Genomic DNA, 42,937 nt, shown 5'->3' with positions numbered 1-42,937 from the left:
TCATTTAACTCAGGAGCATGGGATGCCTGTTTTACAGTGGAGCCTGTTGTTTCTGCTATCGCTCCTTCTTTCCCTGTTCTTCCTGTTGATACATCTCCCAGGCGCATTGCTGCTCGGTTCGATGATCGTCGGTATCATTTTCAGTATGCGCGGGATCTCCCTGCACCCTCCCCGCTGCACATTTCTTGCCGCGCAGGCCGTTCTCGGCTGTATGATTGCGCAAAACCTCACAGGATCTATTTTAACCACGCTTGCGGCACACTGGCCGATGGTAATTGTCATCCTGCTGGTAACCCTCATTAGCAGCGCGGTAATCGGCTGGCTGCTGGTTCGCTACAGCAATCTACCAGGGAACACCGGCGCGTGGGGTTCATCACCTGGTGGGGCAGCCGCGATGGTTGCGATGGCGCAGGATTATGGCGCTGACATCCGCCTGGTTGCCTTTATGCAGTATCTGCGGGTAGTGTTGGTGGTCGGCGCTGCCGCGCTGGTAACCCGATTTGTCATGGGCGATCAGGCACAAACGGTAGGTCAGCAAATCGTCTGGTTTCCACCGCTGAGTATTAATCTGTTGAGCACCATCTTGCTGGCCGCAGTTGCCGGTATAGCCGGGCGCTTACTGCGTATTCCCTCTGGCGTCATGCTCCTGCCGATGCTGGCGGGCGCACTGCTGAACGCAGGTGGTGTGATGGTAATTGAACTGCCGGAATGGCTACTGGCGATAGCGTATATGGCCATCGGCTGGCAAATCGGCCTGGGTTTTGACAAGCAGATCTTTTTAATGGCGCTGCGCCCTTTGCCGCAGATCCTGTTGTCCATTTTTTCACTGATGGCGATCTGCGCCGCTATGGCCTGGGGTCTGGCGCATTACATGAAAATCGATTTTCTCACCGCCTATCTGGCGACCAGCCCAGGTGGCGTGGATTCCGTCGCGGTAATTGCCGCAGGCAGCCACGCCGATATGGCGCTAATCATGGCGATGCAAACCCTGCGGCTGTTCAGTATCTTATTGACCGGTCCGGCGGTGGCGCGGTTTATCTCAGCGCATGCGCCAAGACAGCCTACCTAATGCTGGCAGCCCGGACACCAGTAAAACGGTCGCGAGGAAAGTGTCGTTTTCTCGATGATCCCACCACAGCGCTCACAGGCTTCTCCGTCCCGGTGAAAAACCTTAAAGCGAAACAGCGCCCCGTGATGCTTGTTCTCATCCGCCAGCCCACGGGTGTTGTAGGACAGACGAGGAATATCAAGCAGCGCATGCGCCAGTGCATCCAACTGTTCATCGCTAATCTGTGACGCTTTATGTTGCCCGGTCAACCCCACCTGCCAGAGAATTTCTACCCGCAGATAGTTACCTAATCCCGCGAGAAATGCCTGATCCAACAACAGACCGGAAAACTGGCGATTACGAAAACGGGATGAAAGCAGACGTGCTTTAACGTCATCGGGCGTTAAACGTACATCCAGTACGTCAGGCCCAACCCGCTGCAGGAACGGATGGGTGGTAAGCTGCTCTGGCGTCAGCATCTCGATATCAGACGCGCTATACAGCAGGATAGTTTTATCCTCTGTTTGCAGCCTGACGCGCAGCACCCGCGTGGTTTGCGGAATGTTGCCGGTATTGACCACTCGCCACACGCCGTAAAGCTGATTGTGGCTGTACAGCGTCAGACCATTGGAAAAATGGGTCAGCAAGGCTTTACCCCGCGTTTCAAGCTGGGTAACACTCTGCCCGATGAGTTGGGATTGATACGGTTTTAACTGCTCAAAGGCAAACCAGACATCCGTCAGGGGTTTGCCTTTGACTGCCGCCTCCAGGTTATCCGCCGCGCGGCGGATCTCCGGGCCTTCAGGCATAATACTGTCCTTTGTTAATGTGTTGCGCCGCCCGTCACTGCGATATCGCTGTCCACCTGCAATGCAGTGTCAATGGCAATTTCCAGCGCCCGGCATACCGTTTCGCTCGCCATACTTGGCGCTCCGGGGTGCGCGGCGGCCTGTTGTGGCAGATAAGGAATATGGATAAAACCGCCCTTCACTGCCGGGGCGTCGCGTAGTTTATGCAGCAGGCCATACATCACGTGGTTACACACGAAAGTGCCAGCGGTCTGGGAAACCGAGGCCGGAATTCCCGCGTTGCGCATCGCCATCACCATCGCTTTGATCGGCAGTGTGCTAAACCATGCTGCCGGGCCCTCGGCGACAATCGGCACATCTACCGGTTGTTGACCTTGATTGTCCGCGATACGCGCATCGTCCACGTTGATCGCCACACGCTCAACGGTAATATCGGTACGACCTCCTGCCTGCCCCACCGCCAGCACCAACGACGGTGACAGCGCGTCAATCGCGGCATTAAGTACGGCCAGAGACTCGCCAAACACACACGGTAGCTGACGCGCAACGACGCGGCATCCGGCGATGATAGCATTGTCGAGCCCGGAGACCACTTCCCAGGAAGGGTTAACTGACTCGCCGCCAAAGGGTTCAAATCCGGTGATTAAGACCGTTTTCATCCTTCCTCCTTACAGGAACATCAGGAAATACATCAGGAACACGTTAACCAGCAACAGCAGTATCCCGGTTGGCACCTGCGCCTTAATCACCGCGTTTTTGTCCGGCAGCTCCAGTAGCGCAGCAGGGACAATGTTAAAGTTCGCCGCCATCGGTGTCATCAATGTCCCGCAATAACCGGAAAACATGCCAATAGCCGCCATCACCGCGGGATTACCACCATGCTGCAACACAAGAATTGGAATACCGATCCCGGCGGTCACAATCGGGAAAGCAGCAAATGCGTTCCCCATGACCATCGTCAACAGCGCCATACCGATGGTGTACACCGCCACGGCGATAAAGCGGCTATCTACCGCGAGGTATTCCTGGGTCAGATACGATATACCACTGCCCACCCCTGCAGCCGTAAACAGCAGCCCGAGCGTCGCCAGAATTTGCGGCAGGATGAACGCCCAGCCGATGGAATCCAGCAGACGACGGGCTTCCTGAATGGGCTGATGGACGCGCTCATGGGTCATTTTTATCGCCATTGCCAGACCAATCAGCGAACCTGCGGTCATCGAAAAGAGCGTGACCAGTGTGGCGTGATTCCCTGGCCCAAACAGCGCATCCTGCAAACCCGGAATATGATTAAACATCAGTACACCGATAACGGTCACCACCGGAATAGCCAGCGCCGGGAAAAACAGGCGATTACCCAGTCGACTGGCGCTTTCTTCACGCTGTTGTTGTGTACGCTGATGGTAGCTGCCCAGCTTCACGCCGCCAAACCCGGCAATCAGCGCCAGGACGACCACCGCAATGCCGACCGCGATATGTACCGTACGTTTGTCGCCAAACAGTGAGTACGTCCAGTCGCCAAGCAGGAACAGCACACCATACAGTCCCCAAAACAGCCCCGTGCTCAGACGGCGTGGGTTCGCTTTGTCCTGCCATGACATCACCGCCACAATCAACAGTACCGCACCCGCCAGCCAGTAGAGATAGCTTTGCTGAAAATTCATTGCGCTGCTCCTTTCGCTGCCGCATTGGCTTTCGCCACCTCACGCTGCAGATAGTTATCCAGACGCCACAAGCGCGTACCGTGGATCAAGAAGGCGCAAATTGCCGTTGGGATCCCCCACAAAGCAATATGCAGTGGCTCGGTCTGGATCCCACCGGACTCCAGCATAAAGTTGTGCATGAAAATGATTGCCCCAAAGGCAACGAAGATGTCTTCACCGAAAAACAGACCAACGTTGTCAGTCGCCGCAGACATTGCACGCAGGCGATAACGCACGGCCCCCGGCAATTCCCCGTGGTTTTTCTCCGCTGCCCCTTCAGCCATCGGGGCTAATAACGGACGTACCATCTGAGGATGCCCACCCAGGCTGGTCAAGCCCAGCGCGGCGGTCGCTTCACGAATAAACAGATAGACAATGAGCAGACGCCCACTGGTGGCGCTGCGGATTTTCGCGATCCACGCCTGGGCACGCTCTTTCAGACCGTGACGTTCCAGCAGACCAATGACTGCCAGCGGGATCAGCAGGATAAACGGCAGGTTGCGGGTGTTGAGAAAGCCTTCACCCAGCTTTTCGAGAATAGTGGCGATTGGCATATGCGCTGCCAGCCCGGTGACGATCCCGGCAACGATAACCACCAATACCGGGTTAAAACGTAAAAGAAATCCGACCACGATGACGGCGATACCCGTCAATGGCCAGAGAGAAATAGCCTCTCCCATAGTTAAATCCCTTATGTTGTTGTGTAATATATTATTGTTTTGTATGAATAAACTTACGCGCTAATTTGAATATTGCAGGCATTAAAGGCGCTGCGCAAACGACGGGCAAAAGCGAGTGCGTGCTCACCATCCCCGTGAATGCATACCGTCTGCGCGGTTACGCTTGCCCATGTTCCACTGTGACTTTTTACTCTCCCGGACTGCACCATTTCTAACGTTTGCGCCAGCGCCTGCTCTTCGTCTTCGATCAGTGCACCTGGCTGACTACGCGGAACCAGACTACCATCAGCCTGATACCCCCGATCTGCAAAAACCTCCTGACGCGTCACCAGGCCATAATGTTCTCCGGCACGGATCAACTCACTTCCCGCCAGCCCTACCAGTATCAATGACGGATCGCAGGCATAAACCGCTCTGGCTATCGCATCGGCCAGCACAGGATCTTTTGCGGCCTGGTTATAAAGCATGCCGTGCGGTTTGACATGACGCATCACGCCGCCCTCAGCGCGCGTGATGGTCGCCAGCGCACCAATTTGATACAGCGTTTGCGCATAAACCGTTTCCACAGGCAGGGTCATGGCGCTACGACCAAAATTTTCCCGATCCGGAAAGCTCGGATGCGCGCCTATTGCCACGCCATTTTTTAGCGCTTCGCGCACGCTTAAGAGCATGGTCTGCGCATCACCGGCGTGAAACCCACAGGCAATATTGGCCGATGACACCAGTTGGAGCAGCATCGCGTCGTTCGCACAGCCTTCGCCGAGATCTGCATTCAAATCAATTTTCATCGTTAAGTCGCCATGCTAATTGTTCCAGATAGCGCTGCTGATCGTGACGCGCCTTCAACGCCTCTTCCAGCGAGCACTGAACAAAGTGAATCGGTTGTCCAAGAGGGATCTGCGCAAGGTGATACATATCCGCCTCGATGATACAGGCGATACGCGGATATCCGCCCGTGGTCTGGGCATCGTTCATCAGTACAATTGGCTGCCCGTTATGCGGGACCTGTACCACGCCGGGGAGCAAACCGTGTGACAACATCTCGCGGTCTGTCGCGCGTGTCAGTGGCTGCCCCTGCAGGCGATACCCCATACGGTTACTCTGTGGGCTCAGTCGCCACGGCGATCGCCAGAACGATGCCTGCGATGCCTCGTCAAATTCCTGATATTCAGGTCCGGGCAGCGCACGAATGTGGTTGCCCCACATCAACTGTTTTACCCCTTGTGGGCCATTGAATTGTCGTGTTGAAACACCAATCGCCAACTTATCGCCATCACGTAACAAACGTCCTTCAAACCCGCCAATACCAACTTTCAAATCGGTACTGCGCGATCCCATAACGTCGGGAACATCAATACCGCCCGCCACCGCCAGGTAACTGCGCATACCATGATGCGGGTGTTTTAATGCCAGGCGTTGTCCGGCTTTAACCGGCAACCGCCAACCGCTCCATACCGGAGTACGATCCAAATGCGCTTCGCATCCCGCGCCGGTCAAGGCAAACCAACCATCCGCGTCAAACTCCACCACCAACTGACCCAACGTGACTTCCAGCGCGGCAGCATTCGCATCATTTCCTACCAGCAGATTAGCGACGTTCAATGCCGGTTTGTCCAACGCGCCGCAGTGACTTATCCCTGACTGACGAAAGCCATGACGCCCCCCATCCTGTACGGAGGTGTACAGGCCAGCACGAATGATGTTTAACATACGCCCTCCTTCTGCGGGACAAAACGTACAGTATCTCCAGCCCGTAACAGGATCGGCTCCTCGCGCTGCGGATCAAAAAGCTTAACGGCGGTACGTCCTATCAGTTGCCACCCGCCGGGCGTTGCAATCGGGTAGATACCGGTTTGTGACCCGCCGATCCCCACCGCCCCTGCCGGAACAAGTAAGCGCGGTTCGGCTCGTCTTGGTGTATGCAATGGTTCCGGTAAGCTCCCAAGATAGGGAAATCCCGGCTGAAACCCTAAAAACCAGACGACATAATCAACTGACGCATGCAATTCAACGACCTGCTTGTCGCTCAAACCACTGTGCCGGGCGACTTCGGCCAGATCGGGCCCGTATTCGCCACCATAGATAACGGGGATTTCGACAAAGCGCGAATCCGGCTCCATCGCCTCGCTCTCTTCCCACCAACGTTGCAGACGTTCAATGGCATCCAGCGCCAGCGTCTGCGGGGAATTCAGGATCACCGTGATATTGTTCATTCCCGGAATGGCTTCAAGTACATTCGGAGCATCAGCCAGACGCTGGGCCAGACGCCAGATGCGTTTCTGAGTTGCCAGCGTAATCGGCGGTTCCAGCTCCAGAACCACCGCGGTTTCACCTAACAGATAACAACGCGCTCGCTGCACTTTCGTCCCTCTTTATCAGGCTGGGTTAGGGATGTCGACGAACGTCACATCCAGATCGGTATTTTCATTCAGCCATTCGCTCAATGCACGAATACCGCCGCGTTCGGTAGCATGGTGACCGGCAGCATAGAAATGCAGTCCCTGCTCGCGGGCAGAGTGAATGGTTTGTTCAGAAACTTCCCCGGTAATAAAAGCATCAACACCAAAGCGGGCTGCGGTATCAATGAAACTTTGACCGCCCCCCGTACACCAGGCAACACGCTGAACGTTTTCAGGCCCGGTATCACCGCACCATAACGGTTTACGTCCCAGACGCGCTTCAATCCAGGATGCCAGTTCCAGCCCAGGAACCGGCATAGAGAGTTCCCCCCACGGTACCAGAGGCTCTATCTCCCCCATCACCGTGATCCCCAATAGCGCGGCCAGCTGTGCGTTATTCCCCAGTTCGGGGTGGGCATCCAACGGCAGATGCCAGCCATACAGGTTGATGTCATTTTCCAGCAGCGTTTTCAGACGCCGGCGCTTCATGCCACGAATAACCGGAGATTCGCCTTTCCAGAAATAACCATGATGAACGATGACCGCATCGGCCCCAAGGCGAACAGCCTCATCCAGTAATGCCTGGCTTGCGGTTACGCCGGTCACGATTTTTTGCACCGTTTCTTTGCCCTCAACCTGCAAACCATTCGGTGCATAGTCGCTTATGGCTGCGCTGTTCAGCTTGTCGTTAATCAGTTGTTCCAGCTCGGTGTTTTTCATCATCGTCCTCGTTGTCATAAATTCTGCCTGCCCAATCAGCAACACAGCTTCAGTTAAAATAGCGTCCTCATCTCCGTTCGTCGATAGCCATTTCGCTGACACATCAAGAAACAATCACGCGGCCTGTAAACGTAAATTGCTTACCACCATGAGATTTTATTCATGTATATTTATGCAATCAGACAGCATATTGCAAAAATAATCAGATCTGTATCAAAGTTACAACTTTAAGGAAACACACTCACACGGCACGTTCCTCCCGTCGTGAGGCATTTACTTCGAGAAAATAATGAATAAACAAGCATCTCAGCCGCGCGCGATTTATTACGTTGTCGCGCTGCAAATTTGGGAATACTTCAGTTTTTATGGCATGCGTGCACTGCTGATCCTGTATCTCACTAACCAGCTTAAGTACAACGATAATCATGCGTATGAACTGTTCAGTGCTTACTGTTCGCTGGTGTATGTCACGCCTATTCTCGGGGGATACCTGGCGGATAAAGTGCTCGGTAACCGCATGGCGGTAATGATTGGCGCATTTTTGATGGCAGTGGGACATCTGGTCCTGGGCGCCAGTGAAATGGCTCCGGCGTTTCTCTATTTATCTCTGGCCATTATTGTCTGTGGCTACGGTTTGTTTAAATCCAACATCAGTTGCCTGCTGGGTGAATTGTATAAACCAGAAGATCCGCGCCGTGACGGCGGGTTCTCTCTGCTCTATGCCGCCGGTAACATTGGTTCAATTATTGCCCCTATCGCCTGCGGCTATGTGCAGGAAGAGTACAGTTGGGCAATGGGCTTTGCGCTGGCCGCTATCGGTATGCTGGCCGGGCTGGTCATTTTCTTATGCGGGAATCGTCATTTCGCTCACACCACCGGCGTCAACAAAACCGTGCTGTGTGCCAAATCGCTCATTCTGCCGAACTGGGCCTGGCTGCTGGTTCTGCTGGTCGCCGCACCGCTTTTAATTACCGTCCTGTTCTGGAAAGAGTGGTCCGTGTACGCGCTGATTGTCGCCACCGTCATTGGTTTGGCTGTTCTGGCAAAAATTTACCGTCAGGCGCAAACGCAGAAACAGCGTAAAGAGCTGGGGCTTATCGTCACGCTGACCTTCTTCAGCTTGTTGTTCTGGGCCTTTGCACAGCAGGGTGGTAGCTCCATCAGCTTGTATATCGACCGTTTTGTTAATCGCGACGTGATGGGATATTCAGTCCCTACTGCCATGTTTCAGTCGGTAAACGCCTTCGCCGTTATGTTGTGCGGTATCGTGCTGGCCTGGGTGGTCAAAGAAAGCGTGAGTGGCAATCGTACCGTTCGTATCTGGGGTAAGTTTGCTCTCGGTCTGGGGTTAATGAGTGCGGGTTTCTGTATTCTGACCTTAAGCGCCCGTTGGTCCGCAGCTTACGGCCACTCTTCCATGCCGCTGATGGTATTGGGGCTGGCGGTCATGGGCTTTGCCGAACTGTTTATCGACCCTGTCGCCATGTCACAAATTACACGCATTGAGATCCCAGGGGTAACCGGCGTATTAACCGGCATCTATATGCTGCTTTCCGGGGCCATTGCCAACTACCTGGCGGGTGTGATTGCCGACCAGACATCACAGGGCGCGTTTGATGCTTCCGGTGCTATCAACTATTCCATCAACGCCTATATTGATGTCTTTAGCGAAATTACCTGGGGCGCGCTGGCCTGTGTGGCGTTGGTGCTGATGATTTGGCTGTACCAGTCGCTTAAGTTCAGAAACCGTCCGCTGGCGGTAGAATCCTGAGTGTAAGGGCCCGATGATGTAATACTATTCGGGCCTGTTTTTTCGGGTAATTACGCATAACTTGCAGCGAGTTCCTCTTCAGTAAGCCCCGTCACTAGTAGTACCATTGCGCGATCTATTCCCTGCTCCAGCATAGTTTGCGCTATACGTAATGCAGCTTCTCGCTTTCCTACTTCTTTGCCTTGTTGTAGCCCTTGTTGTAAACCTTCCTGTAATCCATCTAACCGTAACCGCTCCGCAATAGTCATCAGCCTCTCCTTATGTTGGGGGATCCGTTGTGCCATCTCTTGCATAAACTCATTAAAGCGAGATTCATCGCCGGATCGTAGGATGTAATTAAACATCGCCTGCAGTTGCGTGTCATTAGCGCATCCGGTAAGTAGTAGCGTGGTCAGTTGCTCTACCAGCCCCATCAAATCCCGCTGACGGATATGTTTTTGCATTAATTCCAGCAGCGCCATTCGCCTGTGAGCCATGATCTCATCATCGGGTACCACCGTTATGTCTACCAACGGAAATGCGCTGGAATAAAGCTGTCTTGCCGCCACGGGGTCGGCAAAGGCATCCAGCCAGCACAATGAGTACGGATAGGGGCTTCGGCAGCCATGATAAAACAGCATCGGTATCACCAGCGGCAGTTCCTTGTGCCCTGCGTCCAGATGGCGCTGCATCGCCGCTAGCGCATAACGCAACAGACGAAAAGCCATATGTGGCTCGGCTGAACTTTGATGCTCTATCACCACATAGACATAACCGTCACCGTTGCGTGTGTGCAAAGACCAGAGCACGTCGGAGTAGCGCGAACGTAAATCCGCTTCAATAAAGCTTTCTGACTCCAGTTGCAGCGAATTCAAATCGCAAAGCATCCGCAGTTCAGCTGGCAGGTGAATGTCGAGAAAATCTCGTGCAGTTTCGGGATGATGTAAAAACGTTTTAAACACCGCATCATGCGGGGTGGAGGTCGTTGGCGTTGTCATTAATTTCCGTCATTTTCATTCAGATGACGGAAATTTACTGCTGAGAGAAAACTTGTGCAGCAGGGTATTCACGGTACTGAGCGCACGCTTCAGCGCTAAAATCGCCCGACTGCAACATGTTCATTCTGTTGGAAGGTATTACGCAAAATCCACCATGCCTTTACCCTTTACGCGCCGCCTCATATGCCGACAGCGTCGCCAGCCTTGCCTGCTTATGATCGACAATCGGACGAGGATAGTTGAGTGTCACCTGCATTTTCTCCGCCCACGGCCACGGTTCGTGAATGGCTTTTCCCGGTACATCGCGTAATTCCGGTACCCATTGGCGGATAAAATCACCGTCACGGTCGAATTTCTCCCCCTGCGTGGTGGGGTTAAAAATACGGAAATACGGCGCAGCATCCGTTCCGGTAGAAGCAGCCCACTGCCAGCCACCATTATTCGCCGCCAGATCACCGTCGATCAGTTGTGACATAAAATACTGCTCGCCTTTTCGCCAGTCGATCAGCAGGTCTTTCACCAAAAAGCTAGCCGCGATCATGCGTAAACGATTATGCATCCACCCTGTGCCGTTAAGCTGGCGCATCGCCGCATCTACGATTGGATACCCTGTATTTCCCGTCTGCCATGCCTGAAGATGCGTCACGCTATTTTGCCATTGCACACGATCAGTCCAGCGAATAAAGGGCTGATGCCGACACAGTGCAGGATAGTACGTCAGTAGATGGCGGTAAAATTCGCGCCAGATGAGCTCGTTTAGCCAAACGCTCCCGGCGCCTCCCTCTAGCGCCTGCGGTTGCTCGACTAACAAACGGTGCAGACACTGGCGCGGTGATAACCCACCGGTGGCAAGGCTTGCCGACAACCGGCTGGTGCCTTCATTTGCCGGGAAATCACGTTGTTGCTCATATTCTGCCGCGCCCTGCTGGCAAAACTGACGTAATTGCGCGATAACCGATTTTTCTTCTACCGGGAAAAGCGCCACATCAAAATCCTGCTGTGGATAATTGAGCGTAATTGGCGTTGATGGGGGGGGAATTGCGCCGCTTTCGCGGGCTTTTGGTGCCGCAACACACTCCGGGATACTGTCTTTTAACCGCTTCAGCCAGGCATTTTTAAACGGTGTAAAGACTTTATACATCTCATGATTCCCGGTCATTACCGCGCCCGGTGCCAGGATTACGCTATCGTCAAAACCCTCACAGACCACCTGCGATAATGATTTTTCAACCTGAGCATCGCGCTGGCGTTCGTTGATTTCGTACTGATAGTTATAAAACAGTCGGCTAACGTCATGCTGTGCGCAGACATTTTTGACTATCTCTACGCTGGCTGTGAAATCCCCGACGTCATAAACCAGCAGCGGGATGCCTTTTTCTGCCAGCGCCGTTTGCAGCGCATTCAACTGCTTGCCGACAAACGCCGCCTGACGCGGTGACATATCATGCGCTTTCCACTGTGCGGGCGTGGCAATATATAACGCCAATACCCGTGCCGAACGATCCCGACATGCCGCTGCCAGCGCAAGATTGTCATGCAAACGTAAATCTCGCCGAAACCAGACCAGATGAGTGGTCATAAAACTCCCAAATAAAAATTAAGCTTTGCCGTGTAAACGCAGAATCGCAGGCCAGAGTTCAAAGTAACGTTGCCCGGACAACCAGCTGTTCGGGTGCTCCGTCATATAGTGTTGGAGGAGCATCAATGGCGCAAGCAGCGGCTGCATCTCACGTCGATAGTTATCGATTATTGAGGTCAGTTCCTGACGTTGACGAAGATTGAGCTGGTTACGGAAATAGCCCTGCACATGCATCAGGACATTGGTATGGTTGCGTCGGGTCGCGTTATTAAACAACAGATGAATCAACCGTAAACGGTACTCCGTATAAAAAGCATCGAGGCTTGCCCATTCGTGGATTGCGGCAACAAAAGGGCCGAGCTCACGATACTCCGGTTGGGAGTGTGCCAGTAACACCAGCTTGTAACGGGTGTGAAAATCAATCAATGCGCCACGTGATAATCCGCTCTGGCGCAGTCGGTGCAATTCATGCAAGGCATAAATACGTACCAGCGTATTCTCGTCAAACAGAAATTTATCGTTCGCTTCTGCGGTCAGACAGGCGCGGACACCAACAGGAACTCTCTTGCTCATCGCCACTCCTTATCCGTTACACAGGTAAGTGTAGACTGCGACGTATAAAAAAACCGCCACATTGCTGTTGGCGGTTTTTTTGAGCCTGAACGGTAACTTAGTAGAAATCGCCGGTGGCTTTTTCAGCCTGCTCCATCCACACCGGCTTATCACTGGTTTTCGACCAGACGCGATGCAGGTAGCTGTAAAAACGGGCACGGTCTTTCCAGAACAGCATGACCGGCAGCGCCAGAACACCAGCCAGTACGGCAAAGGTACGGCGCAAGAAAACAATGTGTGCTGGATATTCTTTATAAAAGTCCATAATCCTCTCCCATATATCTGTTCGGTGAATAGCACCGGAAAAATAAACTTGGTTAACTGATGAAAATAATACCGCCTTGTGTGTAATTTTGCTACTCATCCGACCACTTATTTTTATCTATTGATGCTTCGTTTAACGTAAATTCGTAATTAAGTTACATAAAGGTTAAATTAATACTAATCATTAGTTAAATAATGGTCTTTGCCATTTTTATACTTTTTTTACACCCCGTCCGCAGATTTTTGCGAAATCTTTGCAACCAAAAACCTACGCTCTGGTTATCACATTTATGCCACTGGAGGTGCACTGTGAGTGCAGGCGTGATAACCGGCATTGTGCTGGTCTTTTTGTTACTGGGTTATCTGGTGTATGCCTTGATTAATGCGGAGGCGTTCTGATGGCAGCGCAAGGATTTTTACTCATCGCCAGTTTCCTGCTGGTGCTGTTTGTTCTCGCCAGGCCGCTGGGCTTTGGGCTGGCGCGTCTTATCAACAACACATCCTTACCCGGTCTTGCCGGCGTTGAGCGTGTGCTGTGGCGTGGGCTGGGTATTTCGCAGCAGGAAATGACCTGGCTGCACTATTTGCTGGCGATCCTCGCACTTAATATCCTCGGCCTGCTGATACTGTTTGCGATGTTAATGGCGCAAAACCTGCTGCCGCTGAATCCACAACAGTTACCGGGGCTATCGTGGGATCTCGCGCTCAATACCGCTGTTAGTTTTGTGACCAACACCAACTGGCAGTCCTATGCGGGTGAAACAACTTTAAGCTACTTCAGCCAGATGGCCGGCCTGACCGTGCAGAATTTCCTGTCTGCGGCGACCGGTATTGCGGTGATCTTTGCCCTGGCTCGCGCCTTTACGCGCCAGAGTATGAACACGCTGGGCAACGCCTGGGTGGATCTGGTCCGCATTACGCTGTGGATATTGCTGCCGATTTCTCTGCTCATCGCGCTGTTTTTCATCCAACAAGGTGCGCTGCAAAACCTGCTGCCTTATCAGGCGATCACCATGCTCGAAGGGACAAAACAACTGCTACCGATGGGACCTGTCGCCTCACAAGAGGCCATTAAGATGCTCGGTACCAACGGCGGCGGCTTTTTTAATGCCAACTCCTCACATCCGTTTGAAAACCCAACCGCACTGACCAACCTGGTCCAGATGCTGGCAATCTTCTTAATTCCCACGGCGCTGTGTTTCGCCTTCGGCGACGTCGTGGGCGATCGCCGACAGGGACGCACCCTGCTGTGGGCTATGTCGCTTATTTTTGTTGTTTGCGTAGCGGTTGTAATGTGGGCCGAAGTGCAGGGTAACCCGCATCTGATGGCGTTTGGCGCAGACAGCAATATCAACATGGAAGGTAAAGAGAGCCGCTTTGGCGTGCTGGTCAGTAGTCTGTTTGCAGTCGTCACGACAGCCGCATCCTGTGGCGCAGTCATTGCTATGCACGACTCCTTCACTGCGCTGGGCGGCATGGTGCCGATGTGGTTGATGCAGATTGGCGAAGTGGTGTTCGGCGGTGTGGGGTCTGGGTTGTACGGCATGCTGTTGTTCGTGCTGCTGGCGGTCTTTATTGCCGGACTGATGATTGGTCGCACGCCGGAATATCTGGGTAAAAAAATCGATGTCCGCGAAATGAAAATGACCGCGCTGGCGATTCTGGTTACCCCTGCGCTGGTCCTGCTTGGGACAGCGATAGCCATGATGAGCGATGCTGGGCGTAGCGCCATGCTCAATCCCGGGCCGCATGGTTTTAGCGAAGTGCTGTATGCCGTGTCGTCCGCCTCGAACAACAATGGTAGTGCCTTCGCCGGGTTAAGCGCCAACAGCCCGTTCTGGAACTGCCTGCTGGCCTTATGCATGTTCTTCGGCCGCTTCGGCGTCATTATCCCGGTGATGGCGATTGCCGGTTCACTTGTTGGTAAAAAGAGCCAGCCAGCAAGTCCCGGCACGCTACCTACCCACGGTGCGCTGTTTGTTGGGTTGTTGATCGGTACCGTGTTGCTGGTTGGCGCCCTCACCTTTGTTCCTGCGCTGGCGCTTGGCCCGGTAGCAGAATACCTCTCTTTACGTTGAGTGATGCGGAGCACATGACTATGAGTCGCAAGCAACTGGCGCTGTTCGAACCTTCTCTGGTCGCACAAGCGCTGATGGACGCCGTGAAAAAATTAAGTCCACATACTCAGTGGCGTAACCCGGTGATGTTTATCGTCTGGCTGGGCAGCCTGCTGACCACCCTGTTAACGGTGGCGATGGCGACAGGCCATATGTCAGGTAATCCACTGTTTACCGGCGCGATAAGCCTCTGGCTATGGGTGACTGTTCTGTTCGCTAACTTTGCGGAAGCGCTGGCTGAAGGGCGTAGTAAAGCGCAGGCCAACAGCCTGAAAGGGGTTAAAAAAACCGCCTTTGCCCGCAAACTTCGTGAACCGAAATATGGTGCGCAAATGGATCACGTGCCAGCCGAAGAGTTACGTAAAGGGGATATCGTGCTGGTGGAAGCTGGCGATATTATCCCGTGTGACGGCGAAGTTATCGAAGGCGGCGCGTCGGTAGATGAAAGCGCCATTACCGGTGAATCCGCGCCTGTAATCCGTGAATCCGGCGGCGATTTTGCCTCCGTCACTGGCGGGACACGCATTCTCTCGGACTGGCTGGTGATCGCGTGTAGCGTCAACCCCGGAGAAACATTCCTCGACCGAATGATTGCCATGGTCGAAGGCGCACAGCGGCGTAAAACGCCCAATGAAATCGCGCTGACGATCCTGCTGATTGCCCTGACTATCGTCTTTCTGCTGGCAACCGCCACGTTGTGGCCGTTCTCTGCCTGGGGCGGCAGTGCAGTCAGCATCACGGTGCTGGTTGCCCTGTTGGTCTGTCTGATCCCCACCACGATCGGTGGTCTGCTCTCCGCGATTGGCGTCGCCGGGATGAGTCGCATGTTGGGTGCGAACGTCATTGCCACCAGCGGACGTGCAGTAGAAGCGGCTGGTGATGTGGACGTACTGCTGCTGGATAAAACCGGCACCATCACGCTGGGTAACCGTCAGGCTTCTGATTTTCTGCCCGCCCACGGCGTGGACGAAAAAACGCTGGCCGATGCCGCGCAGCTTTCATCACTGGCCGATGAAACACCGGAAGGTCGCAGCATCGTTGTCCTGGCTAAACAGCGCTTTAACCTGCGTATTCGTGACGTACAGTCGCTCCATGCCACCTTTGTGCCGTTTACCGCGCAGAGTCGGATGAGCGGTATCAACATCGACAACCGGATGATCCGCAAAGGCTCGGTTGATGCCATTCGTCGTCACGTCGAAGCTAACGGCGGCCACTTCCCTGCCGATGTGGAGCAGAAGGTCGAAAACGTTGCTCGCCTTGGCGCAACGCCGCTGGTGGTGGCCGAAGGCTCCCACGTACTGGGTGTGATTGCCCTGAAAGATATCGTAAAAGGTGGGATTAAAGAACGGTTTGCCCAACTGCGCAAAATGGGCATCAAAACAGTGATGATCACCGGCGATAACCGCCTGACTGCTGCAGCAATCGCCGCAGAGGCCGGTGTGGATGACTTCTTAGCCGAAGCCACACCGGAAGCCAAGCTGGCGCTAATTCGTCAGTATCAGGCAGAAGGTCGTCTGGTGGCGATGACCGGAGACGGAACTAACGACGCTCCAGCCCTTGCGCAGGCCGATGTTGCCGTTGCCATGAACTCCGGAACCCAGGCAGCGAAAGAAGCGGGCAATATGGTGGATCTCGACTCCAACCCCACCAAACTGATTGAAGTGGTGCACATTGGTAAACAGATGCTGATGACGCGTGGGTCGCTGACCACCTTTAGTATCGCCAACGACGTTGCGAAATATTTCGCCATCATCCCGGCTGCGTTCGCCGCAACTTACCCGCAGCTTAACGCACTGAACGTCATGCGACTGCATTCGCCGGATTCGGCGATCCTCAGCGCCGTCATCTTCAATGCGCTGGTCATCGTCTTCCTGATCCCACTGGCGCTGAAAGGCGTGAGCTATAAGCCGTTATCCGCTTCCGCGATGCTGCGCCGCAATCTGTGGATCTACGGCCTGGGTGGCCTGGTTGTGCCGTTTATCGGTATCAAAGTAATTGATTTACTGCTGACCCTGCTGGGTCTGGTGTGAGGTTTCAGATGAGTGGATTACGTCCTGCATTATCAACATTGCTTTTCCTGATGCTTATCACCGGCGGTGTTTATCCGCTGCTGACCACCGCGCTGGGGCAGTGGTGGTTCCCCCACCAGGCTAACGGGTCGCTTCTCCGCGAAGGTCAGATTGTTCGCGGCTCCAAGCTCATTGGGCAACAGTTTACCGCTGCCGGTTATTTTCAGGGACGCCCCTCAGCCACAGCGGAAATGCCCTATAATCCAATGGCTTCAGGCGGCAGTAATCTGGCAGCCAGCAACCCGGAACTGGATAAACAGCTGCAAAGCCGGATTGCCGCGCTGCGTGCCGCCAACCCGCAGGCAAATCCTGCCGTTCCGGTAGAGCTGGTAACAGCTTCCGCCAGCGGGCTGGATAACAACCTGACGCCAGCTGCGGTGGCCTGGCAAATCCCCCGCGTGGCGCAGGCTCGCAACCTCAGCGTTGAAGAGGTCACGCGCCTGGTTGCACAATACACGCAAAAGCCGTTGGTCAGTTTTATCGGCCAGCCGGTGGTGAACCTGGTGGAACTTAATTTAGCGCTGGATAAGCACTGAGAAAAAGGACATGCATAACGAACCCCTACGTCCTAACCCCGATCGCCTGCTGGAGCAGACCACCGCTCCGCACCGGGGAAAACTGAAAATTTTCTTCGGCGCCTGTGCGGGCGTGGGGAAAACCTGGGCCATGCTGGCGGAGGCCCAGCGACTGCGGTCGCAGGAGTTGGATGTGCTGATTGGCGTGGTGGAAACCCACGGGCGCAAGGAGACCGCCGCACTGCTTGACGGTCTCACCGTGCTGCCGTTGAAACGTCAGGCACACCGTGGGCGGCATATCAGCGAGTTCGATCTTGATGCCGCCCTCGCCCGCCGCCCGGCGCTGATTTTGATGGACGAACTGGCACACAGCAATGCGCCAGGCTCACGCCACCCCCGCCGCTGGCAGGATATTGAAGAACTGCTGGAAGCCGGGATTGATGTTTTTACCACCGTTAACGTTCAGCACCTGGAAAGCCTGAATGATGTGGTCAGCGGCGTCACCGGTATTCAGGTACGCGAAACCGTTCCTGACCCGTTTTTCGATGCCGCTGACGACGTGGTACTGGTCGATCTCCCCCCCGACGATTTGCGTCAGCGCCTGAACGAAGGCAAGGTCTATATCGCCGGTCAGGCGGAAAGAGCCATCGAGCATTTCTTTCGCAAAGGTAACTTGATCGCGCTACGTGAGCTGGCCCTGCGCCGCACGGCCGATCGGGTTGACGATCAGATGCGTGCCTGGCGTGGACGTCCGGGAGAGGAGAAAGTCTGGCATACCCGCGACGCCATATTGCTGTGTATTGGACACAACACCGGCAGCGAAAAGCTAGTGCGTGCCGCCGCGCGTCTGGCAGCGCGTCTGGGTAGCGTCTGGCATGCGGTGTATGTCGAAACACCTGCGCTACACCGGCTACCCGAAAAACGGCGGCGGGCAATCTTAAGCGCGCTGCGACTGGCACAGGAACTGGGGGCTGAAACGGCCACTCTCTCCGACCCTGCCGAAGATAAAGCGGTGATCCGCTATGCCCGTGAGCATAATCTGGGGAAAATTGTCCTCGGGCGTCCAACTACGCGTCGCTGGTGGCGCAGCGACTCCTTTGCTGACAAGCTGGCCCATCGCGCACCGGATCTCGATCTGATGATTGTAGCCCTCGATGAGCCCCCTGCACGCCCTGTGCTGCAAACCGCAGATAACCGCACCTTTAAGGATAAATGGCGGGTACAAATCCAGGGTTGTGTGGTCGCTGCTGCATTGTGTGCTGTTACGACATTGATTGCCATGCAGTGGTTGGTTGCATTTGACGCAGCCAACCTGGTGATGCTCTATCTACTGGGCGTGGTGGTGATCGCCCTGTTCTACGGGCGCTGGCCATCGGTGGTGGCGACGTTTATCAACGTTGCCAGCTTTGATCTCTTCTTTATTGCGCCACGCGGCACGCTTGCCGTTTCCGACGTCCAGTACCTGCTTACCTTTGCCGTGATGCTAACGGTAGGTCTGGTTATCGGTAATCTGACCGCCGGGGTGCGTTATCAGGCGCGAGTTGCCCGTTATCGTGAGCAGCGTACGCGCCATTTGTACGAGATGTCGAAAGCGCTGGCCGTCGGACGGAGCCAGCAGGATATCGCCGCCACCAGCGAACAGTTTATCGCTTCAACGTTTCAGGCCCGCAGCCAGGTTTTACTGCCCGGCGAGAACGGTAAGCTGGCCCCTCTCACCCATCAACAGGGCATGACGCCTTGGGATGACGCTATTGCCCAATGGAGCTTTGATAAAGGGCAACCCGCCGGCGCAGGCACTGACACCTTACCCGGCGTGCCGTATCAAATTTTACCGTTAAAAAGCGCCGACAAAACGCATGGGCTGCTGGTCGTGGAACCGGGAAATTTACGCCAGTTGATGATCCCCGAACAGCAACGCCTGCTGGAAACCTTCACTTTACTGGTCGCCAGTGCGCTGGAACGCCTGACGCTAACCGCCAGCGAAGAGCAGGCCCGATTTGCCAGCGAGCGCGAAAGTATTCGCAACGCCCTGCTCGCTGCTCTGTCCCACGATTTGCGCACGCCATTGACGGTGTTGTTCGGCCAGGCAGAAATCTTAACGCTGGATCTGGCAAGCGAAGGATCGCCGCACGCACGTCAGGCCAGCGAAATTCGCCAGCACGTCCTGAACACGACCCGACTGGTGAATAACCTGCTGGATATGGCGCGAATTCAGTCTGGCGGCTTTAATCTTAAGAAGGAGTGGTTAACGCTGGAAGAGGTGGTCGGCAGCGCCCTGCAGATGCTGGAGCCAGGTCTCTCTGCCCCGATAAATCTGTCGTTACCAGAACCGTTGACATTGATTCACGTCGATGGCCCGCTCTTTGAACGGGTGCTGATTAATCTGCTGGAAAATGCCGTCAAATACGCGGGCCCACAGGCGCAGATCGGTATTGATGCCAGCGTTGATGGCGAACACCTGCAACTGGACGTCTGGGATAATGGGCCGGGTGTTCCATCGGGTATGGAACAGCGCGTTTTTGACAAATTTTCTCGGGGAAATAAAGAGTCATCGGTGCCAGGCGTTGGGCTGGGGCTGGCAATTTGTCAGGCCATTGTAGACGTGCATGGCGGGACTATTTCTGTCCACAATCGCGCGCAGGGAGGAGCATGTTTTCGTGTTACACTGCCCCAGGAAATTCCCCCTGAACTTGAAGATTTTCATGAGGATATGTGACGAACGTACTGATTGTTGAAGATGAACAGGCCATTCGCCGCTTTCTACGCACCGCGCTGGAGGCCGATGGGCTACGTGTATTTGAAGCGGAAACGCTGCAACGTGGTCTGCTGGAAGCCGCCACGCGAAAACCCGATCTCATCATTCTCGATCTCGGCCTGCCGGATGGCGACGGCATTGATTTTATTCGCGACCTGCGTCAATGGAGCGCGATCCCGGTGATTGTGCTTTCAGCCCGCAGTGAGGAAAGCGATAAAATCGCCGCGCTGGATGCCGGAGCCGATGACTATCTCAGCAAACCTTTTGGTATTGGCGAGCTGCAGGCGCGATTGCGTGTGGCATTGCGTCGCCACGCCAGCGGGACGTCTCCCGAACCGGTCGTGCATTTTTCTAATGTTAAAGTGGATATCGCCGCCCGCCTCGTACACCGGGGTGACGAAGAAATTCATTTGACGCCGATTGAGTTTCGCCTGTTAGCGGTATTGCTGAATAACGCCGGGAAGGTGCTGACGCAACGTCAGTTATTGAATCAGGTTTGGGGACCAAACGCCGTCGAACACAGTCACTATCTGCGTATTTATATGGGACACCTGCGCCAGAAGCTGGAACTGGACCCGGCCCGCCCGCGTCATTTTCTCACCGAAACCGGAATTGGCTATCGGTTTATGCCGTGAATATGCACTGAATAAAAAAGCCGGATCAGCTGATACGCTATCCGGCTTTTTCATCATTCATACCGGATGACGACGCTAGCGTCTTATCCGGCAGGTGATTTATGCGTTTTTCAACACTTCGCTGACAATCTCGACCGCTTCTTTCTCGATCTGCTTGCGGTGTTCCTCACCGAGGAAGCTTTCGCAGTAGATCTTGTAAGCATCTTCGGTACCAGAAGGACGCGCAGCAAACCAGCCGTTATCGGTCATCACCTTCAGGCCGCCAATCGATGCGCCGTTGCCTGGCGCTGCCGTCAGACGCGCAGTGATCGGGTCGCCCGCCAGCGTGCTGGCGCTCACCATTTCCGGAGAGAGCTTAGACAACGCCGCTTTCTGCGCGGAGGTGGCCCCAGCCTGAATTCGGTTATAGCTCGGTGCGCCAAAGCGCGCCGCCAGTTCGTTGTAATGCTCTTGCGGGTTCTTGCCTGTCACTGCCGTAATTTCCGCTGCCAGCAGGCACATGATGATGCCATCTTTGTCGGTTGACCACGGTGTACCGTCGAAACGCAGGAAAGATGCCCCCGCGCTCTCTTCCCCACCAAAGCCAAAACTGCCGTCAAACAGACCGTCAACAAACCATTTAAAGCCAACCGGCACTTCAACCAGTTTACGCCCTAACTCATTCACTACACGGTCAATCATCGCCGATGACACCAGCGTCTTACCGACGGCAACATCTTTGCCCCACTGCGGACGATGCTGGAACAGGTAGTTGATCGCTACCGCCAGATAGTGGTTCGGATTCATCAGTCCAGCCGGTGTTACGATACCGTGGCGGTCATAGTCCGGGTCATTGGCAAATGCCAAATCGAATTTGTCACGCAGCGCCAGCAGACCGGCCATCGCGCACTCGGAGGAACAGTCCATACGAATGGCGCCGTCTTTATCGAGATGCATAAAGCGGAAAGTCTGGTCGACCTGATCGTTAACGAGGGTCAGATTCAGGTTGTAGTGCTGAGCGATACGTTTCCAGTATTCGATACCGGAACCACCCAGTGGATCAACGCCCAGCGTCAGACCCGCTTTCTGGATTGCCGCCATATCGACGATATCTGCCAGCCCTTCCACGAAGGGTTGAACCAGGTCTTGTTCTTTAACATGACCGGACGCCAGCGCGGCATCCAGCGGAATACGCTTCACGCCTTTCAGACCATCAGCCAACAGTGCATTAGCCCTGTCTTCTACGACTTTGGTGACGTTGGTATCTGCCGGGCCACCGTTTGGCGGGTTGTATTTAATTCCGCCGTCTTCTGGTGGGTTATGGGACGGCGTGATCACAATGCCGTCAGCCAGCGGACCGCCTTTTTTATTGTGGACCAGGATAGCATTCGACACGGCAGGGGTGGGCGTAAAGCCGTTGTTTTCCTGCACAATGACATCAACACCGTTCGCTGCCAGCACTTCCAGCACAGAGATGAAAGCCGGTTCAGACAACGCGTGGGTATCCTTGCCCACATAGCACGGGCCTGTAATCCCGTTTTTCGCACGTTCTTCGGCAATCGCCTGAGCGATAGCCAGAATATGCGGCTCATTAAAACTATGACGACCCGCACTACCGCGATGTCCGGACGTACCGAACTTAACGGCGTGCTCAGCGTTCCCTGCTGTTGGTTTCAGTACATAGTACTGTGCCGTCAGTTGGGCGACGTTAATCAAATCACTCTGTTGCGCAGGTTGACCTGCACGGTTGTGGATTGCCATTGCCTGGTCCTTCTAATGCAAGGATTAAATTGTTCCGCAAACCTTTTCAATCAACTCCGCGGGGAATTGCATTGACTGCATGATGTGTTCAACCATGCTGCATTTACGGCCGGTATTGGTATTGGTGATCACCCAATATGGCGTGCCTGGCACGTGTTTCGGTTTGGTTTGATTACCATTTTTCAGCAACGTCTGTTCATCCGCTGCAAAATAAACGCGCGTACGTCCGTGCAACGATTCCGTTGCTTCGGCGAACGCGTTGTTATCCAGTGAGCAAAGTGTAGACAGCACCAGCATAAAGCGATTCACTGCTTTTTTCTGTTCCGCATATTCATCGGAAAGCAGCAGTTCACGCATGGCGCGCACTTTGTCTTTCGTAGGGTTGACCGGCTTGGCTTCCACGACAGGTTGTACCGCGCGGACTTCTTTTACTACCGGAGTGACAGGCTGTGATGCGGCGGAAAACTTCAACATACGCCGTAAAATGTCGGATGCGCTCTCGCCAATATGCTTGGTGTGGCTGGCAATATAGCTATAGAGTTCATCATCAACTTCAATCGTTTTCATCTTAATCCAGTGCAATGTTTGGCTGAATACAAGTTGTCAGGACTTTACACGCTGTAGTGTAAAGGCAAATCCTAACAGCGGATAGCGTCAAGCCTGGTGACCAGCAAAACTCGGAGTAACCGTAGTTGTTGCAGCCATGTGGCAGAATGGTCAACATGATACCCTAACCCGTCAGTGTGAAAAAAAGAACTTTGCCATGAAATTGAATATCCGAGCGCAATCTGCGCAAAACCCGCACAATAATTCTCCCATCGTCCTGGTTCACGGCCTGTTTGGCAGTCTGGATAACCTCGGGATCCTGGCACGCGATCTCGTGGCCGATCACGACATCATCCAGGTTGATATGCGAAATCATGGTCTCTCCCCTCGTTCACCTGAGATGAATTATCCGGCCATGGCGCAAGATCTGCTGGATACGCTGGACGCCAGGCAGATTGAAAAAGCGATCTTTATTGGCCACTCGATGGGCGGTAAAGCCGTTATGGCGCTGACTGCGCTGGCTCCTGAACGTGTCGAACGGCTGGTCGCCATCGACATTGCTCCCGTTGACTACCATGTTCGCCGCCACGATGAGATTTTTGCGGCAATCAATGCCGTAACCGATGCACAAGCGTCCTCACGCCAGCAGGCGGCGAGCGTTATGCGTCAGCACCTGCAAGAGGAAGGTGTTATCCAGTTTCTGCTGAAATCCTTTGTTGACGGCGAGTGGCGCTTTAACGTTCCCGTATTGTGGGATCAATATCCTCATATCGTCGGTTGGGAGACCATTCCGGCGTGGGAACACCCGGCGCTGTTTATCCCCGGCGGTAATTCACCTTATGTGACCGAAGCATATCGCGAACAGCTGCTGGCACAATTCCCGCAGGCCCGCGCACACGTTATTGCCGGCGCAGGCCATTGGGTACATGCGGAAAAACCCGATGCGGTGCTGCGCGCCATCCGTCGTTATCTGAGCGAGCAGGTTAACTGATTAAAAACTCAGCGTCCGCGCGTGATTACGCGCGTGGGCGTTGGCGCGCCTCCCCTGCTGATGTATTATGGCGCGCTATCCATCCGGGCGGACGCCTGGCTGATTGTTTCCCCGAAGTCACCAAGATCATGGCCAAAGAACAAACGGACCGTACGACATTAGATCTGTTCGCGCAGGAGCGTCGCCCGGGACGACCCAAAACTAATCCGCTCTCGCGTGATGAACAGTTACGTATTAACAAACGTAATCAGCTTAAACGCGACAAAGTTCGCGGGCTTAAGCGTGTCGAACTGAAACTGAACGCCGATGCCGTTGACGCTCTGAACGAGCTGGCCGAGGCACGCAACATGAGTCGCAGTGAACTCATCGAAGAGATGCTGATGAACCAACTCACCGCATTGCGCGGTCAGGCTTAGTCTGAATTTCTGCTCTAAATCATAAATCGTGTAGCACAGAGTGCAGTCCTGCGTGTTTGCTGTTTCCGCATGCCTGACTGTTCTGCTATGATTGCCCTTATCCGTGGGCAATGCGCCACCACCATTTCAATAAGTTTCAAGAGGTTATTTTACTCATGGCAATCACTGGCATCTTTTTCGGCAGCGACACCGGTAATACCGAAAATATCGCAAAAATGATTCAAAAACAGCTTGGTAAAGACGTTGCCGATGTACATGACATTGCAAAAAGCAGCAAAGAAGACCTGGAAGGGTATGACATTCTGCTGCTCGGCATCCCAACCTGGTACTACGGTGAAGCGCAGTGCGACTGGGACGACTTCTTCCCTACTCTCGAAGACATTGATTTTAACGGTAAACTGGTGGCATTGTTCGGCTGTGGCGACCAGGAAGATTACGCAGAATATTTCTGTGATGCGTTAGGCACCATCCGTGACATCATTGAGCCGCGCGGCGCCACCATCGTCGGCCACTGGCCAACGGCGGGTTACCATTTTGAAGCGTCTAAAGGTCTGGCAGATGACGACCACTTTGTCGGTCTGGCTATCGATGAAGATCGCCAGCCGGAACTGACCGCTGAACGCGTAGAAAAATGGGTTAAGCAGATCTCTGAAGAGCTGCACCTCGACGAAATCATCAATGCCTGATTTCGTGCGGCGTAGATATTCATCTGCGCCGCATCAATAGATAGAACCAATCAAAATAATTGCTACAAATTTGTAACTTTTTCGCCTGACCCTGTACAATGGCTGGATGCCAATCGGGTATTGCACAGTGTGTTTGTTGGTGATACCACGTTTTGATTAACAATATTTGCCAGAGACTTGCAGTTTTCATTTAGGCATGGCAGTTCTATAATGATACGCATTATCTCAAGTGCAATTTCTGTCACTTCTGTTAATGAAGTGAACCGTTTAGCTACAGGACAGATTCCGCATGACTGACAACAATACCGCATTAAAGAAGGCTGGCCTGAAAGTAACGCTTCCTCGTTTAAAGATTCTGGAAGTTCTTCAGGAACCGGATAACCATCACGTCAGTGCGGAAGACTTATACAAACGCCTGATCGACATGGGTGAAGAAATTGGTCTGGCGACCGTGTATCGCGTGCTGAACCAGTTTGATGATGCCGGTATCGTGACCCGCCATAATTTTGAAGGTGGTAAATCCGTCTTCGAACTGACTCAACAGCATCATCACGATCACCTGATTTGCCTTGACTGCGGCAAAGTGGTCGAGTTCAGCGATGACTCCATCGAAGCGCGTCAACGTGAGATTGCGGCTAAACATGGCATTCGTTTAACTAACCATAGCCTCTATCTGTACGGTCACTGCGCTGAAGGCGATTGCCGCGAAGATGAGCACGCGCACGACGGCAAGTAATGTAATGCTCTCTGAAAAGCCAACCATCCGGTTGGCTTTTTTTATGCGCGTTATCAGCGTGTTTCCCCTTCCCTCCACTCTTGTGTTGCTTTAATGTAAAAATCAATTGTCCCTTCCGGAGAGTCGAAATGGAACTTCGCCAGCTACGTTATTTTGTGCGCATTGTAGAAACCGGCAGCATGGGTAGCGCGGCGCTCGACCTCAGTATCGGTGTTTCGGCGCTCAGCCAGCAAATGACCCGCCTGGAAAACGAACTCGCCATACGTCTGCTGCAACGTACCTCGCGTGGCGTGACGCCCACCAGCGCTGGACTGGCATTTTACGCCCAGGCACAGCTGGCGCTCCGTCACGCTGACGATGCGATCCTCGCCGCACGGGAGGCCAGACTTTCCGGGCACGTCAGCGTCGGCATGGCCCCCAGTACTGCTTCCGTTCTTGGGATGCCTTTCATCAACGCCATGCGGGAAAGCTATAGTGATGTCCGCCTGCATGTGGTGGAAAGCCTCTCTGGTAACCTGGAACGAATGATTAATACCCGCCAGATTGATCTGGCGGTGGTATTTCAAAAAGAAAAGATCCTGCGCTGGAGCGCCAGACCGATTCTCGAAGAACGGCTATTTTTAATTGGTACTCATGCCCTACTGGCTGATATTACCGATGACAATATTGCTCCAGCCCAATTGGCACGTATTCCATTGATAATGCCAAGCCCAGGACATGGTCTGCGCGGCAGACTGGATGCTATCAGCCAGGAGCATGCGCTGAACATTGAGATCGCGACAGAAATTGACGGCCTGACGCTACTGATGCACGCCGTTCGCAGCGGAATCGGTGCAACACTTCAGCCCGGTGCGGCAATTTCCCATCTCGATAAAGAGACATTAAGAGTGATTGGCATCCATAATCCCATACTTAGCCGCCCCAACTTTTTGGTCAGCCTTTCTGACGATGAACTCACCCCAGCAGGTCTCGCTGCCCGTGTGGTACTAGCCAAAGTGATGCATCAACTGGTGGAATCTGGACACTGGCCAGGTGCGATCCTTTACAATAATTAAAGGGCTGTTTAGCATCACGTCATAGCGTCCACACAACTTACTCGTATACATTTTAATTACAAACTTAACAATTGGTTAAGTGGTAATGGAGTATGCGATGGTTGATGTTCTGGTGATTGGCGGCGGCAATGCTGCACTATGTGCCGCCTTAACCGCCCGGGAGCAAGGCGCTTCGGTACTGTTGCTTGAGGCAGCCCCGCGTGAATGGCGCGGAGGAAACTCCCAACACACGCGTAATTTACGCTGTATGCATGATGCGCCACAGGATGTACTGGTGGAGAGCTATCCAGAAGAGGAATTCTGGCAGGATCTGCTGCGTGTAACAGAAGGTAATACCAACGAGGTCCTGGCACGGCTGGTGATCCGTACCTCTTCCCAATGCCGCGACTGGATGCGCCAGCACGGCGTTAACTTTCAACCTCCACTTTCTGGCGCTTTGCACGTGGCGCGAACCAATGCCTTTTTTATGGGCGGCGGGAAAGCCCTGGTGAATGCCTATTATCGCAGCGCAGAAAAACTGGGGGTGCAAATCCGCTATAACACACCGGTGCAGGCGCTTGAACTGCACAACGGCGAGTTCGTAGCGGCGCTGGCTGGTGCAGAGCGCATTCCGGCAAAGACCTGCGTGCTTGCCGCTGGCGGGTTTGAATCTAACCGCGAATGGCTGCGAGAAGCCTGGGGTGAGAACGCCCGCGGTGAATGGCCTGCGGATAACTTCCTCATTCGCGGCACGCGCTTTAATCAGGGCGTACTGCTCAAATTTATGATCGATGCCGGCGCGGACATCATCGGCGACCCCTCCCAGTCACACTGCGTGGCGATTGATGCCCGGGCCCCCTTATATGACGGCGGGATTTGCACCCGCGTGGACTGTGTTTCGCTTGGCATCGTAGTGAACCGCGATGCAGAACGATTTTATGATGAAGGCGAGGATTTCTGGCCCAAACGTTATGCCATCTGGGGACGTCTGGTCGCCCACCAGCCCGGACAAATTGGTTACTCCATTATCGACAGTAAAGCCATCGGTCACTTCATGCCCCCGGTTTTTCCTGGCGCACAGGCCACTACGTTAGCAGAGCTGGCACGTCAGTTAGGACTGGATACTGAGCGCTTTACCCATACTGTCATGCAGTACAACAGGGCCTGCCTGCCAGGCCACTTTGACCACACCACTCTTGATAACTGTGCAACACAAAATCTGACACCGGCAAAAACACATTGGGCGCGACCACTGGATACGCCACCTTACTATGGCTATGCCTTACGTCCGGGGATCACCTTCACCTACCTGGGGTTAAAGGTGAATGAACACGCCGCAGTGCATTTTGCCGGGCGTCCAAGTCGCAATCTGTTCGTCGCCGGGGAGATGATGGCGGGCAACGTGCTGGGAAAAGGCTACACCGCAGGTGTAGGCATGTCGATTGGGACCACCTTTGGCCGTATTGCCGGAAAAGAAGCCGCTCTGGCCGCACGTAAGGAGACTCGTCATGAAACCGCTTGAGAAATTAATTATCGAAGCGAAAATGCTTACCGAGCCGGAAGCTGAAGTTGAACGAGTTATGCAAGTCTGCAATGCCTGCCGCTATTGCGAGGGTTTTTGCGCCGTGTTCCCGGCGATGACTCAGCGTCTGGAATTCGGTAAAGCGGATATCAACTATCTGGCCAACTTGTGCCATAACTGCGGCGCCTGCCTGCACGCGTGTCAATACGCACCGCCCCATGAATTTGCTATCAATGTACCGAAAGCAATGGCAGAAGTAAGGCTGGAAACCTATCAGCACTACGCGCAACCCGCCGCCTTTGGCGCGCTTTATCGTCGCGCAGGCGTCACCGTGACGCTGTCGCTGGTTTTCGGTCTGATCCTGTTTTTACTCCTCGCTATAGGTTTAACAGGCACGTTACTCCATCCCCCGCTGGCCGGAGATTTCTACCAAATTTTCCCGCATAACCTGCTGGCATGGATGTTTGGTTCAGTCTTTATTCTGGCGATGGGTCTGCTGATGGCGGGCGTTATCCGCTTCTGGCGGGAGATTTCTCCGGGGATGCCGCGTTCCTCTGACATTGCTGAAGCCTCTCACAATGCGCTGACGCTGAAATATCTCGATGGCGGACACGGCAAAGGGTGTAACGAAGCAGATGATGCCTTCACCCTGATGCGCCGCCGTTTCCATCACTTCACCTTCTACGGTTTTCTGCTCTGCTTTGCCGCCACCGTGGTGGCAACAGGCTATCACTACTTTGCCGACATAGAAGCGCCCTATCCGTTCCTCAGCGTTCCGGTCATGCTGGGCATATTAGGCGGCATTGGCCTGGTTGTCGGCCCAGCGGGTTTGTTATGGCTGAACCTTAAGCGCTCACCGCTACATGGCGACGCACGGCAAAAACCGATGGATCGCGGTTTTATCCTGTTGCTGCTACTGACGAGTCTGACGGGCTTAGCGTTGTTGGCAGGCAGAGATACCTCAGGGATGGCTATTTTGCTTGCTATTCATCTTGGTGTCGTGATGGCGCTATTTCTGACCATCCCATACGGAAAATTTGCCCACGGATTTTACCGTTGTGCGGCATTACTCAAGTGGGCAATTGAGAAACGACGCTAAAATGCAAACGGGCGAAGAAATCTCTCCGCCCGTTCTTGTTCATACCACGTTTTATTTCGCCGTATTATTACTGCGAATTTCCTGCCAGACCTTATCACAATCGGCCTTAACGGATTGATCGTTACCCGTACGCGTTGCCTGGATACACTGCTGGTAATCCAGTACGCGCACGCTTTCTTCATTCGCAAACTGCTGGTGCTGTTTTTCTTTCTTCAGCACATTCAACACGCTTTGGCAGGCTTCGATTTTCTCCGGCGAACCCTGCGCGGTATTGATACACGCGCTATAGGCTTCCTTAAGACGGCTATCTTCTTTCGGCGCGGGTGATTGCGCGCAGGCAACCAGCCCTGATGCCATGACGGCGATGAGTATCAGCTTTTTCATAACACATTCCTCAACAAAACGGCAGGCTTGCGGCCTGCCTCTGTCGGCATTAGAAGATGGTGAACGGAGCAATAACGATGAATTTCACGTCACGCTCATCCTGGAAGATGTTACCGTAACCACCGCCCCAGCTCGGAATATCTGAATGGTTGTCGTACTGGGTGAAGTGCAGTTTAAACATAGTGCCCTTCGCACGGCCATCCTGCAGGGTATAGACCGCATCCAGGCTGTAAGACGACTCTTCAATAGTACGATTTTTGTCGTAGTACGCATCCGGGTTGAGCTGCCAGGTAGCCGGTTTAGCATCCCACGCGTAAACGTATGATGCGCCCACTGCCCAGCCAGGCAGGTTCCAGTTTTTCAGGTCATACATCGCGCCGAAGAACACGGCCTTTTCACCGTTGGCGTTGAAGTCAGAGCGGTTATCCCACCAAACGTCCAGACGACCGTTTGAAGACGCATAGGTCGGGGTCATACGCTGCAGGAAGTAGCCCTGCTGCCCGTCAGCTTTAACCCAGGTCCCTTCCAGTCGCAGATCAACGACTTCTGCCACTTTGTAGCCGAAGGTCAGTGCCTGCAGCCAGGCCGTGCCATCATAAATGTCGTTAACTGTGCGGTCATCAACCTTATCGCGGGCACCGTAGAACTGGTAGCTGGTGGTAAACGGGTTACCGCCTAAATCAAATTTGTAGCTGGCTTTGGCGAAATACTGATCGACGTAGCCTTCAGACTGACCGAATGCTGCTTCCAACAGCAGGTTATTTTTGAAGTCATACTTTGCGCCGATTGAATGGAGGTAATCAACTTTGGTCTTTTTATCGGCCTGATAGAATTTATCGACTTCGGTGTGCCACGGTGCTTTATATTCGTTGGCCCACATATAGGAGAAGCTCAGCGCACCCGCATCGCCATAATCGAAGTTGGCACCGGCTTCAGCACCCTGATAGGTACCAGGCATAAAGCTCCAGTGTGGTGCCAGCAGAGTTTGCCCGGTTGGCTGAATATAACCAGCGCGCGCCCAGGTTGGGCCAAATTTGAATTTGGCTGCCGCTTTATACAGGCTAATCCCGCTCTTATCGCCGGAGTAATCTTCGTCATAGCCTTTATTTTTTGAAGAGAATGCGATTTCGTTTGGATGGCCGCTTTCGCTACTTTCGTTCATTTCAATAGCAGTGAATGCTGCGATATCAATACCAAACATATCGGCCGCATAACCGGACTGGAAGTCGAGGTTAGCGTTCCAGGTGGAGTGAGAAAGGTTGGTTTTGTATTTGTCGTGGTCGGTCACATCTTTACGGTCACGTTCACGCTGCCAGTAATAGATGCCGCCAGTTAAGGTAGAGTCATCAATAAAACCTTCGGCGTGAACCTGGGGAGCGACAACAAAACCCGACATTGCTGTGATACCGGCGATAGCCAGCGCCAGCGTACTACGTTTGCCACTAAACGTACGCATATGTTAATCCTCTTTGACATAAAAATGCTGCCGATAAAAGCGGACAGCGAAAAAGCAAAAATTAAAAAAGTAGCGCTGAGAAAACCTCATTGACTACAATGAATAGACTATTTTTCGCGACGCGAATTATCAATCTCTTTTTGTAACCAGTATGTAAGAACATGAGCAACCGCACATATTTCATTGCTTTCTGTTACATTTTCATTGGGAGTTAAAAAAGCGTTGAAAAATTGAAAAAAGGCTTGTTTTCCATAAAGATGAAATCGGTTTCAGTCCAGAGTGGCTGATAAAACAAGGTTTTTGTTAGAAAAATATAAACGGCAAAAACCATTCCTGAATAACAATTATTTCGCTGCGCAAATAGAGTCTGCTAACCATTTTCAGGCGAAAAAAAACGCCGCAGAGTGCGGCGTTTGAAAAGATGATGCGTAACGACGGTTTATTCGCCTACTTTAGCCCATGTATCGCGCAGACCCACGGTGCGGTTAAACACCAATTTGTCAGCTGTTGCGTAGCGGCTGTCGAGGCAGAAATACCCTTCACGCTCGAACTGGAACGCTTTACCAGCAACAGCGGCCTGTAGCGAAGGCTCACCGTAACCCTGCTTAATAACCAGCGATTCCGGGTTAATAACGGACAGGAAGTCTTCCGCTGCCCCCGGGTTTGGCACGCTAAACAGACGGTCGTACAGACGGATTTCAATCGGTAGCGCATGGGACGCGCTCACCCAGTGAATAACACCTTTAACTTTACGACCATCGGCCGGATCTTTGCTCAGGGTGTCAGCATCGTAGGTGCAGAAAATGGTGGTGATCTTCCCTTCTGCATCTTTCTCGACACGCTCAGCTTTGATCACGTAAGCATTACGCAGACGGACTTCTTTACCCATCACCAGACGCTTGTACTGTTTGTTGGCTTCTTCGCGGAAATCGGCCCTGTCGATCCAGATTTCACCGCTGAACGGCACTTCACGGCTGCCCATTTCCGGCTTGCTCGGATGGTTAGGCATGGTGACCAGTTCGCTTTCGCCCTGCGGGTAGTTTTCGATAACCAGTTTCACCGGATCGATAACCGCCATCGCGCGCGGGGCGTTTTCGTTCAGATCTTCGCGGATACAGGATTCCAGAGAAGCGATCTCAATAGTGTTGTCCTGCTTGGTCACGCCAATGCGTTTGCAGAACTCACGGATCGCGGCAGCGGTGTAACCGCGACGACGCAGGCCAGAGATCGTCGGCATACGGGGGTCATCCCAGCCTTCAACGTGCTTGTCGGTCACAAGCAGGTTCAGCTTGCGCTTGGACATCACGGTGTATTCCAGATTCAGGCGCGAGAATTCGTACTGGCGCGGATGAACCGGAATAGTGATGTTGTCCAGCACCCAGTCGTACAGACGACGGTTATCCTGGAACTCCAGCGTACACAGTGAATGCGTGATGCCTTCCAGCGCATCGCTGATGCAGTGGGTAAAGTCGTACATCGGGTAGATGCACCACTTATTGCCGGTCTGGTGGTGTTCAGCGAACTTAATACGGTACAGCACCGGATCGCGCATCACGATAAACGGCGAAGCCATATCGATTTTCGCACGCAGGCAGGCTTTACCTTCTTCAAAACCACCGGTACGCATTTTTTCAAACAGCGCGAGGTTTTCTTCAACGCTACGATCGCGGTACGGGCTGTTTTTGCCTGGCTGAGTCAGCGTGCCACGGTATTCGCGAATTTCTTCCGCTGACAGTTCGTCAACGTACGCCAGGCCTTTATTAATAAGCTCTACCGCATAGGCGTGAAGCTGATCGAAGTAATCCGAAGAGTAGCGAATGTCGCCAGTCCAGTGGAAACCTAACCATTCAACGTCGTTTTTAATCGATTCAACGTACTCGATATCTTCTTTAACCGGGTTCGTATCATCAAAACGCAGGTTGCACTGGCCCTGGTAATCTTGCGCAATGCCAAAGTTCAGACAAATGGATTTCGCGTGGCCAATGTGCAGATAGCCATTTGGCTCCGGCGGAAAACGTGTATGGATAGTGGTGTGCTTACCACTGGCCAGATCTTCATCGATGATCTGACGAATAAAGTTACTCGGGCGGGCTTCAGCCTCACTCATCGTGGATTCCTCAAAGCGTAAACAACGTATAACGGAACATGATCTTATAAGCGACGTCAGGAGACAACTATTAGTTGCACAAAAAAGGTGTTTCAACAGGATATATGAGGGTATTTGCTGCAAAAAAAAGCGGCGGAGGAATCTCCCCCGCCGCTTAAGGCACTTAACTCACTTTTCTCAGGAGCAGTTATTTACCTTTAATCTCATACAGCGGTGTCTGACCGGCAACCACATGACCTTCGGCTTTGATGACCAGCGCACCGAAATCATCGCTGTTGCTGCACACAACCGGGCTAATCATGGAACGTGCGTTGGCGTTCAGGTACTCTAGGTCCATTTCCAGAATCGGTTGACCCGCTGCAACAACCGCACCTTCTTCAACCAGACGCTTAAAGCCTTTACCTTCCAGCGCCACGGTATCGATACCCATATGGACCACGATTTCCGCGCCTTTTTCCGTTTCCAGACAGAACGCATGGTTGGTGTTGAAGATTTTCACAATAGTACCCGCTGCCGGAGAAACCACGATTTTATCCGTTGGTTTTACCGCCACGCCGTCACCCACTGCTTTGCTGGCGAAGGCTTCATCAGGCACCTGCTCCAGTGCAACCACATCACCGGTAATCGGAGAAACCAGCGCTTCAATGGTGACCGCATTCGCGACAGCCTGCGGTTTTGCAATCGGGGCAGCCGCTGTCGGGGCATTGTCAGTAGACGCTGCCGCAACCGGGCCGCGTGCCACAACTTTCTTCATTTCGTCGCCGATAGATTCAGCTTTCGCACCCACGATAACCTGAATAGTTTGTTTGTTCAGCTTAACCACACCCGATGCGCCTAAGCGTTTGCACATCGCATCATTGACGCGGGCAGAATCGCCAACGGTCAGACGCAGACGGGTGATACAGGCATCAATCGCTTTCAGGTTATCCGTACCGCCAACCGCAGCAATGTAGTTGGTTGCCAGTTGAGCTAAACCTTCTTCGGTATTGCTGTTTGCTTCGTCAGTAACAATCTCGTCTTCTTTATCTTCGCGGCCCGGCGTTTTCAGGTTAAACAAACGAATAACCGCGCTGAACAACACAAAATAGATAACGAAGAACACCAGACCCATGGCGACCAGCATCCAGACGTTCTTACTTGCAGCCGGCAGGTTGTACATCAACACGTAGTCGATAGCACCTGCGGAGAAAGAGAAGCCCGCATGGATCCCCAACAGCGTCGCAACGAACAGGCTGATACCCGTCAGAACGGCGTGCAGGAGGTACAGCAACGGAGCCAGGAACATAAACAGGAATTCCAGCGGCTCGGTAACACCGGTCAGGAATGCGGTGATAGCAACGGACAGCAGCATACCGCCGACCATCGGACGACGCGCTTTTGGCGCGGCGAAGTACATCGCCAGAGCCGCACCCGGCAGACCAAACATCATGATCGGGAAGAAGCCAGACATGAACATACCCGCAGTGCCGTCACCCGCGTAGAAGCGGTTGATATCACCGTGGAATACGGTACCTGCAGCGTTAGTGAATTCGCCAATCTGGAACCAGGCGATGGTGTTCAGCACCTGATGCAGACCAGTTGGGATCAGCAGACGGTTGATGAAGCCAAAAATACCAGAACCCAGCGCGCCAGCGCCCACGATCCACTCACCACCCGCATGGATGGCATTCTGCACCGGCGGCCACACGTAGCCGAAGATAGCAGCCAGTATCAAACAGAAGAAGCCAGTAGCGATGGGTACAAAACGTTTGCCGCCGAAGAAGCTCAGGAAATCAGGCAGTTTGATGCCAGACCAACGGTTATACACAGCACCGCCGACCAGACCGGTGATGATACCCGCCAGCACGCCCATGTTGATCGCCGGGTTAATGGTAACCATTGCTTTGGTCAATATGAAATAACCAACCGCACCTGCCAGCGCTGCCGCACCCGCACTGTCTTTAGACCAGCTGGAAGCCACACCGATAGCAAAAATTAACGCGAGGTTATCAAAGATAGCTCCACCCGCTTGCGCGATGAAGGGTACGTTCAGTAAATCTGGTTGGCCGAATCGCAGCAACAGTGCCGCGACTGGCAGCACCGCGATGGGGAGCTGTAACGCCCTACCCAGCCGCTGGAAAAAACCTAAAATATTCATTTTATTCCCCCTACGAGACCCCGATTAGGCTCCTTTGAAGCCATATTTTTATTGTGCGACTATTCCTAACTGCAACAGCAAGAGATTTTGGGACAACAACATTAACCATTCATCTACATTCAGAGTGTGTGAAAAATTAATTCGTATCGCAAATTAAAAGCGTGTTTTTTGTGATTCCAATCACCAAATATCGTTATTAACCCTCCCTTACACTGGCTAACTACGAAAACTTATTTTATCATTCAAAAAATCGAAACGGATTGATCCTTACCGATGCAAAACCAGGTTACGCTTAATACTGCACAGAGACTCAATCCGCCAACTGCTTACATTTACATTTGAGGTGAAGAATGAGACTGATCCCCCTGAATACCGCTGAACAAGTCGGCAAATGGGCTGCTCGCCATATCGTTAACCGCATTAACGCGTTCAAACCAACGGCAGATCGTCCGTTCGTTCTGGGCCTGCCGACTGGCGGCACTCCGCTGACTGCCTATAAAGCATTAGTCGAAATGCACAAAGCGGGTCAGGTGAGCTTCAAACATGTTGTCACTTTCAACATGGACGAATACGTTGGCCTGCCGAAGGAACATCCGGAAAGCTATCACAGCTTTATGCACCGTAACTTCTTTGATCATGTTGATATTCCAGCAGAAAACATCAACCTCCTCAATGGTAACGCGCCGGATATTGATGCAGAATGCCGTCAGTATGAAGAGAAAATCCGTTCTTACGGTAAAATCCATCTGTTTATGGGCGGCGTAGGTAACGATGGACACATTGCGTTCAACGAACCCGCTTCTTCTTTAGCTTCCCGTACCCGTATCAAAACGTTGACCCACGACACCCGCGTAGCAAACTCACGCTTCTTTGACGGCGACGTAAGCCAGGTGCCTAAATATGCACTGACCGTAGGCGTGGGCACCCTGTTGGATGCTGAAGAAGTAATGATCCTGGTGCTGGGTCACCAGAAAGCGCAGGCGCTGCAGGCGGCTGTTGAAGGCAACGTTAACCATATGTGGACCATCAGCTGTCTGCAGCTTCATCCGAAAGCAGTTGTGGTCTGCGATGAACCTTCCACTATGGAACTGAAAGTGAAGACGCTGAAATACTTTAACGAGTTAGAAGCGGAAAATATTAAAGGTCTGTAATGATGTCTCCGCCCTGTCGAAAACGTGCAGGGCGGCATTTTTTTGAAATCGGGGGTCGGAATGTATGCTTTAACCCAGGGCCGGATTTTTACCGGTCACGAAATTCTTGATGACCATGCGATTGTTGTCGCCAATGGCCTGATCGATAGCGTTTGCCCACTGTCTGAATTGCCGTCAGGGATTGAACAGCGCTCGCTGAATGGAGCCATTGTCTCCCCCGGTTTTATTGATGTGCAGTTAAACGGCTGTGGCGGTGTACAGTTTAACGATACGGCAGAAGCCGTTACCGTTGAGACGCTGGAAATCATGCAAAAAGCCAATGAAAAATCTGGCTGCACCAACTATCTGCCAACGCTAATCACCACCAGCGATGACCTGATGAAGCAGGGCGTTCGCGTCATGCGTGAATACCTCGCTAAGCATCCAAATCAAGCATTAGGGCTACACCTTGAAGGTCCGTGGCTGAACCTGGTGAAAAAAGGTACGCATAATCCGGGATTTGTGCGTCAACCGGACGCTGCACTTGTCGATTTCCTGTGCGATAATGCGGATGTCATCACCAAAGTGACGCTGGCACCTGAAATGGTTCCCGTCGAAGTGATCACCCAACTGGTGAATGCAGGTATCGTGGTGTCTGCGGGCCACTCTAACGCGACGCTGAAGGAAGCAAAAATCGGTTTCCGTGCAGGCATTTCCTTTGCAACACATCTGTTCAACGCGATGCCTTATATTACCGGTCGCGAACCAGGTCTGGCAGGCGCGATTCTGGATGAGGCAGATATTTATTGCGGTATCATCGCCGATGGCATGCATGTTGACTATGCCAACATCCGCAATGCTAAACGCCTGAAAGGCGACAAGCTGTGCCTGGTCACCGACGCGACCGCGCCGGCGGGGGCAAACATTGAGCAGTTCATTTTCGCTGGTAAAACAATATACTACCGCAATGGACTGTGTGTTGATGAGAACGGCACGCTGAGCGGTTCATCATTAACCATGATCGAAGGTGTACGCAATCTGGTTGAACATTGCGGTATCGCACTGGACGAAGTCCTGCGCATGGCAACGCTCTACCCTGCTCGCGCCATTGGCGTCGACAAACAACTCGGCAGCATCGCGCCAGGCAAAGTAGCCAACCTGACCGCGTTCACGCACGACTTTAAAATTATCAAGACCATCGTTAATGGCAACGAGGTCGTTACTGAGTAAGAGAAAGAATGACACCAGGCGGACAAGCTCAAATAGGTAATGTTGATCTCGTAAAACAGCTTAACAGCGCGGCGGTTTATCGCCTGATTGACCAGCATGGGCCAATCTCGCGAATTCAGATTGCCGAGCAAAGCCAGCTTGCCCCCGCCAGCGTAACCAAAATTACGCGTCAACTGATCGAACGCGGGCTGATCAAAGAAGTCGATCAGCAGGCCTCCACCGGGGGCCGCCGCGCTATCTCCATCGTCACCGAAACCCGTAATTTCCACGCAATTGGCGTGCGTCTTGGCCGTCACGATACGACGCTGACGCTCTATGATATGAGCAGCAAAGTGGTCGCCGAAGAGCATTACCCTCTCCCGGAGCGCACCCAGGAAACGCTGGAATATGCGCTGCTCAATACGATTGCCACCTTTATTGACAGTTGCCAGCGGAAAATCCGCGAGTTGATCGCAATTTCTGTCATCCTGCCAGGCCTCGTTGACCCCGAAAGTGGCGTCATTCGTTATATGCCCCATATTCAGGTTGAAAACTGGGGGCTGGTCGAAGCACTTGAAAAACGCTTTAAGGTCACCTGCTTTGTTGGTCACGATATTCGCAGCCTGGCGCTGGCTGAGCACTATTTCGGAGCAAGCCAGGATTGCGAAGACTCCATTTTGGTGCGTGTTCACCGCGGAACCGGCGCAGGGATTATCTCCAATGGCCGCATTTTTATCGGTCGCAATGGCAACGTGGGTGAGATTGGTCATATTCAGGTAGAACCGCTGGGTGAGCGCTGTCACTGCGGTAATTTCGGCTGTCTGGAAACCATTGCGGCCAATGCTTCTATCGAACACCGCGTACAAAACTTGCTAAAGCAAGGCTATCCAAGCCGGCTCACGCTGGATGATTGCAGTATCAAAGCTATCTGTAAGGCAGCCAATAAAGGTGACAATCTGGCAGCAGAAGTTATCGAGCACGTTGGTCGACACCTGGGTAAAACCATCGCGATTGCGATTAACCTGTTTAACCCGCAAAAAGTCGTCATTGCCGGTGAGATTACCGAAGCAGATAAAGTCCTGCTTCCGGCAATAGAAAGCTGCATTAATAATCAGGCACTGAAGGCGTTTCGCCACAATTTGCCGGTGGTACGTTCCACGCTGGATCACCGTTCAGCGATTGGTGCATTTGCGCTGGTGAAACGCGCAATGCTCAACGGGACATTGCTGCAGCGTTTGCTGGAAAGCTAATACACGTCATCCTTCAAGCTACATCTGCGAACCCCGGTCACTTATTTCAGTAAGCTCCAGGAGTTCGCAGACTTGCCGCCTTGATGCAACTCGAATGATGTAGTGTATTTTGTGTATAGTAATGCCTTCTTTTTTTAATGTCGGATTGTCCATGACCATTAAGAATGTAATTTGTGATATCGACGGCGTGCTGATGCACGACAATGTTGCCGTACCAGGTGCGGCAGACTTTCTGACCGGCATTCTGGAGAAAGGTTTACCGTTAGTCCTGCTGACGAACTACCCTTCGCAGACCGGGCAAGATCTGGCAAACCGCTTCGCCACCGCGGGTGTGAATGTCCCCGATAGCGTCTTTTATACTTCCGCTATGGCTACTGCTGATTTTCTCCGTCGTCAGGAAGGGAAAAAAGCCTACGTGGTGGGTGAAGGTGCGTTAATCCATGAGCTGTATAAAGCTGGCTTTACTATTACCGACGTTAACCCTGATTTTGTCATTGTCGGAGAGACCCGTTCGTACAACTGGGACATGATGCATAAAGCGGCATACTTTGTGGCTAACGGCGCACGTTTTATCGCCACTAACCCGGATACCCATGGTCGCGGCTTTTACCCGGCCTGTGGTGCGCTCTGCGCCGGTATTGAGAAGATCTCCGGCCGTAAACCGTTTTATGTCGGCAAACCCAGCCCGTGGATTATTCGCGCGGCACTCAACAAAATGCAGGCGCACTCAGAAGAAACGGTCATTGTTGGCGACAATCTGCGCACCGATATTCTGGCAGGTTTCCAGGCGGGTCTGGAAACTATCCTGGTACTGTCTGGCGTATCCAAACTTGACGATATTGACAACATGCCATTCAGACCAAGCTGGATCTATCCCTCCGTTGCCGAGATTGACGTCATTTAATCCGTAGGCCGGATAAGAGCCCCCGCGTCGCCATCCGGCAATTCTACAGCGTTATTGCCGGATGGCGGCCTAAACGCCTTATCCAGCCTACAGAATCTTATCCATTCAATAAAATCACCATTTCATTGCTGATTCATCAATAACAATGTTCATTACATAATCTTTTTTCACCAATCCACAATGACCATTGCATTTTTTATTTTCTGACCCGCAATTCGCTTGCGCCCTCTCCCGCTTTGCGGCATTTTCTTTATCAAGCAAACATAAAAAGCATCACGCAACAGGTTAACGGAGAAGGTTATGTGTTCTATTTTTGGCGTATTCGATATTAAAACTGACGCAGTTGAACTGCGTAAAAAAGCCCTGGAATTGTCTCGTCTGATGCGTCATCGCGGCCCGGACTGGTCGGGTATTTACGCCAGTGATAACGCCATTCTGGCACACGAACGTCTGTCCATCGTCGACGTCAACGCCGGTGCTCAGCCGCTGTACAACGTGAAGAAAACGCATATCCTGGCGGTTAACGGTGAAATTTATAACCACCAGGCGCTGCGCGCTGAATACGGCGATCGCTATCAGTTCCAGACAGGTTCCGACTGTGAAGTTATCCTCGCGCTGTATCAGGAAAAAGGCCCAGAGTTCCTGGATGACCTGCAAGGCATGTTTGCCTTCGCGCTGTACGACAGCGAGCAGGACGCTTACCTGATTGGCCGCGATCACATCGGGATCATCCCACTGTATATGGGCTACGACGAACACGGTAACTTCTATGTTGCGTCTGAAATGAAGGCACTGGTTCCTGTTTGCCGTACGATTAAAGAATTCCCGGCCGGTAGCTATCTGTGGAGTAAAGACGGCGAAATTCGTCAGTACTACCAGCGCGACTGGTTTGAATACGATGCGGTAAAAGACAACGTTACCGATAAAAACGAGCTGCGTCAGGCGCTGGAAGATGCGGTGAAAAGCCACCTGATGTCAGATGTTCCTTATGGTGTATTGCTGTCCGGCGGTCTGGATTCTTCGGTCATTTCCGCAATCACCAAAAAATACGCCGCGCGTCGTGTTGAAGATCAGGAACGCAGTGAAGCCTGGTGGCCGCAGTTGCACTCCTTCGCCGTCGGCCTCGAAGGCGCACCGGATCTGAAAGCCGCACAAGAAGTAGCAAACCATCTGGGTACCGTGCACCACGAGATCCACTTCACCGTGCAGGAAGGTCTGGATGCTATCCGCGACGTGATTTATCACATCGAAACCTACGATGTTACAACCATTCGTGCCTCGACGCCGATGTACTTAATGTCGCGCAAGATTAAAGCAATGGGCATTAAAATGGTGCTGTCGGGCGAAGGGTCAGACGAAGTGTTTGGCGGTTATCTCTACTTCCACAAAGCGCCAGACGCGAAAGAATTGCATGAAGAAACCGTGCGTAAACTGCAGGCGCTGCACATGTTCGACTGTGCGCGTGCCAACAAAGCCATGTCAGCCTGGGGCGTGGAGGCTCGCGTGCCCTTCCTGGACAAAAAATTCCTTGATGTGGCGATGCGCATCAACCCGCAGGATAAAATGTGCGGCAACGGCAAAATGGAAAAACATGTTCTGCGCGAATGTTTTGAATCCTACCTGCCGGCGAGCGTCGCATGGCGGCAGAAAGAGCAGTTCTCTGACGGCGTCGGTTACAGCTGGATTGACACGCTGAAAGAAGTCGCTGCAGAGCAAGTTTCCGACCAACAACTGGAAACCGCCAGCTTCCGTTTCCCGTACAACACGCCATCGTCGAAAGAAGCGTATTTGTACCGTGAGATTTTCGAAGAACTGTTCCCGGTTGCCAGCGCTGCGGAATGTGTTCCGGGCGGCCCTTCTGTTGCCTGTTCTTCCGCCAAAGCGATCGAATGGGATGAAGCGTTTAAAACCATGAACGATCCGTCTGGTCGCGCGGTTGGCGTACACCAGTCCGCTTATAAATAAGTTAATCCTTAGAAAAGGGCCCTGCGGGGCTCTTTTTTTATGTCTGTTTTCTGTGCTAAAAAACAATTAATAACTAATAATTGCCGAATATTGCGTCATGCTGTTCGCAACCTAACCAAACAGTCACATTCCAGCTATTTTCAATGAAAAAGGGGTTGACGCTTCAAGGCTCAATACGCATAATGCGCCCCGCAACGCCGATAAGGTTACGCGAAAAAAAGATGGCTACGTAGCTCAGCTGGTTAGAGCACATCACTCATAATGATGGGGTCACAGGTTCGAATCCCGTCGTAGCCACCATCTTTTTTGCGGGAGTGGCGAAATTGGTAGACGCACCAGATTTAGGTTCTGGCGCCGCAAGGTGTGCGAGTTCAAGTCTCGCCTCCCGCACCATTCACCCGTAAGCGTTGCACGGATGGGGTATCGCCAAGCGGTAAGGCACCGGTTTTTGATACCGGCATTCCCTGGTTCGAATCCAGGTACCCCAGCCATTTTTTCTTCGATATAGCGGTTCACCGCGACGGTCATTGGGGTATCGCCAAGCGGTAAGGCACCGGTTTTTGATACCGGCATTCCCTGGTTCGAATCCAGGTACCCCAGCCATCGAAGAATATGATAGTATCAGGCTACGTAGCTCAGCTGGTTAGAGCACATCACTCATAATGATGGGGTCACAGGTTCGAATCCCGTCGTAGCCACCATATTAAGGACGTATCGACTCGTTCGGTAAATCCAAAAAATTGTTGGGGTATCGCCAAGCGGTAAGGCTCTGGTTTCTGATACCAGCATTCCGAGGTTCGAATCCTCGTACCCCAGCCAATTTCAAAAAGTCGTCCACTCTGTGGGTGCACCCGTTGGGGTATCGCCAAGCGGTAAGGCTCTGGTTTCTGATACCAGCATTCCGAGGTTCGAATCCTCGTACCCCAGCCATATTAAAAAAGCTCGCTTCGGCGAGCTTTTTGCTTTTATAAA

39 protein-coding genes and 7 tRNA genes are annotated in these 42,937 nt (G+C 53.0%); 28 read left to right on the top strand and 18 right to left on the bottom strand.

Annotated elements, in window-relative coordinates; all coding sequences use genetic code 11:
* The first annotated feature begins 22 nt into the window (after nucleotides 1-22).
* Nucleotides 23-1,069 carry an AbrB family transcriptional regulator gene (locus tag JTI85_RS07635; protein WP_219352571.1) on the top strand — a complete coding sequence of 349 codons (1,047 nt, stop codon included), beginning with the start codon at nucleotides 23-25 and terminating at the stop codon, nucleotides 1,067-1,069.
* Here the strand turns inward: JTI85_RS07635 and nei are convergent.
* From nei to ybgI, 8 genes are read right to left on the bottom strand one after another with little or no spacing between them, the layout of a single operon-like run.
* The gene (gene nei / locus JTI85_RS07630) at nucleotides 1,066-1,857 is read right to left on the bottom strand and encodes an endonuclease VIII (RefSeq protein WP_048212258.1); all 792 of its coding nucleotides are present in this window, start codon (nucleotides 1,855-1,857) and stop codon (nucleotides 1,066-1,068) included. The genes JTI85_RS07635 and nei overlap by 4 nt on opposite strands.
* Nucleotides 1,858-1,871: 14 nt before the next feature.
* Nucleotides 1,872-2,516, bottom strand: coding sequence for a pyroglutamyl-peptidase I (pcp, locus tag JTI85_RS07625; RefSeq protein ID WP_219352370.1), 645 nt, complete (start codon nucleotides 2,514-2,516; stop codon nucleotides 1,872-1,874).
* Nucleotides 2,517-2,525: 9 nt separating this feature from the next.
* On the bottom strand, nucleotides 2,526-3,521 hold the full coding sequence (locus JTI85_RS07620) for a DUF979 domain-containing protein (protein WP_048212260.1): 996 nt from the start codon (nucleotides 3,519-3,521) through the stop codon (nucleotides 2,526-2,528).
* Nucleotides 3,518-4,240, bottom strand: coding sequence for a DUF969 domain-containing protein (locus JTI85_RS07615; protein WP_005122560.1), 723 nt, complete (start codon nucleotides 4,238-4,240; stop codon nucleotides 3,518-3,520). The genes JTI85_RS07620 and JTI85_RS07615 overlap by 4 nt, the downstream gene beginning before the upstream one ends.
* A 53-nt stretch (nucleotides 4,241-4,293) precedes the next feature.
* Nucleotides 4,294-5,028 carry a 5-oxoprolinase subunit PxpA gene (pxpA, locus tag JTI85_RS07610; RefSeq protein WP_048212262.1) on the bottom strand — a complete coding sequence of 245 codons (735 nt, stop codon included), beginning with the start codon at nucleotides 5,026-5,028 and terminating at the stop codon, nucleotides 4,294-4,296.
* Complete coding sequence (gene pxpC / locus JTI85_RS07605; RefSeq protein WP_048212263.1) at nucleotides 5,018-5,950, bottom strand: 5-oxoprolinase subunit PxpC; 933 nt, start codon at nucleotides 5,948-5,950, stop codon at nucleotides 5,018-5,020. The genes pxpA and pxpC overlap by 11 nt, the downstream gene beginning before the upstream one ends.
* Entirely contained in the window at nucleotides 5,944-6,600 is a 657-nt protein-coding gene (gene pxpB / locus JTI85_RS07600) for a 5-oxoprolinase subunit PxpB (protein ID WP_048212264.1), read from the bottom strand. The genes pxpC and pxpB overlap by 7 nt, the downstream gene beginning before the upstream one ends.
* Nucleotides 6,601-6,615: 15 nt before the next feature.
* Nucleotides 6,616-7,359, bottom strand: coding sequence for a radiation resistance protein YbgI (ybgI, locus tag JTI85_RS07595; protein WP_105242157.1), 744 nt, complete (start codon nucleotides 7,357-7,359; stop codon nucleotides 6,616-6,618).
* Nucleotides 7,360-7,648: 289 nt separating this feature from the next.
* On the opposite strand from ybgI, the gene dtpD reads away from it, so the two are divergent.
* Nucleotides 7,649-9,130: a dipeptide permease DtpD gene (gene dtpD / locus JTI85_RS07590; protein WP_137345345.1), complete on the top strand. Its 1,482-nt coding sequence runs from the start codon at nucleotides 7,649-7,651 to the stop codon at nucleotides 9,128-9,130.
* A 50-nt stretch (nucleotides 9,131-9,180) separates the two neighbouring features.
* On the opposite strand, the gene JTI85_RS07585 is transcribed toward dtpD, so the two are convergent.
* From JTI85_RS07585 to JTI85_RS07570, 4 genes are all read right to left on the bottom strand, one after another.
* On the bottom strand, nucleotides 9,181-10,107 hold the full coding sequence (locus JTI85_RS07585) for an Rpn family recombination-promoting nuclease/putative transposase (protein ID WP_101742405.1): 927 nt from the start codon (nucleotides 10,105-10,107) through the stop codon (nucleotides 9,181-9,183).
* A gap of 160 nt (nucleotides 10,108-10,267) precedes the next feature.
* A complete protein-coding gene (gene phrB / locus JTI85_RS07580; protein ID WP_137345347.1) occupies nucleotides 10,268-11,686 on the bottom strand; it encodes a deoxyribodipyrimidine photo-lyase in 1,419 nt (472 codons plus the stop codon).
* Between the two features lie 18 nt (nucleotides 11,687-11,704).
* Complete coding sequence (locus JTI85_RS07575; protein ID WP_048212269.1) at nucleotides 11,705-12,259, bottom strand: DUF1722 domain-containing protein; 555 nt, start codon at nucleotides 12,257-12,259, stop codon at nucleotides 11,705-11,707.
* Between the two features lie 97 nt (nucleotides 12,260-12,356).
* Nucleotides 12,357-12,563, bottom strand: coding sequence for a YbfA family protein (locus JTI85_RS07570; protein ID WP_219352369.1), 207 nt, complete (start codon nucleotides 12,561-12,563; stop codon nucleotides 12,357-12,359).
* 308 nt (nucleotides 12,564-12,871) lie between these two features.
* Here JTI85_RS07570 and kdpF point away from each other — a divergent pair, with 308 nt between their 5' ends.
* The 6 genes from kdpF to kdpE are packed head-to-tail and all read left to right on the top strand — an operon-like array spanning nucleotide 12,872 to nucleotide 20,653.
* Nucleotides 12,872-12,961, top strand: coding sequence for a K(+)-transporting ATPase subunit F (gene kdpF, locus JTI85_RS07565; RefSeq protein ID WP_001670793.1), 90 nt, complete (start codon nucleotides 12,872-12,874; stop codon nucleotides 12,959-12,961).
* Nucleotides 12,961-14,640 carry a potassium-transporting ATPase subunit KdpA gene (gene kdpA, locus JTI85_RS07560; protein ID WP_219352368.1) on the top strand — a complete coding sequence of 560 codons (1,680 nt, stop codon included), beginning with the start codon at nucleotides 12,961-12,963 and terminating at the stop codon, nucleotides 14,638-14,640. Before kdpF ends, kdpA begins: the two co-directional genes overlap by 1 nt.
* 20 nt (nucleotides 14,641-14,660) lie before the next feature.
* Complete coding sequence (gene kdpB / locus JTI85_RS07555; protein WP_115600769.1) at nucleotides 14,661-16,709, top strand: potassium-transporting ATPase subunit KdpB; 2,049 nt, start codon at nucleotides 14,661-14,663, stop codon at nucleotides 16,707-16,709.
* 8 nt (nucleotides 16,710-16,717) lie between these two features.
* Nucleotides 16,718-17,284 (top strand): potassium-transporting ATPase subunit KdpC, encoded by a 567-nt coding sequence (kdpC, locus tag JTI85_RS07550; protein ID WP_061067529.1) that lies wholly within the window; start codon nucleotides 16,718-16,720, stop codon nucleotides 17,282-17,284.
* A gap of 10 nt (nucleotides 17,285-17,294) precedes the next feature.
* Nucleotides 17,295-19,979, top strand: coding sequence for a two-component system sensor histidine kinase KdpD (kdpD, locus tag JTI85_RS07545; RefSeq protein WP_219352366.1), 2,685 nt, complete (start codon nucleotides 17,295-17,297; stop codon nucleotides 19,977-19,979).
* Nucleotides 19,976-20,653, top strand: coding sequence for a two-component system response regulator KdpE (gene kdpE / locus JTI85_RS07540; RefSeq protein ID WP_005121396.1), 678 nt, complete (start codon nucleotides 19,976-19,978; stop codon nucleotides 20,651-20,653). The genes kdpD and kdpE overlap by 4 nt, the downstream gene beginning before the upstream one ends.
* Nucleotides 20,654-20,752: 99 nt before the next feature.
* Here kdpE and pgm read toward each other — a convergent pair whose 3' ends face one another.
* The gene (pgm, locus tag JTI85_RS07535) at nucleotides 20,753-22,393 is read right to left on the bottom strand and encodes a phosphoglucomutase (alpha-D-glucose-1,6-bisphosphate-dependent) (protein WP_061067528.1); all 1,641 of its coding nucleotides are present in this window, start codon (nucleotides 22,391-22,393) and stop codon (nucleotides 20,753-20,755) included.
* A gap of 24 nt (nucleotides 22,394-22,417) precedes the next feature.
* Nucleotides 22,418-22,960 carry a replication initiation negative regulator SeqA gene (seqA, locus tag JTI85_RS07530; protein WP_219352364.1) on the bottom strand — a complete coding sequence of 181 codons (543 nt, stop codon included), beginning with the start codon at nucleotides 22,958-22,960 and terminating at the stop codon, nucleotides 22,418-22,420.
* 196 nt (nucleotides 22,961-23,156) lie between these two features.
* Between seqA and ybfF the strand changes: the two genes are divergently transcribed.
* The 8 genes from ybfF to tcuB all read left to right on the top strand — a co-directional run bounded on the left by ybfF (nucleotide 23,157) and on the right by tcuB (nucleotide 29,423).
* Nucleotides 23,157-23,930, top strand: coding sequence for an esterase (ybfF, locus tag JTI85_RS07525; RefSeq protein WP_061068807.1), 774 nt, complete (start codon nucleotides 23,157-23,159; stop codon nucleotides 23,928-23,930).
* Nucleotides 23,931-24,058: 128 nt separating this feature from the next.
* Complete coding sequence (ybfE, locus tag JTI85_RS07520; RefSeq protein WP_005121400.1) at nucleotides 24,059-24,346, top strand: LexA regulated protein; 288 nt, start codon at nucleotides 24,059-24,061, stop codon at nucleotides 24,344-24,346.
* 155 nt (nucleotides 24,347-24,501) lie between these two features.
* On the top strand, nucleotides 24,502-25,032 hold the full coding sequence (gene fldA / locus JTI85_RS07515; RefSeq protein WP_003022839.1) for a flavodoxin FldA: 531 nt from the start codon (nucleotides 24,502-24,504) through the stop codon (nucleotides 25,030-25,032).
* 210 nt (nucleotides 25,033-25,242) lie between these two features.
* Nucleotides 25,243-25,329, top strand: coding sequence for a ryhB-regulated fur leader peptide (locus JTI85_RS07510; RefSeq protein ID WP_100247215.1), 87 nt, complete (start codon nucleotides 25,243-25,245; stop codon nucleotides 25,327-25,329).
* Entirely contained in the window at nucleotides 25,322-25,768 is a 447-nt protein-coding gene (fur, locus tag JTI85_RS07505; protein WP_003022836.1) for a ferric iron uptake transcriptional regulator, read from the top strand. Before JTI85_RS07510 ends, fur begins: the two co-directional genes overlap by 8 nt.
* Before the next feature lie 128 nt (nucleotides 25,769-25,896).
* Nucleotides 25,897-26,823, top strand: a complete 927-nt coding sequence (gene tcuR, locus JTI85_RS07500) for a tricarballylate utilization LysR family transcriptional regulator TcuR (protein WP_048212276.1) — start codon at nucleotides 25,897-25,899, stop codon at nucleotides 26,821-26,823.
* A 97-nt stretch (nucleotides 26,824-26,920) separates the two neighbouring features.
* A complete protein-coding gene (gene tcuA, locus JTI85_RS07495) occupies nucleotides 26,921-28,324 on the top strand; it encodes an FAD-dependent tricarballylate dehydrogenase TcuA (RefSeq protein ID WP_219352363.1) in 1,404 nt (467 codons plus the stop codon).
* The gene (gene tcuB, locus JTI85_RS07490; protein ID WP_219352361.1) at nucleotides 28,311-29,423 is read left to right on the top strand and encodes a tricarballylate utilization 4Fe-4S protein TcuB; all 1,113 of its coding nucleotides are present in this window, start codon (nucleotides 28,311-28,313) and stop codon (nucleotides 29,421-29,423) included. The genes tcuA and tcuB overlap by 14 nt, the downstream gene beginning before the upstream one ends.
* Before the next feature lie 51 nt (nucleotides 29,424-29,474).
* Here the strand turns inward: tcuB and chiQ are convergent, their stop codons facing one another.
* The 4 genes from chiQ to nagE all read right to left on the bottom strand — a co-directional run bounded on the left by chiQ (nucleotide 29,475) and on the right by nagE (nucleotide 35,507).
* Nucleotides 29,475-29,807: a ChiQ/YbfN family lipoprotein gene (chiQ, locus tag JTI85_RS07485; protein ID WP_005121405.1), complete on the bottom strand. Its 333-nt coding sequence runs from the start codon at nucleotides 29,805-29,807 to the stop codon at nucleotides 29,475-29,477.
* Between the two features lie 49 nt (nucleotides 29,808-29,856).
* Nucleotides 29,857-31,263 carry a chitoporin gene (gene chiP, locus JTI85_RS07480; RefSeq protein WP_048212279.1) on the bottom strand — a complete coding sequence of 469 codons (1,407 nt, stop codon included), beginning with the start codon at nucleotides 31,261-31,263 and terminating at the stop codon, nucleotides 29,857-29,859.
* 439 nt (nucleotides 31,264-31,702) lie between these two features.
* Complete coding sequence (glnS, locus tag JTI85_RS07475; RefSeq protein WP_048212280.1) at nucleotides 31,703-33,370, bottom strand: glutamine--tRNA ligase; 1,668 nt, start codon at nucleotides 33,368-33,370, stop codon at nucleotides 31,703-31,705.
* 187 nt (nucleotides 33,371-33,557) lie between these two features.
* Nucleotides 33,558-35,507 (bottom strand): PTS N-acetyl glucosamine transporter subunit IIABC, encoded by a 1,950-nt coding sequence (gene nagE / locus JTI85_RS07470; RefSeq protein ID WP_048212281.1) that lies wholly within the window; start codon nucleotides 35,505-35,507, stop codon nucleotides 33,558-33,560.
* A 350-nt stretch (nucleotides 35,508-35,857) separates the two neighbouring features.
* On the opposite strand from nagE, the gene nagB reads away from it, so the two are divergent.
* The 12 genes from nagB (at nucleotide 35,858) to JTI85_RS07410 (ending at nucleotide 42,895) form a co-directional block, all read left to right on the top strand.
* Nucleotides 35,858-36,658, top strand: coding sequence for a glucosamine-6-phosphate deaminase (gene nagB, locus JTI85_RS07465; RefSeq protein WP_003022803.1), 801 nt, complete (start codon nucleotides 35,858-35,860; stop codon nucleotides 36,656-36,658).
* 60 nt (nucleotides 36,659-36,718) lie between these two features.
* Nucleotides 36,719-37,867 (top strand): N-acetylglucosamine-6-phosphate deacetylase, encoded by a 1,149-nt coding sequence (gene nagA / locus JTI85_RS07460; RefSeq protein WP_061067522.1) that lies wholly within the window; start codon nucleotides 36,719-36,721, stop codon nucleotides 37,865-37,867.
* Nucleotides 37,868-37,875: 8 nt separating this feature from the next.
* Nucleotides 37,876-39,096 (top strand): N-acetylglucosamine repressor, encoded by a 1,221-nt coding sequence (locus JTI85_RS07455; protein ID WP_061067521.1) that lies wholly within the window; start codon nucleotides 37,876-37,878, stop codon nucleotides 39,094-39,096.
* A gap of 151 nt (nucleotides 39,097-39,247) precedes the next feature.
* Entirely contained in the window at nucleotides 39,248-40,000 is a 753-nt protein-coding gene (gene nagD / locus JTI85_RS07450) for a ribonucleotide monophosphatase NagD (RefSeq protein WP_048212284.1), read from the top strand.
* 300 nt (nucleotides 40,001-40,300) lie between these two features.
* A complete protein-coding gene (gene asnB, locus JTI85_RS07445; protein WP_003835552.1) occupies nucleotides 40,301-41,965 on the top strand; it encodes an asparagine synthase B in 1,665 nt (554 codons plus the stop codon).
* A gap of 223 nt (nucleotides 41,966-42,188) precedes the next feature.
* A tRNA-Met gene (locus tag JTI85_RS07440) sits at nucleotides 42,189-42,265 on the top strand.
* Nucleotides 42,266-42,273: 8 nt separating this feature from the next.
* Nucleotides 42,274-42,358: transfer RNA gene (locus JTI85_RS07435), tRNA-Leu, on the top strand.
* A gap of 23 nt (nucleotides 42,359-42,381) precedes the next feature.
* A tRNA-Gln gene (locus JTI85_RS07430) sits at nucleotides 42,382-42,456 on the top strand.
* A 37-nt stretch (nucleotides 42,457-42,493) separates the two neighbouring features.
* Nucleotides 42,494-42,568, top strand: a tRNA-Gln gene (locus JTI85_RS07425).
* A gap of 21 nt (nucleotides 42,569-42,589) precedes the next feature.
* Nucleotides 42,590-42,666: transfer RNA gene (locus JTI85_RS07420), tRNA-Met, on the top strand.
* Nucleotides 42,667-42,709: 43 nt separating this feature from the next.
* Nucleotides 42,710-42,784: transfer RNA gene (locus JTI85_RS07415), tRNA-Gln, on the top strand.
* Nucleotides 42,785-42,820: 36 nt separating this feature from the next.
* Nucleotides 42,821-42,895 (top strand) — tRNA-Gln (locus JTI85_RS07410).
* The last annotated feature ends 42 nt before the right edge of the window (nucleotides 42,896-42,937 follow it).

Source organism: Citrobacter sp. Colony219 (genome assembly GCF_019382635.1).
In the GTDB taxonomy this organism is placed as follows: Bacteria; Pseudomonadota; Gammaproteobacteria; order Enterobacterales; family Enterobacteriaceae; genus Citrobacter; species Citrobacter youngae.
The sequence above is the reverse complement of the archived record's forward strand: the minus strand, read 5'-3'. Positions and strand labels throughout refer to the sequence as shown.

What these genes read in the sequence shown, in the direction of transcription:
- JTI85_RS07635 (WP_219352571.1), top strand. Translation starts at nt 23, where the DNA reads ATGCCTGTTTTACAGTGGAGCCTGTTGTTTCTGCTATCGCTCCTTCTT.
- nei (WP_048212258.1), bottom strand. Translation starts at nt 1,857, where the DNA reads ATGCCTGAAGGCCCGGAGATCCGCCGCGCGGCGGATAACCTGGAGGCG.
- pcp (WP_219352370.1), bottom strand. Translation starts at nt 2,516, where the DNA reads ATGAAAACGGTCTTAATCACCGGATTTGAACCCTTTGGCGGCGAGTCA.
- JTI85_RS07620 (WP_048212260.1), bottom strand. Translation starts at nt 3,521, where the DNA reads ATGAATTTTCAGCAAAGCTATCTCTACTGGCTGGCGGGTGCGGTACTG.
- JTI85_RS07615 (WP_005122560.1), bottom strand. Translation starts at nt 4,240, where the DNA reads ATGGGAGAGGCTATTTCTCTCTGGCCATTGACGGGTATCGCCGTCATC.
- pxpA (WP_048212262.1), bottom strand. Translation starts at nt 5,028, where the DNA reads ATGAAAATTGATTTGAATGCAGATCTCGGCGAAGGCTGTGCGAACGAC.
- pxpC (WP_048212263.1), bottom strand. Translation starts at nt 5,950, where the DNA reads ATGTTAAACATCATTCGTGCTGGCCTGTACACCTCCGTACAGGATGGG.
- ybgI (WP_105242157.1), bottom strand. Translation starts at nt 7,359, where the DNA reads ATGAAAAACACCGAGCTGGAACAACTGATTAACGACAAGCTGAACAGC.
- dtpD (WP_137345345.1), top strand. Translation starts at nt 7,649, where the DNA reads ATGAATAAACAAGCATCTCAGCCGCGCGCGATTTATTACGTTGTCGCG.
- JTI85_RS07585 (WP_101742405.1), bottom strand. Translation starts at nt 10,107, where the DNA reads ATGACAACGCCAACGACCTCCACCCCGCATGATGCGGTGTTTAAAACG.
- phrB (WP_137345347.1), bottom strand. Translation starts at nt 11,686, where the DNA reads ATGACCACTCATCTGGTCTGGTTTCGGCGAGATTTACGTTTGCATGAC.
- JTI85_RS07575 (WP_048212269.1), bottom strand. Translation starts at nt 12,259, where the DNA reads ATGAGCAAGAGAGTTCCTGTTGGTGTCCGCGCCTGTCTGACCGCAGAA.
- JTI85_RS07570 (WP_219352369.1), bottom strand. Translation starts at nt 12,563, where the DNA reads ATGGACTTTTATAAAGAATATCCAGCACACATTGTTTTCTTGCGCCGT.
- kdpA (WP_219352368.1), top strand. Translation starts at nt 12,961, where the DNA reads ATGGCAGCGCAAGGATTTTTACTCATCGCCAGTTTCCTGCTGGTGCTG.
- kdpB (WP_115600769.1), top strand. Translation starts at nt 14,661, where the DNA reads ATGAGTCGCAAGCAACTGGCGCTGTTCGAACCTTCTCTGGTCGCACAA.
- kdpC (WP_061067529.1), top strand. Translation starts at nt 16,718, where the DNA reads ATGAGTGGATTACGTCCTGCATTATCAACATTGCTTTTCCTGATGCTT.
- kdpD (WP_219352366.1), top strand. Translation starts at nt 17,295, where the DNA reads ATGCATAACGAACCCCTACGTCCTAACCCCGATCGCCTGCTGGAGCAG.
- pgm (WP_061067528.1), bottom strand. Translation starts at nt 22,393, where the DNA reads ATGGCAATCCACAACCGTGCAGGTCAACCTGCGCAACAGAGTGATTTG.
- seqA (WP_219352364.1), bottom strand. Translation starts at nt 22,960, where the DNA reads ATGAAAACGATTGAAGTTGATGATGAACTCTATAGCTATATTGCCAGC.
- ybfF (WP_061068807.1), top strand. Translation starts at nt 23,157, where the DNA reads ATGAAATTGAATATCCGAGCGCAATCTGCGCAAAACCCGCACAATAAT.
- ybfE (WP_005121400.1), top strand. Translation starts at nt 24,059, where the DNA reads ATGGCCAAAGAACAAACGGACCGTACGACATTAGATCTGTTCGCGCAG.
- fldA (WP_003022839.1), top strand. Translation starts at nt 24,502, where the DNA reads ATGGCAATCACTGGCATCTTTTTCGGCAGCGACACCGGTAATACCGAA.
- JTI85_RS07510 (WP_100247215.1), top strand. Translation starts at nt 25,243, where the DNA reads ATGATACGCATTATCTCAAGTGCAATTTCTGTCACTTCTGTTAATGAA.
- fur (WP_003022836.1), top strand. Translation starts at nt 25,322, where the DNA reads ATGACTGACAACAATACCGCATTAAAGAAGGCTGGCCTGAAAGTAACG.
- tcuR (WP_048212276.1), top strand. Translation starts at nt 25,897, where the DNA reads ATGGAACTTCGCCAGCTACGTTATTTTGTGCGCATTGTAGAAACCGGC.
- tcuA (WP_219352363.1), top strand. Translation starts at nt 26,921, where the DNA reads ATGGTTGATGTTCTGGTGATTGGCGGCGGCAATGCTGCACTATGTGCC.
- tcuB (WP_219352361.1), top strand. Translation starts at nt 28,311, where the DNA reads ATGAAACCGCTTGAGAAATTAATTATCGAAGCGAAAATGCTTACCGAG.
- chiQ (WP_005121405.1), bottom strand. Translation starts at nt 29,807, where the DNA reads ATGAAAAAGCTGATACTCATCGCCGTCATGGCATCAGGGCTGGTTGCC.
- chiP (WP_048212279.1), bottom strand. Translation starts at nt 31,263, where the DNA reads ATGCGTACGTTTAGTGGCAAACGTAGTACGCTGGCGCTGGCTATCGCC.
- glnS (WP_048212280.1), bottom strand. Translation starts at nt 33,370, where the DNA reads ATGAGTGAGGCTGAAGCCCGCCCGAGTAACTTTATTCGTCAGATCATC.
- nagE (WP_048212281.1), bottom strand. Translation starts at nt 35,507, where the DNA reads ATGAATATTTTAGGTTTTTTCCAGCGGCTGGGTAGGGCGTTACAGCTC.
- nagB (WP_003022803.1), top strand. Translation starts at nt 35,858, where the DNA reads ATGAGACTGATCCCCCTGAATACCGCTGAACAAGTCGGCAAATGGGCT.
- nagA (WP_061067522.1), top strand. Translation starts at nt 36,719, where the DNA reads ATGTATGCTTTAACCCAGGGCCGGATTTTTACCGGTCACGAAATTCTT.
- JTI85_RS07455 (WP_061067521.1), top strand. Translation starts at nt 37,876, where the DNA reads ATGACACCAGGCGGACAAGCTCAAATAGGTAATGTTGATCTCGTAAAA.
- nagD (WP_048212284.1), top strand. Translation starts at nt 39,248, where the DNA reads ATGACCATTAAGAATGTAATTTGTGATATCGACGGCGTGCTGATGCAC.
- asnB (WP_003835552.1), top strand. Translation starts at nt 40,301, where the DNA reads ATGTGTTCTATTTTTGGCGTATTCGATATTAAAACTGACGCAGTTGAA.